Below are 53,974 nucleotides of genomic sequence, written 5' to 3'. Positions count from 1 at the left end.
GTCACCTGAGAACGATGTCCCGACTCACGTGTGAACTATGTCGTGAAACTACACAATCTACGGGCACCGCAAACACCAACAGATTTGGGCTGGTACTCCTTCTCGTCTCTGCTATTTGGTTTACATTCCGTAAAGCCATAGCGCGATTTCAATACCAGACCATCATGACGACGTTCAACCGGAACCGACCCGAGCAGGATGAAGAGCAACGACAGGTCAAGGCTATGGAATCTCTTGGAACTGGCTTCAGCGTTTTGCTCTTCTCCACCGGGATCCTGTTGCTCGCGCTGAACTTGGTGTTTTCCTGACGCCGACCCTCTAACTGCCCGTCCAAGGAGCCTTATACGGACGCATGAAGGTGTTGCAAGAGTGACCTTGGGGCTAGGCCCTAAGAGGCTACTCCGCACTCAATAACTCTCAGAGTTGGAGCTGTCTTTGTTTGTCGAGCATTGCTCGCGCCCGTTACCGTCCACAACTGCCAACAGCCTCGCTGACCAATGATGGGACTCGGAATTCCCGAATGGTTGCGCCCGACGCGGCCGATGTGAAATTTTCATCCGTCAAGAAAAGGCGCAGGTGCCGAGCGGTGTGTGGTGACCGCAACGATCGTTGACGGTTCGAAAGGCTGATCAGAAGCCGCCCCGCTCAGCTGGTTGGCGTACACCGCTATTGGTGCCCGTGAATCCAGGCCTGCATGCTGAACAGCCCCTACCAAGGCGCTGGCGCCCCGTATTGTAGACATCCAACAAAATTCTTTCGTTGTCTAAAAACTATCGTCTGCTACGAGGCATTTCTGCCGCCGGCAAGCGCGAAGGACAATAAATGACGACTCAGGCAACAGTTGCAACAAGCGATGAAGCAAGCGACAAAATCTTGGTGGCCGCCCGCCAGCAGGTCCTTGAAAAAGGTATCGGCCTGACCCAAGAACAGCTTGAGGAGGTCCTCCGTCTGCCTGACACTGCCCTTCCCGCCGCCCTGCAACTGGCTCACGAAGTGCGTCTAAAGCACTGCGGTGAGGATGTCGAAGTCGAGGGCATCATCTCCATCAAGACCGGCGGCTGCCCCGAGGACTGTCATTTTTGCAGCCAGTCCGGCCTGTTCGACAGCCCTGTCCGCGGCGTCTGGCTGGACATCCCCGAACTGGTCAAGGCCGCCAAGGAAACCGCAGCCACCGGAGCCACCGAGTTTTGCATTGTTGCCGCCGTCCGTGGTCCCGATATCAAGCTCATGAACCAGATCAAGTTCGCAATCGACCGGATCAACGAGGAAGTGGACATCAATATCGCTTGCTCGCTAGGCATGCTCACGCAGCGGCAGGTGGACCAGCTGGCCAGCTGGGGCGTCCACCGCTACAACCACAACCTCGAAACTGCTCGCAGCTACTTCCCAAAAGTGGTCACCACCCACAGCTACGAGGAACGCCTCGAAACCTGCAACATGGTCAAGGAGGCCGGCATGGAACTGTGCTGCGGAGCCCTCATCGGCATGGGCGAGAGCTTGGAGCAGCGCGCCGAAATCGCCGCCCAGCTCGCGGCATTGGAACCGCACGAGGTTCCCTTGAACTTCCTCAACCCGCGCCCCGGAACCCCTCTCGAAAACCAGGGCATCATGGACGGCAAGGATGCACTCCGTGCCATCGCCGCGTTCCGTCTCGCCATGCCCCGAACCGTCCTGCGCTATGCCGGCGGACGCGAACTGACCCTCGGGGACCTTGGCACTCGCGAGGGCCTCCTCGGGGGCATCAACGCAGTCATCGTCGGCAACTACCTCACCACGCTTGGCCGGCCCGCCACCGCCGACCTCAACCTGCTGGTGGATTTGAACATGCCGATTAAGGAACTCCAGAAGACGCTATGAACGCGGTTTCGACAGACACCGCCGGGTTTTGCGGGCACTGCGGCGAGCCGTTCGACGGCGGCTCCGGCCCGGCGTCGGACGTTCACGGCCGCTGCGGCGAACGCCTGGCAATGGAGCCGCCGCGCTACTGCACCGCCTGCCGGCGGCGCATGAAAGTCCAGGTGACACCGACAGGATGGGCGGCGGAATGCTCACGTCACGGAGTGCTTGCATCATGACGGCACGCTAACGGGGCTGGGCTTGGGTGCCCCCTGTACGCGGAAAGCCCGGCATGCCTTCTGGCATACCGGGCTTTTCGGTGTTCTCAAGCTTGTTCTCAAGCTTGAGAACAAGCTACCGCGGCGCGAGCACCACCGGCTGAAAACGTCCGGATCCGTTCCCCGTGTAGAGGAGCAACGTACCGTCCCCGGCTACGCCCACCACCGACGGCGCTCCTGTGCCGGTGAACGCGTTTCCGAGGGCCGTGAAGGAGGTGAACATGTTCCACCCGGAGCCCAAGGAAACCTTAGGCAGGAAACCGCCCCTGCCATCACCGGGGTACAACCAGAGCGAGCCGTCCGTTCCGCGGGCCATGACGTCTTCCTTGCCATCGCCGTTGAAGTCGCCGCCCTGGACCACCGAGTTAAACATGTTCCAGCCCGTACCGATCTGACGCCAGGGTTGGAATCCTCCCGTGCCGTTGCCCGGGTAGAGCCACAGGCTGCCGTCCGGGGCACGGCCCACGATGTCGGCCTTGCCATCACCGGAAAAGTCGCCCGGAGCCAACAAGGCGGTGAAATTCTGCCAACCAGTGCCAATCTGCTTTCGCGCAAGGAAGTTACCCTTACCGTCGCTCGGGTACAGCCACAGGTTGCCCTGCGCGTCCCTCGCTGCGAGGTCGGGATGCCCGTCGCCGTCGAAGTCGCCCGTGCTCAGCACCGCCGTGAACATGTCCCAACCCGATCCGATCTGGAGTGGTGGCAGGAAGCTCCCGGACCCGTTGCCGCGATAGAGCCACAGGGCTCCGTCGGTGCCACGGGCCAGGACGTCCGCGACGCCGTCGCCGTTGAAGTCGCCAGCTTCCCAGACCTGCGCGTACTGGTTCCATCCTGTGCCGATGGGCAGCCGGTCCGCGAAACCGCTTCCGTTGCCTGGGTACAGTCGCATGGTTCCGGTCGAGGATGCTGTCAACACGTCGGTGACCTGGTCGCCGGTGAAGTCCTGGCCGCTCACGAGGTCGCCCACTCCGGCCCAACCACTGCCGACGCCGGCACGCGGCAAGAAACCACCCTTACCGTCGCCGGGGTAGACATAGAGGGTGCCGTCGGTGGCCGTGGCGAGCAAGCCCGCCGTGCCGCCGCCGAACGAACCGGCCGCGGCGAGGCTCTTGAAGACATCCCAGCCCTGACCGATCTGCGAGGCAGCCAGGAACCCACCGGTTCCATCGCCCGGATACAGCCAAAGAGTTCCGTCGACGGCGGAGGCCACCACATCGCTGTGGCCATCGCCGTTGAAGTCGCCCACCCCAACGATATTGGTGAAGCCTTGCCACCCGGATCCCACTTGGCGGGCGGCCAGGAAGCCGCCCTTGCCGTCACCTGGGTACAGCCAGAGAGCGCCGTTGCTGGCGCGGGCAAGAATGTCCGGGAATCCGTCGCCGTCGAAGTCGGACGTGCCGAACACTGCGTTGAAGATGCCCCATCCGGTGCCGATTTGGACGGGATCGGCGAGCCGGTTGCCGGGGAGCCCGGCAAAGAGCAGCAGCGATCCGTCGGTTTCACGGGAGATGACATCAGGGAGCTTGTCTCCGTTGAAGTCGCCTGCGGAGAACCGCATCCTGGCCTTCAATTTCGGGTCGGCGTTGATCGTGACGCTGGCTGACGTGGCGCTGACCGAGTTGATGGTCACCTGCGTGCCCGTGTAAGTGGTGAACGTGCTCCCGGCCTGCCACGTCTGGTTCTTCGCGTACCACTGTTCAGGGAAGGGCTTGGTGGATGGCATCAGGATCAACGACGACGCGATCGTGGCACCACCGCGCTGGGCAACTTTCACGCCCATATTCCCGGAAGGGCCATACCGGAGGTAGTCGTCATACCCGGCGGGCTCCCGGAGCTCCAGGTAGTAGACCTCCTTGCTGACGGGGTCCGTGAACTTAACGGCCCGCTGCGAGGCTGTCCCGCCCCAAGGCGTCAGGGTGTAGGTCTGCGAGCCCGTGGCAACACCGACGTCGCGAATTTCATCACCCCGGCCCAACCCGGCGTAGTCCCAAAAAGTGGAGCTGACCACGGGCTGCGCGTGCTGGGCTGCCCCCATAAGGTCGGTGGTGTCTCCGTATTCACGGATGTAGCACGAAGGATCCGTGAACTGTCCGTTGCTGTCCGTGCCGACGTCCGGGGCTCCGCTTCCACACTGGAGGGCGTCAGCGTGCATGAGGCCAATGACGTGGCCGAATTCGTGGGACATCACGTTGTTGCTGAACTTGCTGATCTGCGGCAGCAAAACCCGCCCGCTGTAGCTGCCGCTGCTGTAGCCGGCGCCGAGCGCACCACCCGAAAGCGATGATGTGGGGATGATGATGACCATGGCCGAGTACGGGCTGGAGGACCAGGAAAGTTCACTGGAAATCGTGGAGATGATGGTCCCGTAGCTATCCGTGGACCTGGCCTTGGATTGGAATTCCGGAACTTCACTGGTGACGGTCATGGACAGCCGGTTGTTCGTCATGGCCTGCCAGTAACCACTGGTGGAAGCAACCACCTTTTCGGCATCGGGCATGGAGACCGGGTTGGTGTTGTCCGCAAGTTTCGCAGTCACCAGGCGGATGCTGATGACGCCGTTGGGGCCAGCTGCTGCGCCGCCTTGGCCCAAGGGGGCAGCGCTTGGCCCCGACGGGGCAGCGCTGCTGAGCGGAGCAGACTTCATGGGGGACGTCTGCTGCTGCAGCGGTTGGGCCTGCCCGAGCGGGGTTTCGAAAACATGCTCGGAGTGGGGCGTGCCCGGGAAGAATTTAACATTGGGATTGGTCGGGCCCGGCAAAGGAACGGCAGTTGCCGGGGCCTGGACAAATAGAAGGCCTGCGGCAAAGACCGCCAGGCCTGCGGAGAGCGCGGTTGATCGCCGCAAAAGATCCATCGGATCTCCTCTGGGACGGAGTCAGCGGTTCCTGTGAGTCTCAAGAACCGAGATCAGGGTACAACCGCTGCTGCCGGTCCGGGGGTAAGCGCGCGGGCCAGCCTGCCGGCGTCGTAATCCCGGCATCGCGGAAAGCTAACTAGACCCTAACCCAGCGGAAATACGGCGGCAACAATGCCGCGCCACACTGGAATTGCCCGCAAGTGCGGGCGCCGGCTCCAGCCAGGAGGACCTCATGCTGAAGGAAGTCACTACCCAAAAAACACGCATACGCGCTATCAGCCAATTGCACCGCGGTGACGAAATCGAAGCCCGCCTATCGGTGGGTCCGGCCTACGATGACGTGGTGGTCCGCCGCGGACGTGTTCAGGAAACGGCCCCGGGAATCGGGGTCATCTGGATCATGGACCATGCTTCCGGGATGCGGAAGGCCATCAATACCGATGAATGCAGCGTGTGGCGGGTCAACAACAGCGCGGCCTGACAGACTGCCCCAGCTCAGCCTCCGGCCACGGACTGCATGATCAGGATCTCTTGGCCAGGATGCACCTCAGTACCAAGGCCCTTCAACCGCCGGACTTCATCTCCGTTCACGTATATATTCACGTAACGGCGTAGCGCGCCGGTCTCATCACGCAAGCGCCTGGCCAGCACCGGGTAATCCCCGGTCACCGAATCCAGCAACGCCCCAACAGTTACCACGCCATCGGCGGACGCAGTCAGGTAGGACTGTCCGCCGACGAGCGGTTGCAGCACCCCGGGCAACAGGACCGTGAAGTCAGCCACGACCCCGCTACCCCGGTACCGGAGCGGCGGCCCGGGTTTCTGCACCATCCACAGCGGAACCGCTGCGGTCTCCAACCACGACGGCGGCGCGGACGCACAGCACGTCCGGCAAGTGTGCTGCGACTTCAGTAAAGGTCTCACCCTCGTCCGCGCTTGCATAGACAGCCCCGCCGCGGGTGCCGAAGTAGACGCCGACGGGCTCGGCGGTATCCACGGCTGCGGCATCCCTGAGAACCGCGTTGTACTCGCGCTCAGGAAGGCCTGTCCGGAGCTCTTTCCACGTGCTGCCGGCGTCGTCCGTCCGGTGGACGGCCAGGACTCCACCCGGCGGTATGCGTTCACCGTCGGCCTTCAGCGGGATGACCCAGGCGGTGCCCTCCCTGCGGGGGTGGGTCAGCATGACGAAACCGAAATCGGCAGGCAGCCCTTCCGCGATGGAATCCCAGTTCTCGCCGTTGTCATCGGTCCGGTACACGCCGTGATGGTTCTGTGCGTACAAACGACCCTCGACGGCGGCATCTGCGGCGATCTTGTGGACGCACTGGCCGAACTCGGGTTGCGGATCAGGCATGAAGTAGGCCGAGATGCCTTTGTTGCGCGGCTCCCAGGAGGCGCCGCCGTCGAGCGATCGGTACACGCCACCGGTACTCATGGCAATGTGGACGTTTTCACCGGAAGGGCTCACCACGATCGAGTGCGCAGCGGCACCACCGTAGCCGGCGCCCCAGTCGCTGCGGTGGGGGTGGTCCCACAGTCCCCGGTTCAACTCGAAGTGCTCGCCGCCGTCGGTCGATTTCCACACGGAGATTGGCTCACAGCCAGCCCAGACAACGCCAGGCCGGGACTCCGCATCGGGGTAGATCTGCCATATGCGTTCCAGTGCGGCGTCGGTGCCCTCTGGAAAGGTGATGGCGCCGTGCTCCGGTTCAGTCCAGGAGGCGCCCAGGTCATCCGAATGGGCGACGGTAGGCCCCCAGTGCTCGGACCGAACGCCCACCATGATCCGGGTTTTGCCTTCCCGCGTGTCGATACCGATGCTGGGAATCTCGCTCATCAGGAAGTGCGGGCCGGAGAGGGACCAGTCTTTGCGGTCCGGGCTCGTTGCAAGCCATAGGCCTTTCTTGGTCCCGATCGCGAGGACATAACTCTCAGGGGTAGCCATGAACCCCATGGAACCATCTGCGCGGGGCTCTGGCAACGGTTACGGACATAGGGAAAGCCCCTCAGGAGGGGCTTTCGACGGATATGGACGGTGTTGCTTGGATTGGTCAGCGGTGATGCGCTCCTCCTCTCCGGGCTACATGGCCCATGCCGTTTCGGTAGCAAGACTTTAATACGATCAGGGAAAATTATTCAACCCCGGGCACCGCCGGAAACGCCGCGGGAAACTAAAGCGAAAGTAGTAATTCGAGGTGGTGGCAATGCAGTCCGGGGGCCCGTAGAGTGGTTACTGCAGGACCGCGAAAGCGCCTGCTCAAAGGCTGCTCCGGAGTGCGTATCCCCCAATAACGCACTCCGGAGCTTTTTGGTTTAAGCGTTGGTATCGGGACGTTCTGCCCGCCGGTCCAGCCGGGGCGTTGCGAAGAGCAGGTCAGGACGCCACCCGTCGGGAAACCACCGACGCCGGAACAGCCGGGACGCGCTGGCGTTTCGCGAAAATCCTGGCTCTTTGGCTGGATAGGGCCAGAAGCACGAGGATGTCCGTGGCCAGGCCGGCCAAGCCCGCTTCCAGGGAGATATGCATGGTGCCCGTGGAGTAGTCAACAGCCTGCAGCAGGATCGAAGCGGAGCTCAGGGTCATTGCAATGACCCGGGCACCGTTGCTGCCCAAAAAGACGCGCCATGCCAGGAACACCTCCCCTAGTCCGAAGAGGAGGACCACAGCGACGACGACGGCGAGAGCCGCCGTCGTCATTCCCGGGTCGGTGAGGTTATCAAAGGTGACGTCGCTCCCTGTCAGTAGGGCCATGACCAGTCCGAAGGCCGCTATGGCCCTGCCGGCGACCAGCGCGGCTCCCATCATGGTGGGTGCGGGGCGCCTGTCGCGGCTGTCGGTGGCGCTTGGTGCCTGCCCTGTGGAAATCGGGACGCGTCGGGCGTCGATGATGGGCAGGTCTCCGTCCGTGGAGATCGAGTCGCCGCCTCCGTTGCGGGAGTGGTAGCCGGTGGAGAAGTCCTCAATGACCTGAACCAGTACCTCCGCGTTGGCTTGGGAGACGGTGCGGACGATGTGGTCCCGTTCCACGTCCGTGTTTTGCTCGATCTTGTGCGTGATCTGGAGCGTGAAAAGGGAGAATCCAACGCTGCGATCGTACGTCCCGGCGGCGAGCCAATCAACTTTGTGGCCGCCGGGCAGTAGCCACCCGTCCGGGCAGCGCCAGAAACGCACGTGGTGTCGCTTACCCGGGGTGTTGTTGACCTCTTGCTGGTACGCGAAGTCCTGCTGACGGTCAAAGAGGTACAGGGGGCTGACGGGTGCCTCAGTGTAGCTTCGACGCAGGATAGTGGAACTGACGATGCGTCCGCTGCTGGCCAGCGTAACGTCGTCGGCTTTGGTCCAGCCTGCGGAGCCCATGATCGTGTGGATTTGCGGTTCGGTCCCCAGGAGCGCCACATTGACGGGGTCGCCCAACAGTCCGTCGCTGGTGCGCGCACGGCCGATGAAGTAGCCAGGGACATAGATGCCGGTCAGGATCCGGTGTAGCCGTGGCAGCAGCAAGTAGGCCAGGAATGCCCAGAACACGAAGGAAAACCACAACCGGCCCCAGCCAAGGTGGAAGCTCTCGCCAACCAGGAGGAACGCCAACCACACAGAAGCCGCGCCGCCAAGGACAAAGAATCCATGGTCCAGCCAGCTGTCCGTAACGTCCCGGCTCGGCGCTTTGTACATGAAACCCCCTTTGCTTTCTTCAAGCTTCGGGGTTTGGGTGTTTGTTGTACATGGCGCTGCCCAGAGCGGCTTAAGGGGCGGCCTTCCCACCCAGCGGGTTTGCTACCTCGAGCTTGCTGTTATCGATGAGCCAACGCACAGATTCGTGCACTGCTTCTTCCGGCTGGTACCGGGGCTCATACCCAAGGAGGGTCTTGGCTTTCTCAATGGTCAAATAATGGTTGCGGGACAGATGGGCCCAGCTGGAATCGGCGAATTCGGGCGTGGTCTGTTCGCGGAATTCGTCCCAGCTGACAGGCACAAGTTGTGGGGTTTGGCCGAACCATGAGGCCGCCATCCCGACGTAACCGCGAACGGTGAGTGCTGTGGGGGCGACGATGTTGAAGTCCTCCCCAGCTGCTGCCTCCGGTTTCCCGATCGCTTTCTCGAAAGCCTGCGCGACGTCGTCGGCGTGCACGTGGTGCATGAGTTCCACACCGCTGCCGGGCACCTGCAGCGGTGACCCGGCGGAGATCGTCAGCCAGACTGAGGGGTCCAGGTTTCCCAAGGGTCCGATCGGTTGCCATCCCGGCCCCACGATATGGCCAGGATGCAGCGACGTGGTGGCAAGTCCCCCGGACGCCGTTTCTTGCTTGAGCATTTGCGCGATGGCGCGCTTCTGGATGCCGTATTCGTCATGCGGCTCAGCTGCGGAATCGGCCGCTTCTGCGATGGGCAGCTTGAGGCTTGCGCCGTAGCGCCAGATGGACCCGCAGTGGAGGAGGTGTCCCACCTCGTCCCGGAGGCGGTTGACCAGCATGGTTGCCGATTGCAGCGTAAAACACACGAGGTCGACCACGACGTCGGGCTGCAACTCCGCGACACAGTCGCCGAAGGTGCCGTCCCGGTCCTCTTGGGCGCGGTCGAGCGTGACGTGGCGAACTTGCCGCCACTCGGGAGAGTCCGTATAGGGGGTGGTGCTACCGCGGCTGAGGTTGGTGACCTCGTGACCGGCACGTACAAGCCGGGGGACGAGGAACGATCCAATGTGTCCGCTTCCGCCGACCACGACGATTTTCATGGGTTGCGATCTCCCGGGGGATGGGCGGCGTGGCCGGAGACGGGCTGGCCAATCCGTAGTGAAATGGCCAGCCCGTCCGTCATTGGCTCAAGACCTAGACGCGGGACCTACCACGGACAAAGTGGACGATCAGCACGATCACGGCGATAACCAAGAGGATGTGAATGAGTCCGCCACCAATGTTGGCGAGCAGTCCGAGCAGCCAAAGAACGGCGATGATGATGGCTATCCAAAGCAACATGTGAGTCTCCTTATTATCGTGGCGTTGACGAAAATGCGTCTTCGCTCCCTACATATTCACAGAAGCTACACAAAAGGCAAGCATCCTTAGCAACGTTTTTTCTCCCGATTCATGGATTCTGGGCTCACCACGGGTACGCGAACCACCGCCGATCCTTCTCCCCGGGTTCGACAAACCGGCAGTCGCGCCGACTAGCATGAATAGTCCGGGCCAGCCCGGGTACGTGACCTCTTGAACGACCCCTCGGACGGTCGGCGTTGACGCGGCGACCACTTAAAGGAGAAAAGCTGTGCGGGAGCCTGTAGTCAACGAGAACGTGTCAGAGACAAGCGCGGATCCACAAGAGGCGCCAGAGGAAACGGCTACCGAACCAGCAGAGATCACCTTCGACGAGCAGTTCTACCCTGCCCGGCCCAAAGCGCTAAGACCCATTGCCCGACGTCGGCAGTTTTTTGCCGCTCGACCGTCACTTGAGTTTGACGGGCTGAACTCCACCTACGTGGACTGGCTCCGCAATCAGTCAATGCTCGGAGACGCCAACACCATGGCCCGGCAGCTATCCGGGCAAGCAAGCATGTGGCAGAACTCGTACGCCCGCCCGAATCCAAGGGCGGCTGTGGAGCGTGCGCCCGTCTGGTTTACTGCTTATCCCCTGTCCTTCATCACACAGCAAGGGCAGTCCTTCCTCTCGGCGTTGGGCGATCCGGAACTCTGGCAGGCTTTCCGTGAAATCGGCATCCGCGGGTTGCACACCGGGCCGGTGAAGTTGGCAGGCGGCATCCGGGGCTGGGCCCAAACGCCCAGTGTGGACGGCCACTTCGACCGGATCAGCATGGCCATTGACCCTGCCTTCGGCACCGAAGAAGAATTCCGGCAGATGTGCGAGGTCGCTGCCGACCACGGCGGAACGGTGATCGACGACATCGTTCCCGGGCACACCGGAAAGGGCGCCGACTTCCGCCTGGCCGAAATGAACTTCCGCGATTACCCCGGCATCTACCACATGGTGGACATCCCGGAAGAGGACTGGCACCTCCTGCCCGAAGTTCCGGAAGGACAGGATTCAGTCAACATCAGCCCCGCTGCCGAGAAATCCCTGCAGCAGGCGGGCTACATCATCGGGCGCTTGCAGCGGGTGATCTTCTACGAACCCGGCGTGAAGGAAACCAACTGGAGCGCCACCCGGGCGATCATGGACACCACCGGCAAGAAGCGCCGCTGGGTCTACCTGCACTACTTCAAGTCCGGCCAACCGTCCATCAACTGGCTGGATCCAACCTTCGCAGGGATGCGCCTGGTGGTTGGCGATGCACTGCACTCGCTGCTTGATTTGGGAACAGGTGCGTTGCGCCTCGATGCCAACGGGTTCCTCGGCGTCGAGAAGAGCGCGGAAGAGGAGCCGGGCTGGTCCGAAGGCCACCCCTTGTCCGAGGCAGCCAACCAGCTCATCGGCTCCATGATCCGCAAGGTTGGCGGATTCTCCTTCCAGGAGTTGAACCTGACCATCGACGACATCAAAACGCAGTCCGAATCCGGTCCGGATCTCTCCTACGATTTCATCACCCGGCCCGCGTACCACTACGCCTTGGTGACCGGCGATACCGAGTTCCTGCGCCTGACCCTGAAGCTCGCCATGGACATCGGCGTGGATCAGGCATCGCTGGTCCACGCGCTCCAAAACCATGACGAACTCACCTACGAACTCCTTCATTTTGCCGCCGGCCACCGCGACGACGTGTTCGAGCTTGGCGGGGAGGAACTGACGGGCGCCGAGGTAGCCGAGAAGGTCCAAGAGACGCTGCGCGAACGCCTCACTGGTGAAAACGGCCCGTACAACGCGCTGTTCACCACCAACGGCATCGCCTGCACGACGGTCAGTTTCATCATGGCGGCATTGGGGGTCAAGGACCCTGATGCCATCACCGCGGAGCAGGAAACCCAGGTGCTGGACGCCCATGTGCTGCTGTCCATGTACAACGCACTGCAGCCGGGCGTTTTTGCGCTCTCAGGATGGGACCTCACGGGGATCACGGCCCTTGACCGCGAAACCGTCAAGGAGCTCACCTCCCAAGGCGACACCCGTTGGATCAACCGTGGAGCGCATGACCTGATGGGCACCAGCCCGGACGCTAAAACCTCCCTTGCGGGAATGCCGCGTGCGCGCAGTTTGTACGGACCGCTGCCCGAGCAACTCAAGGATCCGGCTTCCTATGCCCGGCGGTTGCAGCAAATCCTCACGGTCCGGGAGGAGTCCGGGATCGCAACCAGCACCCTCTTGGACGTGCCGGAGGTTTCCAACCGGGGCTTGCTGGTGATGGTCAACCAGCTTGCCGACGGCGCCCTGCAGGTAACGGTACTGAACTTCTCAGACCAGGACATCGCCGGCAGCATCCAGTCATCGCACCTTGTTCCCGGCGCCGGAGTGCACGACCTCTTCAGCGGGGAAAACGTAGGCCAGGTAGACGATCTCTGCAGCTTCTTCCTCGAATTGCGCGCTTTCCAAGGGACCGCGCTGCTGCTGAAGGACGAGCCCACCGAGTAGCGGGCCCGCTACCACGCCAGCCACCCGCCGTCGAACGTCTCCTTCGTGATGCGCTGTTTAGGCCTCAACGAGGCTGGTGCCGGCCGGCAGTTCGGCCGGCACACCGGGCTCGTTGCGGCCGTAGAGCCAGTCGTTGTACTGGAAGTTGTTATCGCTACGGCTCTTGAACAGCATGTTCCGCAGGACGCGTGCCACGCCGTCGACGTGCCAGGACTCTCCCCAAATCCGCGCGGTCCGCTGGACCCGTGCGGTGCGGGAGGCGCGTGTGCCGTTGAACTGCCGGAACGCAGCCTCCCATGCGTCGGGGTTCACGCCTTGGTCGGTAAAGACCAGGCCGCGGGTGGCGTCCTGGAGAACTGCTGCGTCTTCCAGGGCCTGGCATGCACCCTGGGCCAGGTACTGCAGCATCGGGTGGGCGGCATCGCCAATGAGCGCCATCCGGCCGGAAACCCAGCTATCGATGGGATTGCGGTCGTACATGGGCCAGCGGATGCCCGTGGCCAGGTTCTTCAGGGCTTCCTGAACAGCGGGGATGCAGTCCTTGTAGGCTGCCTGGAGCTCGTCCACGCCACCGTATTGCTCTTCGCCGCGTTCAAACGAAGGGGACTTGAACACCGCCACGGTGTTGAGCAGTTGCCCTTTTCGCAGCGGGTACTGGACCAGGTGGCAGTTCGGGCCGAGGTAGACGATCACGTCTTCCAGGTCCGCTGCGGGAGTTTCCGGTGTGATCGGCACGGTGCCGCGGTATGCCACGTAGGCCGAGTTCACCGGACCATCATTCGAAACGGTACCGCGAAGGGTGGATTTCAGCCCGTCTGCGGCCAAGACGGCGTCGGCTTCAAACACATCGCCCTTGGCGGTGTAAGCGCGGGCCCGGTCGCCGTCGGTCTCCACTTTCTGCACCAGGACGTCGTTCACCAAGGTGACGCCGGCGGCCTGGCAGGCCTCAAGCAGGATTCGGTGCAGGTCGCTACGGTGGATGACCACGTAGGGGGCGCCGTAGCGTTCCTCGAATTCACCGCCCAAGGTCTGGCGGGTCAGTTCCTCACCGGTGATAGCGTCACAGAACACCAGGTGCTTGGGCTGGACACCGATTTCCAACGCCTTCTCCAGCAGGCCCCAGCGCTTGAGGACGCGGGAGGCGTTGGGGGCCATTTGCAGTCCTGCACCCACTTCGCCGAAGGCGGGCGCAACTTCGACCAGCGTGACGTCGGCACCGTTTTCGCGGAGCGCCAGCGCTCCGGCAAGCCCGGCCATCCCGCCGCCCACTACCAGGACATCGGTGGACGCTTTGAGGTTAGACATTGGAAACTCCTACTGCTGTTGATTTCTTGATTTTGGTACCGACGGCTGCGAGCAGAACTGCCGCCGCGGCGGCTGCTCCGGCAAAAGCCAGGAAGTTTGAGTTGACGCCCAGACCCGCGGCGAGCAGAAGCCCGCCGGCCTGCGGTGCGGCCACCGCCCCAAGCCGGCCGACACCGAGCGCCCAGCCAAGCGCCGTACCGCGGAGGTGTGCCGGATAGTGGCTGGCCACGGCGGCGATGATCAGACACTGCGTGCCGTGCGTGCCCACCCCTGCGAGCACCAACATGACGTAGACGACGGCGACCGGTGGCCCGGTCACCAGCACCAGCAGTCCAATCATTGCTACGCCCGCTGCCGCGACGGCTGTGGGGATGGGCCCGAACCTGGTACCGGCCCACGCGGTGAGCACTGAGCCCGCCACTGCGCCCAAATTGAGCGCCAGCGCGAATGTCAGGGCTGATCCCAGGTTGTACCCGGCCAGCTGCATGAGGTTGGGCAACCAGGTTCCCAGCCCGTACCAAGCGAAGAGGGTCACCAGGGTGCTGATGGCGAACAGCAGGCTGATGCCCAGATGGGGCGCCCGAAGGAGGGACCGGAATCCCACATCTTCCTTCGCGGTCCCGCCCTTGGCCGCCGTCCCGCCCTTGCCGGGCGCCAGCGTCTCCGGAAGGTATCGGATACCCAGTGGGATGACCACCACCAGGGCGACGACGGCGATTACGAACATCACGGGCCAACCGAAGGCCGGAATGAGCGGGATACCAATGAGGGCGGCGATGGAGCCACCGATGGGAACACCGGACATCATGAGCGTGGCGATGGTGGACCGCCATTTTTCCGGAACGAGCTCGGCTACGAGGGCGTTGGCCGAGGGCACCAGGCCGCCCAAGCCGATGCCCGCCAGCAGCCGTAGGCCGCCGAAGACCGCGGCATTCGGAGCGAAGGCACAAAGAATGGTGAAGGCGGAAAAGATCGCGGCGCAGCCGATGATGGTCCGGCGGCGGCCCCAGGTATCGGCTATCCGGCCGGCAAAGACGGCGCCGACCATCATTCCAACAAAGGCCATGGAGCCGATGGTTCCGGCCGTAGCCTTGGTCAGGCCCCACCCGGTGTCACTGATGAGCGAGCCCTGTACCGTGCCGTAGACGATCAGGTCATAGCCGTCGAAAACGACCAGCAGCCAGCACACCAGGACGGCAAGCACGGTACGCCGGGGAAACGTGGAACGGCCTTCGCCCAGCGGGGCGGCTCGCTGCGGCACTGCAGCGGAAGTTGTGTGATTCATGCCACCACTCTGCTGGCACTCGTACCGCGGCGAACATAAGATTCTGTCATGCAGAATCTTCCCGCCCGTCGAAAGCCCACCTACTCCATTGAAGCGGTGGACAACGCCCTGCAGCTCCTGCAGCTGCTGCGGGACGTGGGCAGCCTGCGCCTCAAGGACGCCGCGGCGGAACTGGGCGTGGCTCCCTCCACGGCACACCGGCTCCTGGCCATGCTGGTGTACCGGGGCTTCGCGGTCCAAGACGAGACGCGCCGCTATGTTCCGGGCCCGGCGATGGGGGCTGGTCCCGCCGGCCTCAGCTGGACGCGGCAACTGCGGGACATCTCCCGGCCACACATGGAGCTGCTGTGCGCACGCACCAATGAGACGGTCAACCTCATGATCCGGGTGGGCACTAAGGTGCGCTTCCTGGACACCGTGGAAAGCACCAACATCCTCCGTGTCGGCGACCGTCAGGGCACCCTCTTGCCGGCACACAAGGCTTCGGGCGGAAAAGCTATCCTGGCGGAGCTGGATCCCGCAGTGCTGGAGCAGCTGTTCCGAAGCCCTAACGCGCAGCTCGCCGGGGACTTCGTTTCCGACGCCGAGTACCCGGCTTTCCTGCGCGAGCTTGAGTCGGTCCGCGCCAACGGCTTCGCCGCGAACTTCGAGGGCACGGAGGAGGGCATCAGCGCCTTCGGGATGGCTTTGCATAACGGTCAGGGCGTTTTGGTGGGCGCGTTGAGCGTGGCCACTCCGGTGGCGAGGTTTCGGCCGCTGTTCGACGCCGGCCTGGTGGGAGTCATGATGGAAACCCGGCGCCAGCTGGAGATGGACATTGCTGCCAACCCGGTGGATGGTTCGGCAGGAAGCTAAGCTCCCGCTTATGGCTGGTTCAGCTACAAAATTCTGCCAGTCAGAATATCTTGGATATCACAGCGCCGCACTCCTTATGGTCGAATCCACGCCGCAGTCAGTCCGCACGCAAGGAGAAGGCCAGTGTCGATCAGTGCTGAGAACCAAACCCATCAATCCGTAGCGCAGGAACACCACGTTCCCGAGCCCACACCGGAGGAGGCTGCCCAGCTTAAGCAGCTGTACCGGGATTTCGATAAAGAAAACCTGATCCCGCTGTGGACCGAGATCGCTGACTTGATGCCGATGGTCCCGTCGCCCAAGGCCGTGCCGCACGTCTGGCGGTGGGATGACCTGTACCCCCTGGCCGCTCGCGCCGGTGACCTGGTGCCGGTGGGCCGCGGCGGGGAACGCCGGGCTATTGCCCTGGCCAACCCGGGCCTGGCGGGCACCCCGTACGCCACCCCCACGCTCTGGGCCGCCATCCAGTATCTGGGCGGCCGGGAAACGGCACCGGAGCACCGCCATTCACAGAATGCCTTCCGCTTTGTCGTCGAAGGCGAAGGCGTGTGGACCGTGGTGAACGGCGACCCCGTCCGGATGTCCCGCGGTGATTTCCTGCTGACCCCGGGCTGGAACTTCCACGGCCACCATAACGACACCGACGAGCCGATGGCCTGGATCGACGGCTTGGACATCCCGTTCGTGCACTACGCCGACGCCGGGTTCTTCGAGTTCGGTACCGAGCGCGTCACCGACGAAGCCACCCCGGACATCTCCCGCTCCGAACGGCTCTGGGCCCACCCCGGCCTCCGCCCGCTCTCCGGGCTGGATGACACCACCAACTCCCCCATTGCTGCCTACCGGTGGGAGTACACCGACCGGGCGCTGGCCGAGCAACTGCTCCTGGAAGACGAAGGCCACCCGGCCACCGTGTCGCAAGGCCACGCAGCCATCCGCTTTACCAACCCCACCACCGGCGGCGACGTGATGCCCACCATCCGGGCCGAGTTCCACCGCCTCCGGGCGGGTGCTGCCACGGAAACCGTTCGCGAGGTGGGCTCGAGCGTCTGGCAGGTCTTCGAAGGCACCGGCACCGTAGTCCTGAACGGCGAAACCAAGCAACTGGCCAAGGGCGACCTCTTCGTGGTCCCGTCCTGGACGGCATGGTCCCTCCAGGCCGACGCCGGTTCACACACGGGGTTTGATTTGTTCCGGTTCAGCGACGCCCCCATCTTTGAGCGCCTGAATTTCAACCGCACCTACATCGAAGGACGCACCAAGTAATGAGACTCCTCACCCTGCGCACCGGCTCCGGAGACACTGCAAGCACGACGGCGGTCCGCCAGGACGGCGACACACTCACCGAGATCCCGGGCTTCCCTGACGTCGGTGCCCTGCTGAAGGACCCCGCCTGGGAAGCCACAGCGAAGGCAGCCAACGGCGCAACCCACCCCCTCGACGGCGCCGACCTCGCCGCCGTCGTGCCTTTCCCCGGCAAGATCATCTGCGTCGGCCACAACTACCGCAACCACATCAAGGAGATGGGCCGGGACGTCCCGGAATACCCCACCCTGTTCGCCAAGTACGCCGAGTCCCTGATCGGCCCCAATGATGACCTGGCCCTGCCGCAGGAATCGGACACCGTTGACTGGGAAGCTGAACTCGCCGTCGTCATCGGCAAAACCGGCCGCCGCATCCGCGAAGAAGAGGCTGCCGAGCACATCGCCGGATACTCCGTCCTCAACGACATCTCAATGCGCGACTACCAGTTCCGCACCATTCAATGGCTGCAGGGCAAGACCTGGGAGAAGTCCACCCCGTTCGGGCCTGCCGTGGTCACCAAGGACGAGTTCACGCCAGGGCCGTTGATGACCTCGTGCGTGGACGCCGAAGTCCAACAGTCCACCCCCACTTCGGACCTGGTGTTCACCCCGGAATTCCTGGTCTCCTACATCTCCACCATCATCACGCTGAACCCCGGCGACGTCATCGCCACCGGCACGCCCGGCGGCGTGGGCCACGCCCAGGACCCCAAATGCTACCTACAGGAGGGACAAGTCCTGGTCACCACCATCGAAGGACTTGGCCAACTGAAAAACCGCGTGGTCAAGGAAGCCTGATGGTAGCCCGGCACGATCAGACCACTGATGTGGCGCTCCTGGACGCACTGCTACAGGCGCGACGCGGCACGGCCTTCTTCGCGCGGAAGCTGAACGAACTGTCCGATTCAGGGCTCGACGGCGGCACCCTCCTCCCGGGCTGGACGCGCCGCCACGTTGTAGCGCATGTGGGCTACAACGCCCGTGCCCTCGCACGGTTGATCGAGTGGGCCGCCACCGGCGTCGAAACTCCGATGTACCCATCCCCGGAGGCCCGCCACCACGAGATCGAGTTCGGGGCGACCCTATCCCCGATCGCCCTGCGGAATCTGTTCGACCACTCCGCCGTGCACCTGAACGTTGAATGGCGCGACCTCCCCGCGGACGCCTGGCACCACAAGGTCAAAACCGCCCAAGGTCGGACCGTTCCCGCGGCGGAAACCGTCTGGATGCGCACCCGTGAAGTCTGGATCCACGCCGTGGACCTGAACAATGGCGCCACCTTCAACGACGTACCGGCGGCCGTACTGGAGCGGCTCCTCACCGACGTCACCGGCGCTTGGCACACCCGCGGCACGGACACAGGGCTGGTGATCAGGGTGAATGACACGGATTTTTGCTTCGGCGACACCGGCGCCGCGGACCCGACGATCATCAGTGGTCCGCTGCCATGCCTCGTCCAATGGGCAGCAGGCCGTGGTGCCAACGGGGTAACAGCGTCCGGGCCCGGCGCAGCAACCGGCACCGTCCCGGCACCGCCGTCGTGGATCTGAGCGGCCCGCTCGGTCACCTACCGACCGGGCGGTGTGTGCCGTCCCAAGGCTTTGTCCGTGAACACCCTGTCCATAACCTTGCCCTCGAGGCGGCACAGCTCATTCTGATCCACCGCGCTCACCCGCACGTAGCCAATGCGCTGAGCATTTCACAACTGCCTCCAGTCCTGCACTGTGAGAACGCGTGTCAGCCCTCACCTGGGAGGTCAAGACAGGCAGCGGCCCATGCGGTGATGCCGGCAAGATCGGCCATCGCCTTAAGATCGTAGACACCGCAGTGCAGGATTGTGGCAGCGTTTACCGTCAGGGTCGCCGTTTGGCTCGCAAGTTGGGCTCCGGCGGAGTCGCCGGCCAGAACAATGCGCTGGGCGTCCACCTGCAGATCGGCCGCGTGCGCCCGGATGTAAGCGAGGGCGTCGTTGATGTGATGCACCGCAGAGGGGTACGTGCTCTCAGGGCGCAGAGGGTAGCCGATGCCAATAGTGGTGAAGCCTTCTGCGGCCAGGATCCGAAGATACGGTTCCACGTTGGACTGGGCACCTGAAATCCAGGCTCCCCCATCTATCCATACAATTGTCGGGAGTGGCTCTTCAGAGCCCTGCGGGCTGAAGACGTCGAACGGGGCGCCTTTCTTGTAGGTCACGCTCGTGCAGCGAAGAGACCTGTTCGGCACGTAGGGTGCCATCTCCTCCACCGTTGCTTTTGCCCCACGTTCGAAGACCCAACAGATCAGCAAGGCTGAAGGCCAAGGCGTGGCCCTGAGGGCTGCAGCACCGAGCGCTGCAACAACTATGAAAGCCGAAGCGGCCGCGCTCCCCTTGCGTGCGCCACTGAACTTACTTATGCCGCTGCCTGTGACCCTCGTTTCGCCTGTGCGGCTCGTCTGGCCTGAAGCGGGCCACAGCGCCCGTACAAGACGCGCTCCCGAACGCTCATGTCCGGACCTGAATTTCGGTGCCCCGCTATGACTCCCTCACCTGTCGTCTGGACCAAGGAGCTTTCTCGACAACGATGCTTTCTGGACCAACTGCCTTCTGGACCAACCTGTCTTCTGACCATGCTGGTTTCTCGACCATGCTAATGCTGATGCCCTCGCAGCCACGGGAGGGCCTCCCTAAACGGTGCGCCCGACGTCGAACGGTGGCTCTGTCCGTCCGCGCTTTGGGCCAGGAACAACACCGTTGCGCCAGCGCAAATAACGCGGGACACTTGCCAGAGATATCCGCTGCTGATGGGAGAAACCATGCGTGCACTGGCTGTTACACCCGGACAAAAGGATTCCCTGCACTTGCGTGATGTCCGGGACCCTGCGGAGAACGAGGGAAATGTCCTGGTTGAGTCATTGGCCGTGGGCCTCTGCGGGACGGATAGTGAGATCGTCGCGGCTGATTACGGGGAAGCGCCGCCCGGGCAGGACTACCTCGTGTTGGGGCATGAGAACTTGGGCCGGGTGCTGGAGGCTCCCGCCGATTCCGGTTTGGCAGAAGGCGATCTGGTGGTGGGCATCGTACGGCGCCCCGATCCGGAGCCGTGCAAGGCCTGCGCCGTGGGCGAGTGGGACATGTGTCTGAACGGCAAGTACACCGAACACGGAATCAAGGGCTTGGACGGCTTTGCCCGGGAACGCTGGAGGGCCCAACCGCAGGACATGGTGAAGCTGGACGCACAACTGCAGGGCCTCGGAGTGCTGCTGGAACCGACCACCATCGTCGCCAAAGCCTGGGAGCAGATCGGACGGATTGGACAGCGCGCCTTTTTCGATCCGCATGTCACGGTGGTGACAGGGGCAGGTCCGGTGGGACTGCTCGCAGCCATGATGGGAGTCCAGCAGGGCCTGGAGGTGCACGTCTTCGACCTCGTCAAGGACGGCCCCAAGCCGGAACTGGTGCGCAAGCTGGGGGCTACGTACCACAGCGAGCCATTGCCTGAGTCCGGCCTAAGGCCTGACATCCTTGTTGAATGCACGGGTGTTACTCCGGTGATCCTTGACGCACTCAGTTGCCGCGCCCAGGATGCCATCACCTGCCTCACTGGCGTGTCCAGCACAGGGAAACCTGCCAAGGTGGACGTCGGGGCGCTCAACCGCGAGGAGGTGCTTAGCAACGGCGTGGTGTTCGGCAGCGTGAATGCCAACAAGCGCCACTACGACGCCGGCGCCGCCGCTTTGGCGAAGGCCGACCAGGAGTGGCTGGGGCGCCTCATCAGCCGTCGCGTCCCGTTGGGTGACTTCGAGGCTGCTTTCCAGCGCCGGCCTGATGATGTCAAGGTGGTCCTCGACATCACCAGCGAGGGCGGCGGAGGCGCTAAGCCATGACGGCGGAAGAGGCCGGCTCCGAGGATGTCCGGGACCTCAAGTTTCCCTCGGGCGCGCAGTACGAGATCCGATCCGGGCAGCAAATTGCTTGGCTCACCGAAGTTGGCGGAGCCCTTCGTGACTTCCGCATCGACGGCGTTCCCGTCCTGGACGGTTACGGCCCTGACGAAATGTGCACCGGAGCGCGCGGTCAATCGCTCATCCCATGGCCCAACCGGATTCGGAATGGAAAGTATGAATGGGAGGGCCAGCCGTTGCAGCTGGATCTCAGCGAACCTGACAAGGGTGGAGCAATTCACGGGTTGACCCGATGGCGGAACTGGGACGTCATCGAACGGGCTGAGGATGCCATTTCTTTTGTCTACACGCTGCACGCCTGCCAAGGGTGGCCCTGGGTTCTTGATTCCCGGGTGGACTACCACCTTGGACTTGACGGACTGACCGTGCGGACCACAGTGGTGAACCGAAGCGCGTCAGCGTGCCCTTACGGTACGGGCGCCCATCCGTACCTCAGCACCGGAGTGGTCCGGGGCGGCGCCATTGACGCAGGACTGGTCCAGGTGCCCGGCGCAACCTTCTTACCTGTGGATGAACGGGGTATTCCCACCGGACACGAGCGGGTGGACGGAACCGAGTACGACCTGCGGGAGCTTCAGCAACTGGGCCCCCGGCATATTGACGTCGCTTACACGGACCTTATCCGTGACACAGACGGACGCGCATGGGTCAAACTGCTGCGTCCTGACCATTCCGGCGGGGTCGGGCTTTGGGTGGATCGGTCCTACCCGTTTCTGGAGATTTTCACGGGCGACGCCCTCCCCCAGTTGAACAGGCGACGCGCCGGACTTGGCGTGGAGCCCATGACCTGCGCGCCGGACGCCTTCAACTCCGGCGAGGGGCTGATCACCCTTCAGCCCGGGCAATCCCACACTGCGGCGTGGGGCATCACGCCGACCTGAAGGTCTGCGAGTTGGAGGTCTGCGCGGGGCCACGTCTGGGCATCGGACCCCCTAGGAACCCGGCGCCAACTACGTAGCCGAGGGCCAACTATTGCGTCAGCGCAAGTACTGGAGTTCAATGAAGTCATGGATTGCGGCACCAGGATCCAGTTACTTCACGTGCTGGCCCCCAGGGTAAAGCGACCGTCGGTGGTGCCTTGGCCCCCGGCGGCGGCTGCGAAGGCCTCGAGCGCCGCGGTCAGCGCCGGCCGGCGCCCGGCCGGCATCCTCGACATCACCTCTGCAATGGCCTCCCGGCGGTGGTTCAGCACGGATTCCACGAGTGCTCTTCCTTTTGCAGTCAGCTCGAGCCAAATGTACCGCCGGTCAGCGGGGTCTTCCCTGCGCTCCAGCAGATCAGCTGCCACCAGCCGATCACAGATCCGGGTCGCATTGGAGGCGTGTACACCCAGCTCGGCGGCCACTCCGCCAAGATTTTGCGGTCCGCGGGTGTGGATGCGGACCAGCACCCGGAGCTGGGGGCTGTTCACCACATCTTCAACCTCAGCAACAGAGCTGGCAACGACGCGCAAAAGCGTATCGGCGGCACGCATCATTGCCTCGACTTCCCGACTCGAAACCTCCGGGATCTGGTCGGATCCCCCACCTGTATCCATGAGCACCAGTTTGCTCCGATAGTTGCATTCCCGCAAAGCTTTGCCGCTTCACAAATTTGAAAGCACCTCCCCTGCACGTAAGGAGAATCGTGAAAACACAACTACCACGGGACACAGTGCGCGGCATTGACCGGCTGATTACGAACGTGCAGACCGGACATTTTGAGCGTGCCCTCTCCGCGCTGACAGCGGCTGGCGCATTGGTCACAGCAGCAGAGATTTTCCTCGAACATGACAAGGCCAGCTTCGGTAACAAGTGGATGTGGGCGCCGGTTGTGCTCGGCCCCGTGGGTGCCGTGGCTGGAGTCGCGGGAGTCTTCAGTCGTCGGGCAGCCAAGACTGCCCTTCCCTTGGCCAGCGCAGCGATCATTGCCAATGGTTTACAGGGTACATGGCTGCATCTGCAGGGGATCCGCCAAAAGCCCGGGGGCCTGTCCAACCTCCGCTACAACCTGGAGATGGGGCCACCGCTGTTCGCACCGCTGCTGGTCACCATGGTCGGCGGTATGGGTGTCTTGGCCTCGGTGCTGAGGAGGGAGCCGTGAGCGGTCTGCCGTCGGAAGCGTCCGACGGCGGCGGCCGGTATCCGGGGTTCAGCAGCCTCGCGCAGGCCGGACACTGGGACCAGGCCACCGCCGCCGTCGTACAGGCCCGTTTGGGGCCGCCTCCGGATGTCCGCTTCTTTACTCCAGCCGAGGAAGCTGCAGCCAGGGCCCTTTTGGACATGCTGCTTAACCAGCAGGAAGAGCCAAAGGTGCCCGTGCTGAATATGGTCGATGCCCGGCTGGCCGCGGAGGAGTCTGACGGCTGGCATTATGCGGACATGCCCCCGGACGGTGCGGCTTGGCGTGCTTCCCTCGCTGCCTTGGACGATGAGGCGCGGTCCCTGGCGGACTGTCCGTTTGCGCTGCTCGACAAGGAGCAGCAGGGCAGGCTGTTGCAGGGCATCTGTGACCTAAGACAGGAACCTTGGCACGGCCTGCCGGCGGACCGGGTATGGAGCCTGTGGACACGATATGCCTGCACCGCCTTCTATTCCCATCCCCTGGCTTGGGACGAAATCGGCTTCGCGGGACCCGCCTACCCTCGTGGCTACAAAAACCTGGGAGTCGACAAATTGGAACCCTTCGAGGTCCGCGACGTGCGAGCGGATGCCGACCCGACCCATGGAGCTGACCGGTGAGCTCCCTCAGGGAACGTAACCCGTCCGCGTGGCTCCTGCCCACCGGACCAGGCAGCAATACCGGATTGCGGGAAAAGATGCGCCGGTACGCCGATGCGGACGAAGTGGATATCGTCATCGTCGGCTGCGGCGCCGGCGGTGCCACGCTGCTCCAGCGGCTGGCCCGGGCAGGTTGGCGGGCGGTGGCCTTGGACGCAGGGCCCTTCTGGGAACCCGAGCAGGATTGGGTCAGTGACGAAGCCGGCTCCCACCACTTGTACTGGACGGAACCGCGGGTCATCTCGGGGGCTGATCCGGTGCCGTTGGGGTCGAACAACTCAGGGCGGGGCGTAGGCGGCTCGATGGTCCATTACGCCGGATACACGCCGCGTTTCCACCCCAGCGACTTCCGCACCCTCAGCACGGACGGAGTCGGGGCCGACTGGCCGTTGACGTACGAGGAACTCCGGCCGTTGTATGAGGAGATAGAAGCCGAATTGCCAGTCGCGGGGGAACACTGGCCCTGGGGTGACCCGCACCGCTACCCCCACCGTCCGCACCCTGTATCCGGCAACGGTGAGCTCTTTCTTCGGGGTGCACAGGCATGCGGGATCACCGCCAAAGTGGGGCCGGTGGCCATCGCCAACGGCCGGTTCGGCAACCGACCGCACTGCATCTACCGCGGGTTTTGCCTTCAAGGGTGCAAAGTCAATGCCAAGGCCTCGCCCCTGATAACCCACATCCCCGACGCGCTGGCCCAGGGCGCCGAGGTGCGCCCGGACTCCATGGTCACCAGGATCGGGGTCGATGAGCACACCGGCATGGCAACGGGCGTCGAATACCTGCGCGAGGGCGTCCAAAGGTTTCAGCGCGCGCGCATGGTGGCTGTGGCAGGCTACTCGATCGAGACCCCGCGGCTGTTGCTCAATTCGACGTCGCAGCGTTTTCCGGATGGACTGTGCAACGACTTCGACCAAGTGGGCCGCTACCTCATGGTCCAGGGCGCACCACAGACAGCCGGGAGGTTCCAGGCCGAGGTGCGGATGTGGAAGGCTCCTCCCCCGGAAGTCAGTACCGAAGACTTCTATGAGACAAATCCGGAGAAACCGTACAAGCGCGGATTTTCCATCCAGTGCGTATCGCCGTTGCCCATTACCTGGGCGGAGCACGTGGCTGCGCAAGGCCATTGGGGAGCCACGCTTCGCCGATATATGAGCGACTATCCGCACTGGGCATGCCTGGGCGCACTGTGTGAGTTCCTCCCCCTCGAAGGGAACCGCGTCACGCTGGCGGACGAAACGGACCACAACGGCATACCCGTGGCCTCCTTCAGCTACAGCCAGTGCGAGAACGACAGGCACCTGATGTCAGCTGCGCAGCAGGTCATGGAGCAGATCCTCACTGCCGCTGGGGCGGAAGAGGTGATCACCATTAAGAGGTATGCCCATCTTGTGGGCGGTGCCCGCATGGCCGCCACAGCGCAGACCGGCGTGGTGGACCGGAATTGCCGCACTTTCGCAGTACCCAATCTTCTGGTCACTGACGGCAGCGTCCTGCCCACACAAGGCAGCGCCAATCCGGCACTGACCATCATGGCTGTGGCGGCGCGTGCCGCCCGCATCCTGGTCAAGGGCGCCCGCAACGGCGTGCCGACAAGCACGAAAGGAGCATGATCATGGCAACAACCGTGGCTGACTACCTTCTCTCCCGGCTGGGCGAGTGGGGCGTGGACAAAGTGTTTGGATTTCCGGGAGACGGCATCAACGGGATTCTCGCCGCCTTCGGCAAGGCCGGCAACCAGCCGAAATTCATCCAAGCCAGGCACGAGGAGATGGCGGCCTTCGAAGCGGTGGGCTACGCCAAATTCTCTGGACGGCCTGCTATTTGCATGGCTACCTCCGGGCCGGGAGCAATCCATCTGCTCAATGGACTGTACGACGCCAAACTGGACCACGTCCCTGTGGTGGCCATCGTAGGCCAGATAGCGCGGAGCGCCATGGGCGGCTCCTATCAGCAGGAAGTCGACTTGTTGAGCTTGTTCAAGGACGTAGCCTCCGACTACGTCCAGATGGTCACGGTCCCGGAGCAGCTGCCCAACGTGATTGACCGCGCCATCCGGATCGCGGAGGCGCAGCGGGCTCCCACGGCTGTCATTATCCCGTCGGATGTGCAGGAGCTCGAATACGCAGCGCCCACCCACGAGTTCAAGATGGTTCCCTCCAGCGTGGGAACCCGTTGGCCGGCACTCGAACCGGCCCCCGAAGCAATCCGGGGTGCTGCGCAGCTGCTGAACGAAGGGTCCAAGGTGGCCATTTTGATCGGTCAGGGTGCCCGCGGTGCGGCCACGGAAGTGCAGGAAGTGGCAGAGCTGCTGGGAGCGGGCGTCGCCAAGGCACTCTTGGGGAAGGACTCGCTGTCCGACGAACTTCCCTACGTCACTGGTTCCATCGGTTTGTTGGGCACACGGCCCAGCTACGAAATGATGCGTGACTGTGACACCCTGCTCACCGTGGGCTCCAGTTTTCCTTACACCCAATTCCTGCCCAAACCCGGCCAGGCCCGCGGCGTGCAGATCGACGTGGATCCGAAGATGATCGGGCTGCGCTACGCCAATGAGTTCAACATCGTGGCGGACGCCGGGGCCGCGTTGCGGGCATTGATTCCCCATTTGGACCGTAAGAGGGACCGGTCGTGGCAGGAGGAACTGAAGTCCTCCATCACCCGCTGGTGGGAGACAATGCATGACGAAGCCATGGTCAGCGCCAATCCCATCAATCCCATGCGCCTGTTTGCCGAGCTCTCTACCCGGCTGCCCGATAACGCCATGCTGAGCGCCGACTCGGGATCCTCGGCGAACTGGTACGCGAGGCAGTTGAAATTCCGTGGCGAGGTCCGTGGCTCGCTGTCGGGGAACCTGGCCACTATGGGACCCGGTGTCCCCTACGCCATCGGTGCGAAGTTCGCGTATCCGGACCGGCCTGCCATCGCCTTTGCCGGTGATGGGGCCATGCAGATGAACGGCCTCGCCGAACTGATTACCATCAAGCACTACTGGCGGGAGTGGACGGATCCCCGGCTGGTGGTGGCCGTCCTGCACAACGACGACCTCAACCAGGTCACCTGGGAAATGCGGGCCATGGGTGGAGTACCGGCCTTCAGGGAATCCCAGGAACTACCGGACGTCGACTACGCCGGTTTCGCCGAAAGCCTGGGGTTGCAGGGCATCCACGTGGACAACCCCGACGACGTGGGGCGGGCCTGGGAGACCGCCCTTGCCGCGGACAGGCCAACGCTCCTTGACGTCCGCACCGATCCCGACATCCCGCCCATCCCGCCGCACGCTACCTTGGAGCAGGCACGGAACACCGCCGAGGCCATGCTCAAGGGAGACGACAGTGCGTGGGGCGTGGTGAAGGAAGGCGTCAAGACCAAGATCCAGGAGTTCCTGCCACATAAGGAGCGATGACCAGTGGTATTACCAAAAATGGCGGCGGCCGATGCTCCTATCACCGCTGTCCAGGCTTCGGCATACACGGTACCCACAGATGGGCCGGAAGCGGACGGTACTTTTAGCTGGGACTCTACGACAATGGTGCTGGTCCAAGTCGCTGCGGGCGGCAAGACCGGCCTCGGGTGGTCTTATGGTCCGACGGCGGCCATGGCCTTGGTGGAAGAGTTACTGGGCCCCGCCGTCTGCGGCGTGGATGCCATGGACGTCCCGGCCGCCGCGGCAACGATGGCCCGGACGGTGCGCAACATGGGAAGAACCGGACTCGCGTCTTACGCGGTCTCGGCCATCGACTGCGCCCTTTGGGACCTTAAGGCCCGCCTGTTGGACTTGCCGTTGCATAAACTGCTCGGTGCTGCGCGGGACAGCGTCGCGGTCTACGGAAGTGGCGGTTTCACCACTTATACCGACGAGCAATTGAGGAGCCAACTGGAGGGCTGGGTCCAGCGTCAGCGGATTCCGCGAGTAAAGATCAAAATCGGCCAGAACGGCGGAACGAACGTCCAGCGCGACCTGGAGCGCATCCGCCAGGCACGCGCCGTCGTCGGGCGTGGCACTGAACTGTTCGTCGATGCCAACGGTGCCTACACGGCAAAGCAGGCAATCCGCGTTATGCGTGAGGCTGCTGAGCAGGAGGTGACATGGTTCGAGGAGCCGGTCTCAAGCGACCACCTGTCCGGCCTCCGGGCCGTGCGGAACGCGGTGGACGCGGACGTCGCCGCCGGAGAATACGGAACAGGCCTCCCCTATTTCCAGCGCATGTGCGTCGCCGATGCCCTCGACTGTCTGCAGGCGGACGTCAGCAGGTGCGGTGGAATCACGGAATGGTTGCGGATAGCCGCCGTTGCGGCCGCCCATGGCCTCGAAATCTCCGGCCACTGTGCGCCCCACCTGAGCACAGCCGTCGCCGCCGCGACCCCGAACTTCAGGCACTTGGAATGGTTCCATGACCACGTTCGGATTGAGAATCTTTTCTTTGACGGAACGCTGGATCCCGACGGCGGTTCGGTAACGCCTGGGGACGGCCCGGGCAACGGATTGTCGCTACGAACCGCTGAGACCGAAAAATACCGGGTCCGCTGACCGCCGGCTGTCCCCAGACAACGGCACCAGACGGCGAAGAATGACCGAAAGGAAACCCATGAACATCGACCCGAACAAAGCAGCCCCGAACAACGCAGCCGCGAACAATCCTTCCAGCAAGGACCCCGAAGCCGACACGAAGCTGCAGCTACAGCTTGCTATCTTCGATGTCGCGAAGGGCGCACAGGGTAAGAGCCTGGAGACCATCATGGCGAGCCGGCGTTCGGCCTTCGCGGCCCGTGGCGTGAAGTCGCCGCCCACCACCTGGCTTGAAGCTGTCGCGTCCTCGGCCTCCTACGGCACGCCCTACATAGTGGATCTACCGGCAGCAGTTGCCGCAGATGCAGTGAGAACCTGACACTCGCCGGAACGGGTCATTCCATCGCCGAGCAGCACAGACGCCACCATCAGCGACGGAGCCTCAGATACCCGGCCTGAAGTTCAGCGATCGTGGCCCGGCCTTGAAGTGAAATCAGAACCCGTACAGAGGCTCCGCCGCGAAGATCGCCGTTGCAGATCATGGATTCGACTGACCGGGCCAAGGCTGTGAGGCGTGTCGCGCCGACCATGACGGATGACACCCTGATGCTGATGACAGCTTCCATCGAACCGAGAATCATCGAGGTGATCGACATGTCGCTTCCCTGTGGGATGAACTGCGAACGATCGCCAAGTAAAAGAGGCCAACCTTGGGGTTGAGCAAAGTGGACAGTGCCCCTGCGGCAAAACCGGCCGCGTTGCTGCGCTGAGAGGCATCGTCCTCCTCCCTGGTTTCCAACGTGCGTTTTGCCGCATTCCACGTCTTCAGGAAGGAGGAAATACCTAAGTACAGCAGGTAGACGCCACCCGCGATCTTGAGCCAGCGGAACACCTCTGCGGGTTGCTCCAGGATCGCCGCCAGACCGACGCCGACTAGGGCCGCCCACGCAAGGGAAGGAACCGCCGAACCAGCCCGGCAGCGATCCCGGCCCCGGGCCGGATGAGGGCAAAGCGCAGCACCAGGAACGTGTCTGGTCCGGGCGTAAGCGACAGGATCAGGCAGAGTCCAACGAAGGCGATGAGGGAAGAAGCGGTCACAGTCACGATTATCCATGCCCGCACCTCCTCGCCGAAGGGCCGCCAGCACCGATACCAACCGATGACAGGGTATGTCAGGGCTCGGTTGGGCGCACCATTCGGACGTAATTCTCTGCTACAACCGGGAGCGGTCCAGTAAGACCGCGAAAGGCAAACAGGTTCCTCGCGCGTTATCCGCCAGAATCTTATTGTCGGCATTGATCGGGTCCACGCGTTACCGCACAACCGCGTCCTCGAGGTGAAGCACCAACGACGACGGATTCGATGAGACGTTAGCACTGAGCCGTTGGAGAGTTTCTACCAAAGGCATCCAGGGAGTCCCCAAGTTTTTCGATAATCTCTGTCTTGCATCAAGGTGCCTACCGGTCCAGCTGCAACATTGTCTGTTCAACAAGGGCACACCCCAACCTGACGTCCGAGCCTCTTGACGTGGGTGGACTTGGTCTGTGGCCGGGGCTGGCTCTTGTTCTCAGACGTTGGCCCCGGTCATAACGTGTGTCATGGCCACCCAATGCACCGGAGCGGACTCATCTCAAGCAAGTTGCTTAAGCTGATTTCCTGTTCTCGGGTTTCCCTGGGTGTTCCTTACTCCCCCCGGACTGTCAGGGTTGGATCTGAGGACATCACGACCGGCTGTCAGGGAAGTCGGAAATTCACTTAAGACTGACTCCGGCGTTTGTTATCGAGGCTGTCCTACTCGAAGGTGGTAACGGTGCTGGCGTGGACTTCGCCGGTTGCCTGGTCGACGCCGAACCGTCGCAGGGTGCCGCGGCCGACGGCGTCAGCGGCCAGTTGCGCCAATTTCAGCGCGTTGGCAGCACAGACGGATTCCGTATCCGTTTGGTAGCAGTGGTCGATGACGGTGTCCGGGACGAACCTGCCACCCATGGCCAGATCATGCAGCCTGCCCGTCCACCATCGGTGTCGGGCGCGTTCGATCGCGCTGGTCCGGTGCGTTTCGACATCGACTACGTCGACTTCTTCGTACCGCGACATGAACAACTCATCGATGTACTGGGCGGGCAGCTTCTCCCAAGACAGGGTGCCGTCAATGATGACATTCTCACCCGCGGCCATAGCCAACTGCCTCACCAGGTTCGTTGTCCTGCTCGAGATCGCGTGGACGTGGGAGGCCAACTCCCGCACCCCTACCGGGTCTCCCATCGGGCAGGGTGTAGTTGTGCCGGTAGCTCAGCAGGCCGTGGCGTTCGGCCTCGTCAAGGATCATGTCCTTGGCATCGTCCGGGTCGATAAGGCGGTAACCGCGCAGGTCCAATGTCTTCAACGCTTCCGTTTTGCCTGCACCGGGCGGACCAGCAGCTACGACGACGGCGCGGCCTCCTGCGACCACGTCGTGCTGCCGGCCCATGAACGCCCTCGCCAAGCGGACCACGGCCGCATCATCAAAGTAGGCCAGCAGCAGGTCCGGGGCTTTCTCCAGATCATTGCCCGCGGCGTAGAGATCGGTAAGTGCAGCGTGAACCGTATCCCTATCCGCGGCCAACGGCCGCCCTGACCTCATTGAACTCGGACTCATCCATCAGTTCCTGCGCGAAGGCGCCCACGACCTGATCCCATGTGCCGGGGATCCGCCCTTCGTGCGGGTACGGGGCGTCTTCACCGTCGGTGTAATCCATCGACTTCAGCTTCTCGAGAAGGACTTCCCGGGGCGTGTCGTAAGCGAACGCGCGCAGAATGAGCTCTTCAGGTTGGTTGGCCGAGAGAACGTCCGGGCGTCGTTCGATGGCCTTCAGCATCCGGTGAACCTTCGCCTGGCTGGTCACGAGAACGTCAGCGATGTCGCGCTGGTTCATCCCCCGGGCCGACGCGTTGTGCACCGCCCGCAGCTCATCCAGCAGATCCACCCGCTGCCGTGCCTGGCGCTGCAAAGCCCCGCGATGCAGGGCCGCAATGTCGTTATCCATGACAATCATGACCACTCCCCTTCCCTCGCTCCGAGTCTACGCCCTTGATTCAATGTGAATCAAGGACTAAGGAAGGCCAGCGCCGGCGGGCCACCCAGAACAGGATGGCCTTTTCTACCCCCGGGCCTTCTCGCACCGTAGTGCATAACTGTTCACTGGCTTTACGGAATCACAATTATCGGCGCGCCCTACAGGCAGGAGAGAGGCTCGAGAAGGGGCTCGGTCCTTGTATTCCCGCCGGGGCACCCAGGGTTTCCGGAATGTCGCCGTTGACCAGGCGGAGCGGCGCGAAATGATTTTCCGCGGTGAACCGTTCGCGTCAGCTGGTCCAGTCCCGACAGAGGCGGGTTATGTGTCCTGTGGCGCGGGTTCCGCGGCTTGAGCCGGGGAGGAAACCCTCTCCTGCTTCACGCAGGTGGGGGACTTCCGGAAGCGACACGTTCGGCCCCGGTCATGACTGCATCAGCGGGCTTCAGCTTCAGCTCGAGTGACTCCACAAGAAGGTTAAGCGGCTGCGTGATGTCGCCGAGCACATGGGCCTCGTCCGCCTCCAAGTCTTCCAGCGCGGTGAACTGGGAGTCCAGCAGTGCGCGCGGCATGAACTCGTGGGAACGGGCGTCCATCCGTGCGCCGATTGTTGCCGCAGTGCCGGCGAGGTGGACGAAGACAACATCCGGTGCATAGCTGCGAAGGAGGTCCCGGTACCGGCGTTTCAGCGCGGAGCAGGCAACAATCGGCGGAACTGTCGTACCGCCCTCGGCCCGTCCAGCCAGTAACTCCCCTAGCCGGGCTAGCCACGGCTCTCGATCCGTGTCCGTCAGCGGATCCCCGGCGGCCATCTTTTGCTTGTTGGCTGCAGGGTGGAAATCATCCCCGTCAAAGAACGGCATGCCCAGCCGCTGCCCCAGGAGGGCGCCGACGGTGGACTTTCCGCAGCCGGACACACCCATCACTACCAAAGGAGGCAGATGCCCGCTCACTGGGCATCCCCCGGTTTGCCGAAGCTGAGGAGGACTTTGCTTGAGGTGGTGGAGTCTTTGGCGGTCTCGAAGGCGTGCAGGGCGTCGGATAGGGGGTACTCGTGGGTGATGACGGGCTCGATGTGCAGGGAGCCGTCTGCGAGGGCGGCGATCACCTGGTCTATTTCGTCGTTGAAGCGGAAGGAGCCTTTGAGGTCCAGTTCGCGGGTGATGGCCAGTGAGATGGGCACCGGCTGCATGCCGGTGGGCAGCAGGCCCACCATCACCACTGTTCCGCCGCGTACCGCGCCGTTGATGGCGGAAGCGAGGCCGTGGTGGCTTCCGGAGGACTCGATCACGACGTCGGCCTCGACGGCGGCGATGGCCGGGGTGTCCGCGGCGTTGATCACCTCATCCGCGCCGACGGCTGTGGCGATCTCCAGCGGCTTGGGGTGCAGGTCGACGGCGGTGATCCGGGCGGCGCCTGCGCGCTTGAGGACGGCGACGGTCAGGGCGCCGATGGGTCCGGACCCGATCACCAGCGCAGTCTTGCCGCGGACGTCACCGGCCCGGGACACGGCATGCCAGGCCACGGACGTGGGTTCGATCAGGGCCGCCGTGCGCAGGTCAATGCTGTCGGGAAGGGGCCGCAGCATCCGCGCCGGGAGGGTGACGTACCGGCTGAACGCGCCGTCCGTGTGCGGGTAGCGGGCAGCGCTGCCAAGGTAGGTGCAGCCCGGGGAGAGGTTGGGCCGGTCCGCGGGATACTTGGCCGCGCCTGGGCCGGGTGTGGCGGGGTGGACTGCGATGGCGGTCCCGGCCTGTGGTCCCGACCCGTCGGCAGCGGCACGAACCACTGTGCCGGAAATTTCGTGGCCCAGCACCAGTGGGGCCTTCAGGATGGACTCCCCGGCCGCGCCGTGCAGCCAATAGTGCAGGTCAGAGCCGCAGATCCCGCCGTAGCGGACCTCCACCACCGCTTCATGGGCTGCCGGTTGGGGCAGCGGGACCTCCTCGATCCGCAGGTCGCCAGCGCCGTGAGCCACCAGCGCCGGGCCGGTGGCGGGCAGTTCTTCCAGCTCTGCCGTCAGGTCAGCATTCAGGGCCATCAGACCACCACCGTCATTCCGCCATCGATGAAGATGGTCTGTCCGTTCACGAAGTTGGAGCCATCCGAGGCCAGCCACACCACCGGTCCGGCCAGGTCCTCCACGGTGCCCCAGCGGTGGGCAGGGGTCCTGCCGAGGATCCAGGAATTGAACTCCTCATCATCGACCAGGTTCTGCGTCATTTCGGTGTGGATGTAGCCCGGCGCGATCGCGTTGATCTGCAGCCCGGAGGCCGCCCATTCGGCGGTCATGGCGCGGGTGAGGTTCCGCAGCCCTCCCTTCGCCGCGATGTAGGGGGCGATGGTGGGCCGGGCCAGGTCGGTCTGGACAGAGCAGATGTTAATGATCTTGCCCCGGCCCCGTTCGATCATGTGCCGGGCAGCTTCGCGGCCCACCAGGAAGGCGCTGGTCAGGTCCGTGGAGAGGACGCGCTCCCAGTCAGCCACGTCCAGGTCCAGCATCGGGACGCGGTGCTGGATTCCGGCGTTGTTGACCAGGATCTCCAGCGGGCCGACGTTCTCTTCAATCCAGCGGATGCTGCGGGCGGCAGCGCCGTCGTCGGTCACGTCGAAGGCAATGCTGTGGATCCGGCCAGGCGGGAAATCCGCTGCCATGGCAGCGGCTGCGTCCTTGAGACGTTCCTCGTTGATGCCGTTGAGCACTACCGTTGCTCCGGCGTCGGCCAAGGCCCGTGCCAACGCCGAACCGATACCCCTGCTGGAACCCGTCACCAGGGCAACCCGGCCGGTCAAATCAAAAAGCGCGCTCATGCGAACGGTCCCTTCTGGACAAGGTTGGCCGGGCTTTGGCTGGTGGCCAGCGCCTCGAGCTGCTGCTTCAGGAGTTTCAGGATCCGTGGTTCGAAGGCCGAGGCATTGCCGCCAATGTGGGGGGTGATGAGTGCGTTCTCCGCGGACCACAGCGGGTGGCCTGCGGGCAGCGGTTCGGGGTCGACGACGTCGATGGCGCATTGCAGGCGGCCGGATACCACTTCCCGGGTCAGGGCGTCGGTGTCCACCACGGCGCCGCGGCCCACGTTTACCACCAGGGCGCCGTCGGGCAGGGCGGCCAGGACGTCCCGGCCCACCAGGTGGTGGGTGTTGTCGTTCAGGGGCAGGACGGAGACCAGGATGTCGTGGTCCGCGGCCAGGGCTACCAGATCCTCTGGGCCGTGGACTTGTCCGTCCGCGTCCGTGCGGGCCGTGCTTCCCACCCGGGTGATGGCGACTTCGAAGGGTTCCAGGCGCCGGGCGAGTTCCTTGCCGATTCCGCCGATGCCCAGCAGCAGGACCTTGCGATCGGCCAGGGACTGGCGGCGCTGCGGTTTCCAGCTTTCAATCTGCTGGTTCTTGACGGCCTGGTCGATGCCCCGAAGCTTGGCCAGAATGAGCCCCACGGCCAGCTCGGCGGTGGCGGCTGCGTGGACGCCCGAGGCGTTTGCCACTGCTGCGCCCGGGCCGGCGGCCTCGCGGACGCCGTCGTACCCTGTTGACTGTGTTTGCACGAATTTAAGGTCCGGGACCTTACCCAGCGAACCCAGCACTGCCCCTGCGTCGATGTACGGGAGGATGACGCCGTCGATGCCACCCAGTTCCTCTGCCGGCTCGTCCTTCATGTCCCACACCACGCCGCGGAGGCCGCCGGGAAGCGGGGAGAGATCGGCCAGGAGCCGGGAGTCCGGGAAACTGACGGTTCGTACTAATTGCATCGTGAGGGCCTATCGGTTGGCGGTGGGAAGGTAGTTCCCCGGGTTTGGGTGTCGGGCGCGGTTTTAGTCGGAGTTCCCCCGGCGGTCGAAGGTCAGGCCGCCAGGCACCTGGAACGTGGGCATGAGTTCAAGCATGCCGACATTGACGTGCCGCGGGGTCTCGATGGCGTAGTCCAAGGCGTTGACGATGTCGTCGGTGGTCAGCGACTCGTAGCCTTCGTAGTACGTTTGCCAGGCTTCTTCCATGGCTTCAGGGCTGCCGCCCATATTCCGGCCGAAGATCTCGGTTTCCACCCTGCCGGGGCAGATTTCGGTGACGCGGATGCGCTTGCCCACGGTGTCGTTCCGGAGCTGCCGGGAGATTTGGTGCACCGCGGCCTTGGTGGCGTGGTAGGCCGTGTGGCCGTAGAAGTTGTAGGTCCCGGCGATGGAGCTGATGTTCACCACGTGGCCGAGGTCCCGCTCCACCATGCCTGGCAGCACCAGCCGGGTGAGCTGCAGCAGGCCGCGCAGGTTCACGTCCACCAGTTCGTCGATGTCCTGCGCCGAGGAATCCAGGATGTTGCCCGGCCGGGAGACTCCCGCGCAGTTGACCAGGACATCCACTTTCAGGTCACGGACGACGGCGGCCAGCGCGGTGGTGTCGGTCAGGTCCACCACGTGCGGGACTGCTCCCGTCCGGTCGGCAAGCTCGGTGAGGCGTTCCTCGTTGCGGGCCACCGCGTGGACCGTGAGGCCGCGCTTGGCCAGTCGTTCGGCGATGGCAGCACCCATGCCGGTAGAAGCTCCGGTGACGAGGGCGGTGGTGTAGTCGGAAAAGGGCATTGGTACTCCAAAAGTGGTGGAAGTCGGGCGGGCTCGTGCGTCCGGCTATGGGGCTGGACGTAGTAGCGGGGGGTTGGCAGGGGTAGGGATCGCGTGGTGGTTCGTGTGGGCGCGGAGCTTGGCGGTGGGAGAAGCATTCATGTGGTTCAGGCTCCGGACGCTGGGCTGAGTTCGTACCAGCGCTGGCCAGCGCCGATGCCAAGGAGGCCGAAGACTGTGTTGATGGTGTTCCGGAGCCTGTCCAGTTCCAGGCAGGCTGTCCGGTGGGTAGCCGTTGCTTCCGCCACGGTTGTCTTTCTGAAGCTGACGGTGTGTCCTGGCCTGGCTTGGGCCAGGAGGTCCAGGGAGCGGCTCGTGACCACCGCCAGGACGGGGTAGCCCGCCGTTACGCCGCGTCCCCGATGCAGCACCAGCAGCTCCTCCCGGGACGGGACCTCGATGGCCCCAACCGGAACGCCGCGGGAGAGGACTTCGGATGTGAGCTGGCGTTCGGGAAGGGCCCCACCGAGCCGGAGACCGATGTGGTTGCTGCGGGGGCTCACGGTGTACTGCGTGGTGAACAGCAGGTCTGCCGTTTCTCCGAATTCCGCCACGTCCGGACCGTCGGTGACATCGATGACCAGGTTGGTGGTGAAGGCGGGTTTGGTGAGGCCCAGCCGGAACAGCGGCAGGCCAAAGTGCGGTTGGGTGATGGGAGCTGTGGTCTTCCGTGTTTCAAGGGGGAAGCCTTCTGCGAGCTTCAGTCCGAACCCCACGACGGTGTCAGGGGCGCAGCTGCCGAGCAGGCTGGGGACCGTGAAGGATCCATGGACGGCGATGTAGGCGCGGAGCCCGGTCCGGATTCCCCGTACGGCCACGACTTCGCCGGCACGGACGGACACCGGCTCCCATTGCGGGCACTCGCGTCCACCCACCGTGAGGTCAAGGGGTGCACCGGTGACGGCGATCAGCACGTCCGTGGTGGCACGCATCCGGAAGTCCAGCGCCGTGAGCTCGAGTAGGGCGTCGTTGTCGTCGTTGCCGGCGAGGATGTTCGCGGCCTTGGCGGAATACTGGTCCAAGGCGCCGTTGACAGGGAGTCCGTAGGCGGGGCCCCTCGTCCGGCCCAGGTCCGTGACCACGGAATGGCCCGGCTGCAGGATGATCAGGGAACCGGTCATGGCCGCGCCTCCAAGAACTGCCCGGCGAAGCTTCCGAAGTCATCTGCCGGAATCCGGTAGAAGCGCAGTTCGTCGCCGGGGACGTAAGGCACCAGAGGTTCGCGTGCTGCGTCCAGGACTGTTAATGGCGTCTGCCCGATGACGCACCAGCCGCCCGGGGCCACGGCTGGGGCGATCACGGCCTGGCGGCCTGCCACGGATACGGCACCGGCGGGAACCGACAACCGCGGGTCCTTGAGCCTGGGTACCGGCACGGGGAAGTCCGGTCCGTCCATCATGGGAGATCCTGCCGGCGCCCCGAGGCAGCGAATGACGTAGGTCTTGGCGGTGTGCCGGGCGATGACGTCCTCAACGCCCAGGCCTTGGTGCTCCGCAACGCGCTCCAGGTCGGGCCCATAGTCGCCGCCGTAAACCACGGGCACGTCGAAGCGGCGCGGCTCGCGCAGGGTGGTGCCGACAAAGTCCAATTGGCGCATTGCCAGGAGGACGAACGCCCGGACCTGACGCGCGGAGGTGAGGTAGGGGTCAAATTCGACCAGGACCGAGTCGTAGGTGGGAACGGCGCCACGCAGGCCATCAACGTCGGCGGTGGCCAGCCAGCCCGCCAGGGAGTGGACCGTGGTCCAGTTGGTTTCCGCGTCACTGGACTGTGCCACCACGCGCAGGGCGGCGTCACCGGACTCATAGATGTCTAGTCTTGTCCGGCTGGTCGTCGTTGGGATCGCCATGGTCAGGAAATCTTTTGCTTTGCGGCGAGGACCTGCGCCAGCGGTGCGATGGTGACGCCCGCGGCGATCAGTTCGCTGCGGATCAGGCGGGCGAGATCGACGGCGCCCGGGTTGTCGCCATGCAACAGCACAGTGTCTGCCTGGATAGCTATGTCCCTGCCGGAGGCAGTCTCGATCAGTCCGTCACAGACCATCCGCACGGTGCGCTGGACGATGACGGAGGGGTCGTGGATCACAGCGCCGGGCCGGCTGCGCGGCACCAGTGTGCCGTCATCCTGGTAGGCCCGGTCCGCGATGCCGACGATGGCAACCCGCAGGCCGCGCTCTTTCGCGGCGGTGGCGAGTTCACCGTCCTGCGCCAGGATGATCAGGGCCGGATCCACCCGCACGGCGGCATCGGCTACGGCTCCGGCATAGTCGGCGCGTGTCGCCACCAGGTTTCCGAGACGGCCATGCGGGGCCAAGTGGGAGACGGAACCCCCGTGGTAGGTGGCAAACCCTGAGAGGGCTCCCAGCTGGTAGATGACGTCATTGCGGACTTCATCAGCGGTGAGGTCCATGGCCCGGCGGCCGAAGCCGCGGAGATCCGGGAAGCTTGGATGGGCGCCTATGCTGACTCCCTTCCTGACGCATTCAGCCACAGTGGAGTCCATGATGTCGGGGTCCCCTGCATGGAAGCCGCACGCGATGTTGGCGCTGGACACGATCTCCAGCAGGGCTTTGTCGTCACCGATCGAGTAGGCACCAAAACCTTCACCAAGATCCGCTACGAGATCGACTGTGCGCATTAGGGGCCTTTCTATACCGGGTACTGCGGGTCTAAATGAGCGTGGCATCGGAATTTGAACCACACAAAAACGAATGTTATATCCCCTATAGGGAACAGTTACGACCGTGAAAACGTTATTGGCACCAATCCCAAAGATGTTTTCAGTTCTCGATTCGTAACTGCAAAAATCGTGCCGAACAATAAACCCTTCCCTCACTTATGCAAAAAACATATGCCGCCATCAAAATCGGCGATGGCTAGGCGGGGATAGAATGTCTTGGTCATTGGAAAGTCATCTGCAACTAACCTATGCCCGAGACTCGGATCACACAAAGACGTAATGCCTGTCCCGCCATAGCGCCAACGTATGACCCCGCATGCTGTGCCATCCCCGCTGGAAAAGAGGAGCGCTATGGACACCCGTAAGCTGGCGTACTTCGTCAAGATTGTCGACTCAGGAAGCATCACCAAAGCGGCCGCCGCCCTCCACGTGGCCCAACCCGCGCTAAGCCAGCAGGTGTCAGCCCTGGAAACGGAGCTGAAACAGCGGCTCCTGATCCGGAGCAAGCAGGGAGTGGAGCCTACGGCCGCCGGCCACACGCTGTACCGGCACGCGCAGACCATCCTGCGACTCGTGGAGCAAGCCAGGATGGATGTGGCAGCGTCAGGAGCTGCGCCTTCGGGCCGCGTCTCCATAGCGATCGCCCCGTACAGCATGGCCTCAAGCCTCACTCCCCGGATCATCAGTGAAGTGGGCCGCCGATACCCGGACATCGTGCTGCACCTGACGGAGATATATGGCGGCGTGCTCAGCGAGGCCATCAAGAACGGCCGGTTGGACATGGCACTCATCTATGAGCCTGGCCCCGTCCGAGGGGTGCAGTTCACCACCCTCATCGTCGAGGACCTGTACCTGATTGTTAACTCCCGCCGGGAGCTGCCCGTTACCGCCGACGCGGACACCATCACCCTGGACGAGGTGGCTGCCGTGGGCCTCTTCCTGCCGGAACAGATCCATACCCTTCGCCAGGTGGTCCAGGCGGGCATCGACAGCAAGGGCCTGAAACTGAAGCTGGTGGGCGAGGTGGAATCGGTCCCCTCCCTCACCCGGCTGCTGCGCACGGACCTCGGAGCGACCATCCTGCCCAAGTCAGCGGCGGATGCCCTGTTCCATGAGGAGGACTTCCGGGTCCTGAGAATCGTCGAGCCTGCACTGCAGTGCAGGATTGCCTTATGCACGCCCGACCATGAGCCCCTATCCGAAGCCGCGTCCGCCGTCCTGCTGGTACTCAAGGAAATGCTGCAGGAGATACTCCGGAGTAAATATTCTCCGCTCCCCACCGCACCGTTCGAGGCATCATAAGCAGGGCTTATCAGGTCACTCCGCTTCAGTCTTATTCAGGGAATTGCGTAAGTTCTAGGATAAAGACCATAAAGGTTTCGCCAACGCGAAACCCCGGCAACAAAATCCCCCTGGAGCCCCGCCATGAAAAAGATCACCAGCACGCAGTACCGGAAGGCAACTGAAGGAAGAATCCAGCTGAAAGCCAGCACCGGTTCGCATTGCCCAGCCAACGGCTTCTGGCGTCCCGAAGACGGGCCCGCCACCGAGCCCGTCTTCGTGTTCGAGGGAAGCATGATGCCCCCGGGCAGGCGCGGCTCCACCATGTGGTACCTCGACGACGCCCAGGCGGGACCGACGGCGCACCTGCTGCCCGGCATGAACTGATCGGCTCATCGACTCAAAACGGCAAGAGGCAAGGCCCGGAGTTCCGAAAGGAACGCCGGGCCTCTTGGCTTAACCGCGTCAAATGCCGGTACCTGCCGTTACTAGGAAGGGGTCAAAACGACAAGTACCCGGCAATCGATGCGAGGGGTGACTACAGGGATGGCTCCAGTTCGGCGTCCTCCACCAGCAGGCCCTTGGCCTTCAGCACGTCCGTCAGTTTGCACAACTCGATGGTGGTGCCCCCATCCTTGTAGCGGCGAATGAGGTCGTCTTCCGCGTCCACGCGTGCCTGCGACAGCTTGATGACTTCCTCGATCTCGTCCTTGCGGACCACCACCACACCGTCGGCGTCCCCCAGGAGGACATCGCCCGGGTAGACAATCTCATCGCCGAACACCAGGGGGTGGTTGATGGGGCCGATCGTTTCCTTCACGGTGCCCTTGATACAGACACTGCCTGAGAACACGGGCAATCCAAGTTCGATCAGGTCCTTGGTGTCACGGACACCGGAGTCCGTGACCATACCGGCCAGGCCTTTCGCCTTCATGGCGTTGCCCAGAACGTCACCGAACGTGCCGGCCTCTTCATACTCGCCGGCTGCTACCAGGACAACGTCACCCTTCTGCGCATAGTGGATGGCCACTTGCAGCATCAGGTTGTCCCGCGGCGCACAGACCACGGTGACGGCGGGCCCGCAAAAGGTCATGCCGCGGTCGATGGGCTTGATCTTCGAGCTCAGGGCACCTTTGCGGCCCTGTGCTTCGTGCACTGTGGCGGACGAGAATTTGGCCAGACGCTGGATGGCGTCCTCTGAGGGCCGGTCGAATTTCGTTTTGACGTGGATCATGGGTGCTCCTGTTGTTCAAAGGGGAAGGGAAATCAGGACAGTGCCTGGACGGCCTTTTCGATGGCGGCAATGGATTCCTCGATCACCGGCAACCCGGTGGCGTAGGAAATCCGGAAGTAGGGGCTCAGTCCATAGGCCGAACCTTGGATGACGGCAACAGACGCTGCTTCCAGAAGGTAGAGGGTGAAGTCCTCGTCGTTGGTGATCTGCCGGCCCCCGGGAGTCGTTTTGCCGATGACCCCGGCGCAGTTGACGTAGGCGTAAAAGGCGCCCTCCGGCGTCGTGCATTGCAGGCCCTTGACGGCGTTGAGTCCCGCCACTGCACTATCGCGGCGTTCACGGTACACGTCCACGCTTTCACGGACGAATGCCTGATCCCCGGTCAGTGCCGCGGCGGCAGCGGCCTGGCTGATGGAGGACGGGCAGGACGACATCTGGGACTGCAGTTTGTTGATGGCCGCAACCAGCGGTGCAGGTCCCCCGGCATAGCCCAGCCGCCAGCCCGTCATGGCATAGGCCTTGGAAACGCCATTCGTGACCAGCACACGGTTCTTGAGCTCAGGGGCAACGGTCACCAGACTGGTGATGTGCTCTTCGCCGAAGTGGATCTCATCGTAGATCTCATCAGTGAGGACGTGGACAGCGGGGTGCTCCCTGAGGACGGCGGCCAGGCCGGCCAGTTCTTCCCGGGAGTACACCGCTCCGGTGGGGTTGGAGGGCGTGTTGAGGATGACCCACTTGGTGCGGTCCGTTAGTGCCCCGGCCAGTGCCTCAGGGGTGAGTTTGAAGTCAGTGTCCTCGCCGCAGGGAACAATGACTGGGGTGCCTTCGTTGGCGAGCACCATGTCCGGGTAGGAGACCCAGTACGGTGCCGGGATGACGACCTCGTCGCCCTGGTCCATGGTGGCCATGAATGCGGTGAAAATAACCTGCTTCCCACCGCCTCCGATCGTGATCTCGGCGGGCGTGTACTGCTGGCCGGTCTTGCGCTTCAGGGCCTGCAGAATCGCCTTTTGCAGTTCGGGCGTGCCGGTAACCGATGTGTACTTGGTTTCGCCGCGGCCGATGGCAGCGATGGCGGCGTCCTTGACATGCTGCGGTGTATCAAAATCCGGCTCTCCGACGGTCAGGTCCAGGATCCGACGGCCCTCGGCCTTGAGCTCCCGAACACGTGCCGCCGCGGCAACGCTGGGTGAGGACTTGATACGGGTTACGCGTAATGCGGGCACGAATTCAGGCATGGTCTCTTCCAGGGTTCCGGAGCTATGAGGGTGGTTCATCCGAGCCTAGGGAAGGAACGCCCCTCTTGGATAAGACCTAAAGTGCGTGGACAGATAAGCAGCTCTTATGACCGAGCAGCCAGAACTTTCGCGTATCGCCCCACGCACTTTCGGTATTGCCGTCCCGGCTCGCCATAGGCGTAACCTGCGGGATGGACAACGGACCCAAGAAAGCACGGACCCCCCGCGACGTTCCTCCCACGCCATCGGGGCGCACCGCGGAAAGATGCCCCCACTGTCCGGAAGCGCGCTGACACTGAAGCACCAACGAAAGACAAGGAGCAGGGGTGCCCGGCAGAGAGATTCAGGAACGGATACTTCCGCGGACACCGGAGACCCGGACGGGCAGGACCGGTAGGGCCGCCTACCGGTACCGGGGCGCGCCGAAGCCGGACCCCGCCACTGCCCGCGCCCAACAATCCCTGGCCACGCTGGCCCAGCTGCGGACGGCCCTCGCCCTCCGCTCCAGCCGGGTGCGTGCCCTCAACGCCGAGCTCGGTGACTACGTTGCCCAGGCACTGTGCGACGGCGTGAAGGTCGCCGCCCTCGCGCAGGCCGCCGGCCTGCCTGCCGCCAGTATCCGGTCGGCCGCGGCGGCCCGAGGGGAGCTGTATCCGTCGGGCCAAAGCCGGAGCGGCCATCTTCACCTCATTGCAGGACTGGCTTCGGAGCGGGCAGCGGCAGAAGGCGCCCGGACCGCCGTAGAAGAGGAACGTAGGCAGGTACTCGCCCTGGCCAGGAAATCCGGGCTGCTGGACGACTACCAACTTGCCGGGGCAAGCGGCCTCAAGCCCGACGAAATCCGCAAAATGACAAGGGGCGTAAGATTGCGCGTGACCTAGCCAGGATGATCCGTCCCGGCTGGTCCGCTGCCAGTCGTCTTCGCCCCTTGGCTAGAGGACTTATGCCGCGAACAACCGAAGCCCGCGGGTTGTGTATCAACAGGGTGCACGCTCGTTTACCAGTCCCGTAGACAGCGCAAGTCACAGATGGTGGCGCACACCGTAGACCGGCTTGCCGCAAGCCCGGATGAGCTGCGTGCCTGGCCGCGCTGCCCTGCTGCCGCAGCCGGGTGTAGGCCACTTACTTACCCCGGGTTGGAGGGACAGCTCCGCGGAGTCCCCGCTCCGCGTTGAACTTCCGGCGTGCAACGCCTCCCTACTCAACGAGATCCTCCATAGGAAATCGCTATGTAGGGACAAAAAAGCTGTCTTTGTGTGACCCGCGCCATAAACGTTAACGTGATGTCTGAGGCCAGCGCGCTAAGCCGTAGAAACACACGATGTCCTACCGGGGAGCCCGCAGCAGTACCAATAAGGCGCTCTCAATCGAGATCTTTTTCCAGCCCACGTGTAGGCGCAGGCCGCCGTTCACCCACCGCCACCGGAGACGAAATGACAGAAACCACACTTCCCAGGAAGACCCCGGTCAGGGCCGCAGTCGCGGCCTGGATCGGCACCACGCTGGAGTACTACGACTTCGCGGTGTATGGCACCTCGTCCGCGTTGATTCTGAACGTCCTCTTCTTCTCGCCCAAGCTTCCCCAAGGCATCAGCGTGCTGCTTGCCATGATCACCTTCGCGGTCGGCTACGCGGTACGCCCCCTCGGCTCTCTCATCCTCGGGCCAATGGGTGACCGCCGCGGTCGCAAATTCGTCATGATGATCACACTGTTCGGCATCGGCGGCTGCACCTTCCTTATCGGGTGCCTCCCCACGTACGCCCAAATCGGTCCTCTGGCTCCGATCCTGCTCGTGCTGATCCGGGTCATCCAAGGACTGTGCCTTTCCGGCGAGCAGCCCAGTGCCATCACCATGAGCCTGGAACATGCTTCCGAGGGCCGACGCGGTTTCCTCGCAAGCTTCACCACCTTGGGCTCCTCCTCGGGCACGCTGCTCACCCTGCTGGTCTTCATCCCTGTCGCGGCCATGCCCTCGGAGCAGTTGCTGACCTGGGGTTGGCGGCTTCCGTTCTGGGCCTCCGCCGTCGTAGTCGTCGCTGCGTACCTGATCCGCCGCCACATCCAAGAGCCGCCCGAGTTCGTAAAGGTCCAGGCCGCCCGGGTGAACGTCGCCCCCCTCAGGCACCTTCTGCGCTTCCACTGGCGCGCGGTGCTGCGGATCGTATTCTGTGCGCTCATCGCGGGCACAAGCTACATGATGCAAACCTTCTCGGTAGCATTCGGGACCGCCGGATACAAGCTCGATAAGCCGACCATGCTCCTGACGACCACAGTCTCGGCAGTGATCGCCCTCGGAATCACGCCCCTGGCAGGATTCCTTGTGGACAAGATCGGCCGCAAAACGATGTTCCTCATCGCAACGGGCGGCGCGGGCATCACAATGGTGCCCTACCTATGGTCAATCACGACCGGCAACTGGTCGCTGATCTTCCTGTTTGGCATCATCAACTACTCCCTCTTCTACTCAATGGTGAACGCGTCCTGGCCCTCGTTCTTCGCAGAGATGTTCCCCGGCCGGCTGCGCGTCTCCGGACTCGCCCTGGGCACCCAGATCGGCTTCGCCATCTCGGGCGTCATCGGCCCCGTTCTCTCGACAGCACTCGCTGGCCCCGATCTGAAAGATTGGGTTGGGCCGTCCATGGTCGCGCTCGGGTTCATGGTCCTGGCAGGAATCTCAGCCCTCACCGCCAAGGAGACCAAAAATTACACACTCAAGGAACTCGACGAGGTCCAGCAGGGCGAGCAGGAGACCGCAGTTCTTACGGCCGCGACCGTGTCCCCGAGCACAGCCACGCCCGGCCTCGCTGGTTAGCCTCGAATGCAGAAGTGACGGGTAATCGCCCCTGAACTGATGGCAAACTAGCTGTAGGAGTCAGGACGTTCGTTACATCGTGAATACGTGAAGACCTCTTCGTTTGGTGGTTACCACACGCAGCCAACGACCAAGAGGTCTTCATGTCGCGCGTAATGCCCCGCCTAGCCGGTGGAGAACTCTACGTCACCAACTCGGCTCACTCTGCAGCCGCGAGTCCCTGGCGCATCCGTTCTCCAGCCCCAATGTTCTTTCATGGGAGGCTTGACGGGTGCAGCGCGGCGCAGAAACGTTGCAAACCGCTCTCTTCAAAAGAGGGCCAATTCCCCTGGAGTCGCTCTTTGTCCGTCGCCGACCGTACCCGACCAATCAGGCAAGCCGTCACCGTCCTTACGGCCTTGCACTCCCCGCGGCAACTCAGCCGCGAGGTCCTGGCCGGAATGGTCACCACCCTCGCACTCGTACCGGAAGTCATCTCCTTCTCGATCGTCGCCGGGGTGGACCCCATGGTGAGCCTCGTCGCCTCCATCGTGCTGGCCCTGGCGATGTCCATCCTGGGCGGAAGGCCGGGCGTCGTTACTGCGGCAGCCGGTTCCGTGGCCCTGGTGATCGCCCCGCTGGTGCATGGGCACGGTGTCCGATATGTCCTGCCAGCCGTGCTCCTCGCGGGCGTGATCCAGGTAGCTTTTGGCCTTGCCGGCCTGGCCCGCCTCATGCGGTTCATTCCGCGGTCGGTGATGATCGGGTTCGTCAACGCCCTGGGTGTGCTGATCTTCATGGCGCAGGTGCCCCACGTCTTCAATGTCCCGGGGCTCGCCTACGTCCTGTTCGCTCTAACCTTTGCGATCATTTTCATCCTGCCGCGCCTCACCAAGGTGCTCCCGTCGCCGCTGGTGGCCATCGTCGTCGTCACCGCAATCGTCATTCTCGCCGGACTCACCGTTCCGAATGTCGCGGACGAGGGCCCGCTCACGGGCAAGCTGCCCGGGCTCACCCTTTTCCTTGTTCCGCTTGACCTTGCCACCTTCCAGTTGATTTTTCCCACCGCGCTGAGCGTGGCGTTCGTCGGCCTCATGGAAACCCTGCTCACGGCGAAACTCGTTGACGACATCACCGGCACCCCCTCGCACAAGGGCCGCGAATCCTGGGCCCTGGGTGTCTCAAACATCTTCGCCGGTTTCTACGGCGGCATTGCGGGTTGCGCCATGATCGGCCAGACGGTGCTCAACGTGAAGACCGGCCAGGCCCGCACCCGTATTTCGACCTTCGTGGCCGGGCTGTTCCTGCTGGCCCTGGTGACGGGGCTCAGCTCGATGATGGGACAGATCCCCATGGTGGCCCTCGCCGCGGTCATGATGGTGGTCGCCGTTACCACCGTGGACTGGCACAGCGTCAAACCATCCACCCTGAAGAGGATGCCCATCCCGGAGACGACGGTCATGGGTGTCACCGTCGCCGTCGTGGTCTTTACGGGAAACCTGGCCTACGGCGTCCTGGTGGGCGTCATCCTGGCGATGGTGCTGTTCGCCCGCCGGGTGGCCCACGTCATCAGCGTTGAGCGGACCGTGGCCGGCGACGGCGAAAGCGTCCGCTATGCGGTGGTGGGACCACTGTTCTTCGGGAGCAGCAATGACCTGGTGGAGCATTTCGCCTATGCCGACGACCCCGCCTCGGTGACCATCGATCTCAGCAGCGCCCAGATCTGGGACGCCTCAACCGTCGCCGCCCTTGACTCCATCGAAACCAAGTACGCCGACCACGGCGCCACGGTGGCAATCGAAGGCCTCGATGAACGCAGCACCGGCTTCCACCGCCGTCTCACCGGACACTTGGGTGCCTGACTTTCCAGCACACGCAAAGAAGCGGGACAACAATGCTGCGGCAGCGAGGCTCCGGACATCACGGAAGAGTCACCCCGCAATGATTTAGCAGGTTTCGATCGCCAGACGCCGCGGACGCTCGCCGATAACGGATCGATTCCGCGTCGGCGCGCTGGCCTCCCCTGGTCCTCACCGAATTCGCGGTCGCATCTGTTTTCGCAGCCTACGGCTGTACGTCGCTCTAGAGAGAGCAAAGGCATTCCGATGTCTCCATCCTCTGTAGTAGCGAACATCCGCAACAGTCCGCCATGAGGGCTTGGAGCTCATCGTCAGGCTCCCCGCATCCCAATCTGACAGGTTGCCGTGCTCGCCTTGACTTCTTTCTGAGACAGGCCTAGAACTCAACCTGACGGGCTCAAGTTGGAGGCGAACAGTGGCCGGACAGCGGATCGGGTGCGTGCGTGTAAGCACGGTGGACCAGAACGAGAAACGCCAGCTAGATGGCCAGGTTCTGGACCGGGTCTTCATGGACAAGGCCTCAGGCAGGGATACTTCCAGGCCAGAACTGACCGAGCTGTTGCGTTTCGCCCGCGATGGCGACACCGTGGTGGTGCACAGCATGGACCGGCTCGCGCGCAACCTCGATGATTTGCGCGCCCTCGTCCAAGGCCTCACCCGCAAGGGCGTAAGGGTGGAGTTCGTCAAAGAGAGCCTGGTCTTCACCGGCGAGGACTCCCCCATGGCCAACCTCATGCTCTCCGTGATGGGTGCCTTCGCCGAATTCGAACGCTCCCTCATCAGGGAACGCCAAAAGGAAGGCATCGCCCTGGCAAAGCAGCGCGGCGCCTACAAAGGCCGCAAAAAGACCCTCACACCGGAACGGGCCGCTGAGCTGGTCGAGCGCGCGGGCAGTGGTGTCCCGAAAGCCTTACTTGCGCGCGACTACGGAATCAGCAGGGAAACCGTCTACCAGTACCTGCGTCAAACCAAACTGGAGTAAACCGCTCCCCCACCGGCTCCGACGTGACCTGCGCAGGCTTCTGTTACCCGTCGACCCGTTGTGGGACAGCCTGGGCTTCTTTCACTGCGCCGACATAGGCCACCAGCTTCGTGCCAAGCATGTCCGGTCGGTCGCGAACCCAGTTCAGGCTCAGGAAGCCTAGTGGAATCTTGCTGGGCTGCTGATCACCGAGTTACGTCCGGCGAGCACACCCGTCGCGGCAAGGACCGCCATAACGCCCGCCGTGAGGAGCAGCGGAAGTTCCCAGTCTCCGCTTAGGTCGCGAAGGCCACCGAAGATGACTGGGCCCGCTGCACCTAGTCCGTAACCCACGGATTGCGCCATGCCCGATAGCGACGCTGCCTGCGGGTAATTCACGGTTCGCAGGCTGAAGAGAGACAGGGCGATGACAATGAGGCTCCCGCACCCGATTGCCCCCAGTAGGACCCACAGCAATATGAGGTCCGGCGCGAGTGCGAGCCCGAGAAACGTTACGAACGTGAGCGCGGCACTGGTGAAGGATACGAGCCGCTGGTCCGAACCCCGGTGAAGGATTCCCCCTGTGGCAAGGCTGGCAAAGACGCTGATGAGCAGAAAAACGGAAAGGTGGATGCCAGCGGTGGCAGCGGGGACACCGCGGCTTTGTTCGATGGTCGGGAGCCATGCCATCAGGACGTAAAAGGCGACCGATTGCAGTCCCATGAAGATCGTCACCTGCCAGCCCAAGGCGGAGGCCCAGGGCGACCGGTAGGAGGCGGGGTCCCTCGCGGTGCCACGCGTGGTGCTTATCCCGTGCCGGCGCAGCCACGGCATGAGCACGGCCAAGGCGATGAGGGCCAGACCCACCCAAACCCCGAGGGCAAGCCGCCACCCTTCCGGCGACGTCTGTGCAACCGGAACGACGACGGCGGCCCCCACAGCGGCAAAGGCGGCTTGCGTGGCCGTATAAAATCCAGTGACCCGGCTGACCCTCGTCGGAAAATCACGCTTCACCAGTGAGGGGACCAAGACATTGAGAAACGCGATAGCCAGGCCGATCAGTGCCGTGCCCGCCCAAATGAAGCCAGGCACTGGTAAGGAGCGGAGCACGATGCCCAAGGCGAGGATCAACAGTGACATCCATAGCGCGCGGTCCAGACCCAGGCGGGAAGCGAAACGGGGCGCCACGGGTGAGAAGACCGCGAAAGCAATGAGCGGAAGACCCGTGAGGAATCCCGCTGCCGCGCTGGACAGGCCCAGGTCACTACTGATATTCGCGAGGATCGGTCCCACGCTGACAAAAGACACCCGAAGGTTAACGGCAATGAGCAGAACCCCGATGAAGGCAAAACCGATCCCGGCGGTGCGGCGCGCCGGCGCGTTCCGAGTAGCAGCGGGCATCGTAGGTTCTTCCCTCCTTCGGGAGCTAAGGAGCCTTCGCCGCCCGCTCTTCTCCAATTGCGAACCAGAGCAGGCTCTGACTAAGCGTTTCACTTCGTCGACAACTTACTCTACGGACATGCCGCGTGAGAGCTAAGTAACTGAGCAAGTTTATGGCCCCACTTAATGGCCCCACGAGGGCCACTGGTGCAAGGCCCGGTCCATTCAACACTCGGGCAGGCTTCGCAAATCCCGTCCCTTCCCAAGACAGACAGATCCAGGGGTTCCTGGCCCGGCGTGAGCGGCCGGGTGCTGGCCCCCCGGGAGGACTTACAGCTTCTAGCGCCGGAACGACCGACCGAGCTAGCTCAATGCGCCGGCAGCGGTGTACCGAAAGCCTTCCTTGCCCACGATCACAGGATCAGCAAAGAGGCGGTCCACCAGTACCTGCGCTACGCCAAGCTGGGGTTAGCCCAACCCCCTCCCCCATCAGCGCGGCCGTCAGACCCGGGCCGAAGCGGCCGTAACCTTACGGAAGGGTGCTTATCGGCTTTTCAAGCCGTGGCAGAGGCGGCCTTCAAGAAGAGTTTCACCGCACGTAGGGTGGACGAAGGCGCCGTTGAAGGGTTCAAACCAGTCTTGAACTTTCTCGGGCGCCAGGCCCTGTTGCATGTTCAGCTCGACGTCGCCTTCGAATGTGTTGTTCCGGCAGGTGCCGTCCATCCCGATCGTGATGGCAGGTGTTAAATAAGAGATCGTCGAAGCATTGTTGAGCATTGGTTGATCTATGTCGCGTGCGCCGTCCGATGCCCGGCGGGCGGCTCGGGGTGAGGCGGAGCCATCGACGAATGCCCCTTGAGATAGGGCGCGCCCTGCCCGACCGACATGTCCTGTTTACGGTTTTGAGTGGGTGGTGAGGAGGTGCTTCCAGAACCGGGCTGTTTTGTGACGGGGTGGGGTGGTGTTCATCTGACAGGATGGCTGAATGTGCGTAACCCGAGTACCGGTATTGAGCCCTGGTGACATGAGATGTGTTGGGTCGTCCCGGCCGGTGCGCCAGTGGTGAGGGTAGGTGAGCTGGCCAGGGACGCGGTGCTGTCCCGGAAGGGTTTGCCTATTCCCGGGCCAGGGCTCCGGATCGCCGTTCCGGTGCCCTCGGAGCGCCTGCAGAACCTGGTGGAGTTGGCCCGCACGGTGAGCGGCCAGCCCGTGACAGCGATTAACATCATCACCGAAGATTTGCAGTATCAGGTGGCAAGTGCCGGGATGGAACCGTACGTGTGCAGCCGCGAGGATTCCATGTGCGCGGTCGGTTTCCTGAACGGAACCTCCACGGTCCTGGAGGATGCATCGCTTGACCCCCGGTACAGCTCCAACCCGTACGTTGACGGCACCCGCGGTGCGGTCAGGTTCTACGCTTCGGTGCCGCTGGTCAGCGACGACGGGTTTGTCCTCGGCACGCTCTGCGCCGGGGCAAGAGAACCCGGCCAGCTCAGCGACCGGCAACGCCAGGGCCTGGAGATCCTGGCAGCAGAAGTCGTCGAAGCCCTAGCACTGGAGCGCAGGGCGCGGGAACTGGCCAGCGCGCTGACCGAAGCGCAGCGCAGCAACACCTTACTTGCCGAGTTTGCCGGCCGTATCAGCCACGACCTCCGCAATCCCCTGACATCGATCCTTGGCTACGTCGAACTGAGCCAGGCGGAGGCCCAGAACACTCCTGATGCGAACATCGCCCAGTACCTGGACGTGGTGGCCGGTTCCGGGCAAAGGATGCTCGACATGGTCGAAGACGTCCTTGCTTATGCCACCGTCGGCGGAGATGTCCGGCCGGTCCCGCTTTCCCTCACGGCCCTGGTCAGTGAGGTCCTTCAGGATCTGGACGCGAGCCTTGAGGCAAGCAGCGCCGTGGTGGACTGTGATGATTTGAGCTTCAGTGCCGATCCCGTTCAGATGAGGGTATTGCTGCAGAACCTGATCCATAACTCCGTCGCCTACTGCCGGCCCGGCGTTCCCCCGGTCATACGGGTCACAGGCCAACGCAGAGACGGGAGTGTGGCCGTGCGGGTGATCGACAACGGGAAGGGAATCAGCGAATCCGACCGCGAACGGGTCCTGGACCCGCTGGTCCGTTTACACAGGGAAGGCGACCCGCCAGGAACCGGTCTGGGCTTGGCAACCTGTGCCCGGATAGCGGCGGCCGCCGGCGGCCGCCTGGAGATCGGTCCGGCGTCCGGGCCCGGGACCGTAGTAACCATTCACCTGGGCAGCGACAGCTGATCACCAAACCGTGGGCAGGAAGCGGCGGAACAGTGAGGTAGGCGGTCCGCCCTCCGCTGCACCTGTCGGCATCGAATGTCAGACATGCAGATGGGCACCATCAGCGCACTAGGATGCCGACCAGGCCCGCGGGCACCACGAGCTTGGACAAATTGCGGGGAGCCGTGCCGGTGCCGTGTCGGTCAGGAACGGTGTAGCTACAGTCTCTACGTCAGGGGTCGTAGTGGCGGCCGGGGCAGATAGATAACGTCGGCGTAGGCTGCCAGGAGTTCAATGGACATGAAAGTGCCAGCATAGCCAACGGTCAGGATCACGCCCCTCACATCCTTCACCCTGTCAGGCCTTTTGTCTGTGCCTGCCGACGTGACTGTCGGGCAACGATGCGGCTACGAGAGCAAGCCGCACGTGGCCTCCCGTCCAAGGCGGTCCCGGATGAAACGTCCGTCGGACATAGAAGCATGGTGGGCCTCACCAACATCTGCCATTGGAGTACACCCCAACCAGACGACCGGGACACTTTGTCCTGGCTTTCTTCTGAGAGGAGCTTAGGACTCAACCTGAAAGGACGACGGTTGGAGGCGGCGGTGGCAGGACAACGGATCGGGTACGTCCGAGTAAGCACTCTTGACCAGAATGAGAAACGCCAGCTCGAAGGCCAGGTTCTGGACCGAGTCTTCACGGACAAGGCCTCCGGCCGGGACACTTCCAGGCCGGCGCTTACGGAGTTGCTGCGGTTCGCCCGGGATGGGGACACCGTGGTCGTGCACAGTATGGACCGGCTCGCGCGGAACCTCGATGACCTGCGTGCCCTTGTCCAAGGCCTCACCCGCAAAGGTGTGCGGGTGGAGTTCGTCAAGGAGAGCCTGGTCTTCACAGGTGAGGACTCCCCCATGGCCAACCTCATGCTCTCCGTCATGGGCGCCTTCGCCGAATTCGAACGCTCCCTCATCAGGGAACGCCAGCGGGAAGGCATCGCCCTCGCGAAACGGCGAGGCGCCTACAAAGGACGGAAGAAGACCCTCCCGCCGGAACGGGCAGCGGAACTCGTTCAGCGCGCCGGCACCGGTGTTCCAAAAACCCTCCTGGCCCGTGATTACGGGATCAGCCGGGAGACCGTCTACCAGTACATCCGCCACGCAAAGTTGGAGTGATCCGCTCCCCTTCCTGCACCGTCGATGTGCCATGGTCTGCACGACCATTGCTTTACAGAATCGCGGTTATCGGCTCTTTGTCATGAGCACGGAGAGGGGCTCCGAAGGGGCTACGAGACTACAAGTAGTCCGTTCCCGATTCTGTCCATCCATGTGATGGTGGCCCCCTTTAAGAAGGCTTTTCACGTCTGCGAGCTTGGCTCACGGCGGAGCATTGTCCCGGGCCAGGGCGACATAAGAAGCCCGACGAGCACATTAGCCCATCCACGGCGCTAATTCGTGCGGACAGCGCAATGCTCCTATCCCGCTGATTATCGAGTATCCATAATCGGTGTGAAAGACTGGGTTTATGGCGGGGTCAGCAGCGTTTGAGAACGAGAGCCTTTCGGAAAAGGTCAAGCGTACGATTGTGGACCGCGTCGTTGATGGTACATATCCTCCCGGGATGCGTCTCGTGGAGCTCCAGCTCGCAAAGGAGTTCGGCGTCAGCCAGGCGCCGGTCCGTGAAGCGCTGCGGCAACTGTCGTCAACCCGGCTGGTCGAAAACATCCCCCGCCGCGGCACGTTCGTCCGGTCAGCCTCGCAGGATGACCTCGCGGAGGTCTACTTTGTCCGCCTCGCGCTGGAGGGAACAGCGGCGGCGGCAGCCTATCCGGCACTGCACGCTGACCCCTCGCCATTGCGGGAGGCGCTGGCCGGCATGCGTGAGGCCGCGTTGACGAACGATGCCCATGGCATCGCCAAATACAGTACGGACTTTCACAGGGCTGTTGTGGTTGCGACCGATAACCGGCTGATGCTGGAGATCTGGGACTCCCTTCATGTCGAGGCCCGCACCATGGCCACCGTCGTCCGCGGCCACGTCGCCCTGCACGAAGCGGCCGAAGCCCACGTCCCGATCTTGGAAGCCTTCGAGAGCGGCACACCGGATCTCTGCACCAAGCTCGTTATCGAGCACCAGCACGAGTACTCCATCCTTCCTCAGGGATAGACTCCCTTCCTTCTCCCC

The 53,974-nt window shown here is 63.4% G+C and carries 54 protein-coding genes and 1 pseudogene; 26 read left to right on the top strand and 29 right to left on the bottom strand.

Translation table 11 applies throughout. The features are described 5' to 3' along the window. Positions 1–164 precede the first annotated feature (164 nt). From QRN04_RS15025 to bsaP, 3 genes are all read left to right on the top strand, one after another. The gene (locus QRN04_RS15025; protein WP_284976827.1) at positions 165–308 is read left to right on the top strand and encodes a hypothetical protein; all 144 of its coding nucleotides are present in this window, start codon (positions 165–167) and stop codon (positions 306–308) included. Positions 309–822: 514 nt separating this feature from the next. Then, positions 823–1,857, top strand: coding sequence for a biotin synthase BioB (gene bioB, locus QRN04_RS15020; RefSeq protein ID WP_284976826.1), 1,035 nt, complete (start codon positions 823–825; stop codon positions 1,855–1,857). Further along, the gene (gene bsaP, locus QRN04_RS18235; protein ID WP_502868806.1) at positions 1,854–2,075 is read left to right on the top strand and encodes a biotin synthase auxiliary protein BsaP; all 222 of its coding nucleotides are present in this window, start codon (positions 1,854–1,856) and stop codon (positions 2,073–2,075) included. The genes bioB and bsaP overlap by 4 nt, the downstream gene beginning before the upstream one ends. Before the next feature lie 115 nt (positions 2,076–2,190). Here the strand turns inward: bsaP and QRN04_RS15015 are convergent, their stop codons facing one another. Next, positions 2,191–4,968, bottom strand: a complete 2,778-nt coding sequence (locus QRN04_RS15015; protein WP_284976825.1) for an FG-GAP repeat domain-containing protein — start codon at positions 4,966–4,968, stop codon at positions 2,191–2,193. Positions 4,969–5,203: 235 nt separating this feature from the next. Between QRN04_RS15015 and QRN04_RS15010 the strand changes: the two genes are divergently transcribed. Further along, positions 5,204–5,452 (top strand): hypothetical protein, encoded by a 249-nt coding sequence (locus tag QRN04_RS15010; protein ID WP_284976824.1) that lies wholly within the window; start codon positions 5,204–5,206, stop codon positions 5,450–5,452. A 14-nt stretch (positions 5,453–5,466) separates the two neighbouring features. On the opposite strand, the gene QRN04_RS15005 is transcribed toward QRN04_RS15010, so the two are convergent. From QRN04_RS15005 to QRN04_RS14985, 5 genes are all read right to left on the bottom strand, one after another. Then, the gene (locus tag QRN04_RS15005; protein ID WP_284976823.1) at positions 5,467–5,754 is read right to left on the bottom strand and encodes a MoaD/ThiS family protein; all 288 of its coding nucleotides are present in this window, start codon (positions 5,752–5,754) and stop codon (positions 5,467–5,469) included. A 7-nt stretch (positions 5,755–5,761) separates the two neighbouring features. Next, positions 5,762–6,925 (bottom strand): WD40/YVTN/BNR-like repeat-containing protein, encoded by a 1,164-nt coding sequence (locus tag QRN04_RS15000; protein WP_284976822.1) that lies wholly within the window; start codon positions 6,923–6,925, stop codon positions 5,762–5,764. A gap of 420 nt (positions 6,926–7,345) precedes the next feature. Continuing rightward, the gene (locus QRN04_RS14995; RefSeq protein ID WP_284976821.1) at positions 7,346–8,644 is read right to left on the bottom strand and encodes an LssY C-terminal domain-containing protein; all 1,299 of its coding nucleotides are present in this window, start codon (positions 8,642–8,644) and stop codon (positions 7,346–7,348) included. Positions 8,645–8,714: 70 nt separating this feature from the next. Next, complete coding sequence (locus tag QRN04_RS14990) at positions 8,715–9,704, bottom strand: NAD-dependent epimerase/dehydratase family protein (protein ID WP_284976820.1); 990 nt, start codon at positions 9,702–9,704, stop codon at positions 8,715–8,717. Positions 9,705–9,798: 94 nt separating this feature from the next. Continuing rightward, positions 9,799–9,945: a lmo0937 family membrane protein gene (locus tag QRN04_RS14985; RefSeq protein WP_284976819.1), complete on the bottom strand. Its 147-nt coding sequence runs from the start codon at positions 9,943–9,945 to the stop codon at positions 9,799–9,801. Between the two features lie 289 nt (positions 9,946–10,234). Between QRN04_RS14985 and treS the strand changes: the two genes are divergently transcribed. Then, complete coding sequence (gene treS, locus QRN04_RS14980) at positions 10,235–12,487, top strand: maltose alpha-D-glucosyltransferase (protein ID WP_284976818.1); 2,253 nt, start codon at positions 10,235–10,237, stop codon at positions 12,485–12,487. 57 nt (positions 12,488–12,544) lie between these two features. Here the strand turns inward: treS and QRN04_RS14975 are convergent, their stop codons facing one another. After that, positions 12,545–13,792: an FAD-dependent oxidoreductase gene (locus QRN04_RS14975; protein ID WP_284976817.1), complete on the bottom strand. Its 1,248-nt coding sequence runs from the start codon at positions 13,790–13,792 to the stop codon at positions 12,545–12,547. Then, complete coding sequence (locus QRN04_RS14970; protein WP_284976816.1) at positions 13,785–15,077, bottom strand: MFS transporter; 1,293 nt, start codon at positions 15,075–15,077, stop codon at positions 13,785–13,787. The genes QRN04_RS14975 and QRN04_RS14970 overlap by 8 nt, the downstream gene beginning before the upstream one ends. Before the next feature lie 48 nt (positions 15,078–15,125). On the opposite strand from QRN04_RS14970, the gene QRN04_RS14965 reads away from it, so the two are divergent. From QRN04_RS14965 to QRN04_RS14950, 4 genes are all read left to right on the top strand, one after another. Continuing rightward, positions 15,126–15,932, top strand: a complete 807-nt coding sequence (locus QRN04_RS14965) for an IclR family transcriptional regulator (RefSeq protein ID WP_284976815.1) — start codon at positions 15,126–15,128, stop codon at positions 15,930–15,932. Between the two features lie 123 nt (positions 15,933–16,055). After that, positions 16,056–17,198 carry a cupin domain-containing protein gene (locus QRN04_RS14960; protein WP_284976814.1) on the top strand — a complete coding sequence of 381 codons (1,143 nt, stop codon included), beginning with the start codon at positions 16,056–16,058 and terminating at the stop codon, positions 17,196–17,198. Further along, complete coding sequence (locus tag QRN04_RS14955) at positions 17,198–18,034, top strand: fumarylacetoacetate hydrolase family protein (RefSeq protein WP_284976813.1); 837 nt, start codon at positions 17,198–17,200, stop codon at positions 18,032–18,034. Before QRN04_RS14960 ends, QRN04_RS14955 begins: the two co-directional genes overlap by 1 nt. Next, positions 18,034–18,786 (top strand): maleylpyruvate isomerase family mycothiol-dependent enzyme, encoded by a 753-nt coding sequence (locus tag QRN04_RS14950; protein WP_284976812.1) that lies wholly within the window; start codon positions 18,034–18,036, stop codon positions 18,784–18,786. The genes QRN04_RS14955 and QRN04_RS14950 overlap by 1 nt, the downstream gene beginning before the upstream one ends. Before the next feature lie 32 nt (positions 18,787–18,818). On the opposite strand, the pseudogene QRN04_RS14945 reads toward QRN04_RS14950, so the two are convergent. Together QRN04_RS14945 and QRN04_RS14940 are read right to left on the bottom strand one after the other, a co-directional pair. Next, a pseudogene (locus QRN04_RS14945) lies at positions 18,819–18,923 on the bottom strand (recombinase family protein); the annotation flags it as partial. A 50-nt stretch (positions 18,924–18,973) separates the two neighbouring features. Continuing rightward, complete coding sequence (locus QRN04_RS14940; RefSeq protein ID WP_284976811.1) at positions 18,974–19,429, bottom strand: alpha/beta hydrolase; 456 nt, start codon at positions 19,427–19,429, stop codon at positions 18,974–18,976. Between the two features lie 600 nt (positions 19,430–20,029). On the opposite strand from QRN04_RS14940, the gene QRN04_RS14935 reads away from it, so the two are divergent. Together QRN04_RS14935 and QRN04_RS14930 are read left to right on the top strand one after the other, a co-directional pair. Next, entirely contained in the window at positions 20,030–21,100 is a 1,071-nt protein-coding gene (locus QRN04_RS14935; protein WP_284976810.1) for a glucose 1-dehydrogenase, read from the top strand. Then, positions 21,097–22,059 carry an aldose 1-epimerase family protein gene (locus tag QRN04_RS14930; protein ID WP_284976809.1) on the top strand — a complete coding sequence of 321 codons (963 nt, stop codon included), beginning with the start codon at positions 21,097–21,099 and terminating at the stop codon, positions 22,057–22,059. The genes QRN04_RS14935 and QRN04_RS14930 overlap by 4 nt, the downstream gene beginning before the upstream one ends. A gap of 155 nt (positions 22,060–22,214) precedes the next feature. Here the strand turns inward: QRN04_RS14930 and QRN04_RS14925 are convergent, their stop codons facing one another. After that, a complete protein-coding gene (locus QRN04_RS14925; protein ID WP_284976808.1) occupies positions 22,215–22,715 on the bottom strand; it encodes a MarR family winged helix-turn-helix transcriptional regulator in 501 nt (166 codons plus the stop codon). A gap of 89 nt (positions 22,716–22,804) precedes the next feature. Between QRN04_RS14925 and QRN04_RS14920 the strand changes: the two genes are divergently transcribed. Genes QRN04_RS14920 through QRN04_RS14895 form a run of 6 tightly spaced genes read left to right on the top strand, consistent with a single transcriptional unit; the run spans position 22,805 to position 28,826 of the window. Beyond that, positions 22,805–23,260 (top strand): hypothetical protein, encoded by a 456-nt coding sequence (locus QRN04_RS14920; RefSeq protein ID WP_284976807.1) that lies wholly within the window; start codon positions 22,805–22,807, stop codon positions 23,258–23,260. Then, complete coding sequence (locus QRN04_RS14915) at positions 23,257–23,898, top strand: gluconate 2-dehydrogenase subunit 3 family protein (protein ID WP_284976806.1); 642 nt, start codon at positions 23,257–23,259, stop codon at positions 23,896–23,898. The genes QRN04_RS14920 and QRN04_RS14915 overlap by 4 nt, the downstream gene beginning before the upstream one ends. Then, complete coding sequence (locus tag QRN04_RS14910) at positions 23,895–25,550, top strand: GMC family oxidoreductase (protein ID WP_284976805.1); 1,656 nt, start codon at positions 23,895–23,897, stop codon at positions 25,548–25,550. The genes QRN04_RS14915 and QRN04_RS14910 overlap by 4 nt, the downstream gene beginning before the upstream one ends. Before the next feature lie 2 nt (positions 25,551–25,552). Beyond that, positions 25,553–27,343 carry a thiamine pyrophosphate-requiring protein gene (locus QRN04_RS14905; RefSeq protein ID WP_284976804.1) on the top strand — a complete coding sequence of 597 codons (1,791 nt, stop codon included), beginning with the start codon at positions 25,553–25,555 and terminating at the stop codon, positions 27,341–27,343. A 3-nt stretch (positions 27,344–27,346) separates the two neighbouring features. Continuing rightward, complete coding sequence (locus QRN04_RS14900) at positions 27,347–28,468, top strand: enolase C-terminal domain-like protein (RefSeq protein WP_284976803.1); 1,122 nt, start codon at positions 27,347–27,349, stop codon at positions 28,466–28,468. Positions 28,469–28,526: 58 nt separating this feature from the next. Continuing rightward, positions 28,527–28,826 (top strand): hypothetical protein, encoded by a 300-nt coding sequence (locus QRN04_RS14895; RefSeq protein ID WP_284976802.1) that lies wholly within the window; start codon positions 28,527–28,529, stop codon positions 28,824–28,826. A 49-nt stretch (positions 28,827–28,875) separates the two neighbouring features. On the opposite strand, the gene QRN04_RS14890 is transcribed toward QRN04_RS14895, so the two are convergent. From QRN04_RS14890 to QRN04_RS14825, 14 genes are all read right to left on the bottom strand, one after another. Next, the gene (locus QRN04_RS14890) at positions 28,876–29,103 is read right to left on the bottom strand and encodes a hypothetical protein (protein ID WP_284976801.1); all 228 of its coding nucleotides are present in this window, start codon (positions 29,101–29,103) and stop codon (positions 28,876–28,878) included. Continuing rightward, on the bottom strand, positions 29,085–29,360 hold the full coding sequence (locus tag QRN04_RS14885; protein WP_284976828.1) for a LysE family translocator: 276 nt from the start codon (positions 29,358–29,360) through the stop codon (positions 29,085–29,087). Before QRN04_RS14885 ends, QRN04_RS14890 begins: the two co-directional genes overlap by 19 nt. A 20-nt stretch (positions 29,361–29,380) precedes the next feature. Next, positions 29,381–29,551, bottom strand: a complete 171-nt coding sequence (locus QRN04_RS14880; RefSeq protein ID WP_284976829.1) for a hypothetical protein — start codon at positions 29,549–29,551, stop codon at positions 29,381–29,383. Positions 29,552–30,238: 687 nt separating this feature from the next. Further along, entirely contained in the window at positions 30,239–30,709 is a 471-nt protein-coding gene (locus QRN04_RS14875) for a zeta toxin family protein (protein WP_284976800.1), read from the bottom strand. After that, the gene (locus tag QRN04_RS14870) at positions 30,609–31,082 is read right to left on the bottom strand and encodes a hypothetical protein (RefSeq protein WP_284976799.1); all 474 of its coding nucleotides are present in this window, start codon (positions 31,080–31,082) and stop codon (positions 30,609–30,611) included. The genes QRN04_RS14875 and QRN04_RS14870 overlap by 101 nt, the downstream gene beginning before the upstream one ends. Then, entirely contained in the window at positions 31,036–31,479 is a 444-nt protein-coding gene (locus tag QRN04_RS14865; protein ID WP_284976798.1) for a hypothetical protein, read from the bottom strand. Before QRN04_RS14865 ends, QRN04_RS14870 begins: the two co-directional genes overlap by 47 nt. Before the next feature lie 398 nt (positions 31,480–31,877). After that, entirely contained in the window at positions 31,878–32,450 is a 573-nt protein-coding gene (locus QRN04_RS14860; protein WP_284976797.1) for a gluconokinase, read from the bottom strand. Next, the gene (locus tag QRN04_RS14855) at positions 32,447–33,538 is read right to left on the bottom strand and encodes an L-idonate 5-dehydrogenase (RefSeq protein WP_284976796.1); all 1,092 of its coding nucleotides are present in this window, start codon (positions 33,536–33,538) and stop codon (positions 32,447–32,449) included. Before QRN04_RS14855 ends, QRN04_RS14860 begins: the two co-directional genes overlap by 4 nt. Further along, positions 33,538–34,308, bottom strand: coding sequence for an SDR family oxidoreductase (locus QRN04_RS14850; RefSeq protein WP_284976795.1), 771 nt, complete (start codon positions 34,306–34,308; stop codon positions 33,538–33,540). Before QRN04_RS14850 ends, QRN04_RS14855 begins: the two co-directional genes overlap by 1 nt. Further along, positions 34,305–35,246, bottom strand: coding sequence for a 2-hydroxyacid dehydrogenase (locus QRN04_RS14845; protein WP_284976794.1), 942 nt, complete (start codon positions 35,244–35,246; stop codon positions 34,305–34,307). The genes QRN04_RS14850 and QRN04_RS14845 overlap by 4 nt, the downstream gene beginning before the upstream one ends. A 63-nt stretch (positions 35,247–35,309) precedes the next feature. Beyond that, positions 35,310–36,071, bottom strand: a complete 762-nt coding sequence (locus tag QRN04_RS14840; RefSeq protein ID WP_284976793.1) for an SDR family oxidoreductase — start codon at positions 36,069–36,071, stop codon at positions 35,310–35,312. 146 nt (positions 36,072–36,217) lie between these two features. Further along, positions 36,218–37,231 carry a 5-oxoprolinase subunit C family protein gene (locus QRN04_RS14835; RefSeq protein ID WP_284976792.1) on the bottom strand — a complete coding sequence of 338 codons (1,014 nt, stop codon included), beginning with the start codon at positions 37,229–37,231 and terminating at the stop codon, positions 36,218–36,220. Continuing rightward, complete coding sequence (locus tag QRN04_RS14830; RefSeq protein ID WP_284976791.1) at positions 37,228–37,959, bottom strand: 5-oxoprolinase subunit B family protein; 732 nt, start codon at positions 37,957–37,959, stop codon at positions 37,228–37,230. The genes QRN04_RS14835 and QRN04_RS14830 overlap by 4 nt, the downstream gene beginning before the upstream one ends. Before the next feature lie 2 nt (positions 37,960–37,961). Further along, positions 37,962–38,747: a LamB/YcsF family protein gene (locus QRN04_RS14825; RefSeq protein ID WP_284976790.1), complete on the bottom strand. Its 786-nt coding sequence runs from the start codon at positions 38,745–38,747 to the stop codon at positions 37,962–37,964. A gap of 393 nt (positions 38,748–39,140) precedes the next feature. Here QRN04_RS14825 and nac point away from each other — a divergent pair, with 393 nt between their 5' ends. Next, on the top strand, positions 39,141–40,091 hold the full coding sequence (gene nac, locus QRN04_RS14820) for a nitrogen assimilation transcriptional regulator NAC (protein ID WP_284976789.1): 951 nt from the start codon (positions 39,141–39,143) through the stop codon (positions 40,089–40,091). A gap of 123 nt (positions 40,092–40,214) precedes the next feature. Further along, positions 40,215–40,457, top strand: coding sequence for a hypothetical protein (locus tag QRN04_RS14815; RefSeq protein WP_284976788.1), 243 nt, complete (start codon positions 40,215–40,217; stop codon positions 40,455–40,457). A gap of 151 nt (positions 40,458–40,608) precedes the next feature. Here the strand turns inward: QRN04_RS14815 and QRN04_RS14810 are convergent, their stop codons facing one another. Then, entirely contained in the window at positions 40,609–41,304 is a 696-nt protein-coding gene (locus QRN04_RS14810; protein WP_284976787.1) for a 4-carboxy-4-hydroxy-2-oxoadipate aldolase/oxaloacetate decarboxylase, read from the bottom strand. Between the two features lie 32 nt (positions 41,305–41,336). Further along, positions 41,337–42,545, bottom strand: coding sequence for an aspartate transaminase (locus tag QRN04_RS14805; RefSeq protein WP_284976786.1), 1,209 nt, complete (start codon positions 42,543–42,545; stop codon positions 41,337–41,339). Positions 42,546–42,871: 326 nt separating this feature from the next. Here QRN04_RS14805 and QRN04_RS14800 point away from each other — a divergent pair, with 326 nt between their 5' ends. The 4 genes from QRN04_RS14800 (at position 42,872) to QRN04_RS14785 (ending at position 48,178) form a co-directional block, all read left to right on the top strand. Beyond that, a complete protein-coding gene (locus QRN04_RS14800; RefSeq protein ID WP_284976785.1) occupies positions 42,872–43,426 on the top strand; it encodes a hypothetical protein in 555 nt (184 codons plus the stop codon). Between the two features lie 552 nt (positions 43,427–43,978). Continuing rightward, positions 43,979–45,358 (top strand): MFS transporter, encoded by a 1,380-nt coding sequence (locus tag QRN04_RS14795; RefSeq protein ID WP_284976784.1) that lies wholly within the window; start codon positions 43,979–43,981, stop codon positions 45,356–45,358. Positions 45,359–45,699: 341 nt separating this feature from the next. Continuing rightward, entirely contained in the window at positions 45,700–47,199 is a 1,500-nt protein-coding gene (locus QRN04_RS14790; RefSeq protein ID WP_284976783.1) for a SulP family inorganic anion transporter, read from the top strand. A 412-nt stretch (positions 47,200–47,611) separates the two neighbouring features. Beyond that, positions 47,612–48,178 (top strand): recombinase family protein, encoded by a 567-nt coding sequence (locus QRN04_RS14785; RefSeq protein ID WP_284976782.1) that lies wholly within the window; start codon positions 47,612–47,614, stop codon positions 48,176–48,178. 159 nt (positions 48,179–48,337) lie between these two features. On the opposite strand, the gene QRN04_RS14780 is transcribed toward QRN04_RS14785, so the two are convergent. Both QRN04_RS14780 and QRN04_RS14775 read right to left on the bottom strand, forming a co-directional pair. Beyond that, positions 48,338–49,558, bottom strand: coding sequence for an MFS transporter (locus QRN04_RS14780; protein WP_284976781.1), 1,221 nt, complete (start codon positions 49,556–49,558; stop codon positions 48,338–48,340). Between the two features lie 522 nt (positions 49,559–50,080). Next, the gene (locus tag QRN04_RS14775) at positions 50,081–50,314 is read right to left on the bottom strand and encodes a hypothetical protein (RefSeq protein ID WP_284976780.1); all 234 of its coding nucleotides are present in this window, start codon (positions 50,312–50,314) and stop codon (positions 50,081–50,083) included. 252 nt (positions 50,315–50,566) lie between these two features. Between QRN04_RS14775 and QRN04_RS14770 the strand changes: the two genes are divergently transcribed. From QRN04_RS14770 to QRN04_RS14760, 3 genes are all read left to right on the top strand, one after another. Further along, complete coding sequence (locus QRN04_RS14770) at positions 50,567–51,814, top strand: GAF domain-containing sensor histidine kinase (RefSeq protein WP_284976779.1); 1,248 nt, start codon at positions 50,567–50,569, stop codon at positions 51,812–51,814. A gap of 584 nt (positions 51,815–52,398) precedes the next feature. Further along, positions 52,399–52,965 (top strand): recombinase family protein, encoded by a 567-nt coding sequence (locus tag QRN04_RS14765; protein ID WP_284976778.1) that lies wholly within the window; start codon positions 52,399–52,401, stop codon positions 52,963–52,965. Between the two features lie 349 nt (positions 52,966–53,314). After that, a complete protein-coding gene (locus QRN04_RS14760) occupies positions 53,315–53,956 on the top strand; it encodes a GntR family transcriptional regulator (protein WP_284976777.1) in 642 nt (213 codons plus the stop codon). Positions 53,957–53,974 lie beyond the last annotated feature (18 nt).

The organism is Arthrobacter sp. efr-133-TYG-104, assembly GCF_030208915.1.
Taxonomy (GTDB): Bacteria; Actinomycetota; Actinomycetes; order Actinomycetales; family Micrococcaceae; genus Arthrobacter.
The sequence above is the reverse complement of the archived record's forward strand: the minus strand, read 5'-3'. Positions and strand labels throughout refer to the sequence as shown.

Bases quoted from the DNA above. Each gene is read 5' to 3' on its own strand.
- QRN04_RS15025 (WP_284976827.1), top strand. From the start codon at position 165: ATGACGACGTTCAACCGGAACCGACCCGAGCAGGATGAAGAGCAACGA.
- bioB (WP_284976826.1), top strand. From the start codon at position 823: ATGACGACTCAGGCAACAGTTGCAACAAGCGATGAAGCAAGCGACAAA.
- bsaP (WP_502868806.1), top strand. From the start codon at position 1,854: ATGAACGCGGTTTCGACAGACACCGCCGGGTTTTGCGGGCACTGCGGC.
- QRN04_RS15015 (WP_284976825.1), bottom strand. From the start codon at position 4,968: ATGGATCTTTTGCGGCGATCAACCGCGCTCTCCGCAGGCCTGGCGGTC.
- QRN04_RS15010 (WP_284976824.1), top strand. From the start codon at position 5,204: ATGCTGAAGGAAGTCACTACCCAAAAAACACGCATACGCGCTATCAGC.
- QRN04_RS15000 (WP_284976822.1), bottom strand. From the start codon at position 6,925: ATGGGGTTCATGGCTACCCCTGAGAGTTATGTCCTCGCGATCGGGACC.
- QRN04_RS14995 (WP_284976821.1), bottom strand. From the start codon at position 8,644: ATGTACAAAGCGCCGAGCCGGGACGTTACGGACAGCTGGCTGGACCAT.
- QRN04_RS14990 (WP_284976820.1), bottom strand. From the start codon at position 9,704: ATGAAAATCGTCGTGGTCGGCGGAAGCGGACACATTGGATCGTTCCTC.
- QRN04_RS14985 (WP_284976819.1), bottom strand. From the start codon at position 9,945: ATGTTGCTTTGGATAGCCATCATCATCGCCGTTCTTTGGCTGCTCGGA.
- QRN04_RS14975 (WP_284976817.1), bottom strand. From the start codon at position 13,792: ATGTCTAACCTCAAAGCGTCCACCGATGTCCTGGTAGTGGGCGGCGGG.
- QRN04_RS14970 (WP_284976816.1), bottom strand. From the start codon at position 15,077: ATGAATCACACAACTTCCGCTGCAGTGCCGCAGCGAGCCGCCCCGCTG.
- QRN04_RS14965 (WP_284976815.1), top strand. From the start codon at position 15,126: ATGCAGAATCTTCCCGCCCGTCGAAAGCCCACCTACTCCATTGAAGCG.
- QRN04_RS14955 (WP_284976813.1), top strand. From the start codon at position 17,198: ATGAGACTCCTCACCCTGCGCACCGGCTCCGGAGACACTGCAAGCACG.
- QRN04_RS14950 (WP_284976812.1), top strand. From the start codon at position 18,034: ATGGTAGCCCGGCACGATCAGACCACTGATGTGGCGCTCCTGGACGCA.
- QRN04_RS14935 (WP_284976810.1), top strand. From the start codon at position 20,030: ATGCGTGCACTGGCTGTTACACCCGGACAAAAGGATTCCCTGCACTTG.
- QRN04_RS14930 (WP_284976809.1), top strand. From the start codon at position 21,097: ATGACGGCGGAAGAGGCCGGCTCCGAGGATGTCCGGGACCTCAAGTTT.
- QRN04_RS14925 (WP_284976808.1), bottom strand. From the start codon at position 22,715: ATGGATACAGGTGGGGGATCCGACCAGATCCCGGAGGTTTCGAGTCGG.
- QRN04_RS14905 (WP_284976804.1), top strand. From the start codon at position 25,553: ATGGCAACAACCGTGGCTGACTACCTTCTCTCCCGGCTGGGCGAGTGG.
- QRN04_RS14895 (WP_284976802.1), top strand. From the start codon at position 28,527: ATGAACATCGACCCGAACAAAGCAGCCCCGAACAACGCAGCCGCGAAC.
- QRN04_RS14890 (WP_284976801.1), bottom strand. From the start codon at position 29,103: ATGTCGATCACCTCGATGATTCTCGGTTCGATGGAAGCTGTCATCAGC.
- QRN04_RS14875 (WP_284976800.1), bottom strand. From the start codon at position 30,709: ATGGGAGACCCGGTAGGGGTGCGGGAGTTGGCCTCCCACGTCCACGCG.
- QRN04_RS14870 (WP_284976799.1), bottom strand. From the start codon at position 31,082: ATGAGTCCGAGTTCAATGAGGTCAGGGCGGCCGTTGGCCGCGGATAGG.
- QRN04_RS14865 (WP_284976798.1), bottom strand. From the start codon at position 31,479: ATGATTGTCATGGATAACGACATTGCGGCCCTGCATCGCGGGGCTTTG.
- QRN04_RS14855 (WP_284976796.1), bottom strand. From the start codon at position 33,538: ATGGCCCTGAATGCTGACCTGACGGCAGAGCTGGAAGAACTGCCCGCC.
- QRN04_RS14850 (WP_284976795.1), bottom strand. From the start codon at position 34,308: ATGAGCGCGCTTTTTGATTTGACCGGCCGGGTTGCCCTGGTGACGGGT.
- QRN04_RS14845 (WP_284976794.1), bottom strand. From the start codon at position 35,246: ATGCAATTAGTACGAACCGTCAGTTTCCCGGACTCCCGGCTCCTGGCC.
- QRN04_RS14840 (WP_284976793.1), bottom strand. From the start codon at position 36,071: ATGCCCTTTTCCGACTACACCACCGCCCTCGTCACCGGAGCTTCTACC.
- QRN04_RS14835 (WP_284976792.1), bottom strand. From the start codon at position 37,231: ATGACCGGTTCCCTGATCATCCTGCAGCCGGGCCATTCCGTGGTCACG.
- QRN04_RS14830 (WP_284976791.1), bottom strand. From the start codon at position 37,959: ATGGCGATCCCAACGACGACCAGCCGGACAAGACTAGACATCTATGAG.
- QRN04_RS14825 (WP_284976790.1), bottom strand. From the start codon at position 38,747: ATGCGCACAGTCGATCTCGTAGCGGATCTTGGTGAAGGTTTTGGTGCC.
- nac (WP_284976789.1), top strand. From the start codon at position 39,141: ATGGACACCCGTAAGCTGGCGTACTTCGTCAAGATTGTCGACTCAGGA.
- QRN04_RS14815 (WP_284976788.1), top strand. From the start codon at position 40,215: ATGAAAAAGATCACCAGCACGCAGTACCGGAAGGCAACTGAAGGAAGA.
- QRN04_RS14810 (WP_284976787.1), bottom strand. From the start codon at position 41,304: ATGATCCACGTCAAAACGAAATTCGACCGGCCCTCAGAGGACGCCATC.
- QRN04_RS14805 (WP_284976786.1), bottom strand. From the start codon at position 42,545: ATGCCTGAATTCGTGCCCGCATTACGCGTAACCCGTATCAAGTCCTCA.
- QRN04_RS14795 (WP_284976784.1), top strand. From the start codon at position 43,979: ATGACAGAAACCACACTTCCCAGGAAGACCCCGGTCAGGGCCGCAGTC.
- QRN04_RS14780 (WP_284976781.1), bottom strand. From the start codon at position 49,558: ATGCCCGCTGCTACTCGGAACGCGCCGGCGCGCCGCACCGCCGGGATC.
- QRN04_RS14775 (WP_284976780.1), bottom strand. From the start codon at position 50,314: ATGCTCAACAATGCTTCGACGATCTCTTATTTAACACCTGCCATCACG.
- QRN04_RS14770 (WP_284976779.1), top strand. From the start codon at position 50,567: ATGTGTTGGGTCGTCCCGGCCGGTGCGCCAGTGGTGAGGGTAGGTGAG.
- QRN04_RS14760 (WP_284976777.1), top strand. From the start codon at position 53,315: ATGGCGGGGTCAGCAGCGTTTGAGAACGAGAGCCTTTCGGAAAAGGTC.